Annotated in this window: 53 protein-coding genes (2 of these 53 only partly in view); 21 read left to right on the top strand and 32 right to left on the bottom strand. The window is 57.7% G+C overall.

The genetic code is table 11. From position 1 onward, the window contains the following. A protein-coding gene (gene rutD / locus IFT53_RS16375) for a pyrimidine utilization protein D (RefSeq protein ID WP_192066018.1) crosses the window boundary here: on the top strand, window positions 1-783 show its 3' portion. The gene continues 6 nt to the left of window position 1, outside the view; only the last 783 of its 789 coding nucleotides appear in the window; the start codon falls outside the window, past its left edge; its stop codon occupies window positions 781-783. 59 nt (window positions 784-842) lie between these two features. Then, complete coding sequence (locus IFT53_RS16380; RefSeq protein ID WP_192066017.1) at window positions 843-1,367, top strand: flavin reductase; 525 nt, start codon at window positions 843-845, stop codon at window positions 1,365-1,367. A 30-nt stretch (window positions 1,368-1,397) separates the two neighbouring features. On the opposite strand, the gene IFT53_RS16385 is transcribed toward IFT53_RS16380, so the two are convergent. The 3 genes from IFT53_RS16385 to IFT53_RS16395 all read right to left on the bottom strand — a co-directional run bounded on the left by IFT53_RS16385 (window position 1,398) and on the right by IFT53_RS16395 (window position 4,141). Further along, window positions 1,398-2,504 carry a putative bifunctional diguanylate cyclase/phosphodiesterase gene (locus IFT53_RS16385; RefSeq protein WP_192066015.1) on the bottom strand — a complete coding sequence of 369 codons (1,107 nt, stop codon included), beginning with the start codon at window positions 2,502-2,504 and terminating at the stop codon, window positions 1,398-1,400. A gap of 471 nt (window positions 2,505-2,975) precedes the next feature. Next, window positions 2,976-3,158, bottom strand: coding sequence for a hypothetical protein (locus IFT53_RS16390; protein ID WP_042616786.1), 183 nt, complete (start codon window positions 3,156-3,158; stop codon window positions 2,976-2,978). A gap of 146 nt (window positions 3,159-3,304) precedes the next feature. Then, on the bottom strand, window positions 3,305-4,141 hold the full coding sequence (locus IFT53_RS16395; protein ID WP_192066013.1) for an alpha/beta fold hydrolase: 837 nt from the start codon (window positions 4,139-4,141) through the stop codon (window positions 3,305-3,307). A 482-nt stretch (window positions 4,142-4,623) separates the two neighbouring features. Between IFT53_RS16395 and IFT53_RS16400 the strand changes: the two genes are divergently transcribed. Both IFT53_RS16400 and IFT53_RS16405 read left to right on the top strand, forming a co-directional pair. Beyond that, window positions 4,624-6,018, top strand: coding sequence for an MATE family efflux transporter (locus IFT53_RS16400; protein ID WP_192066011.1), 1,395 nt, complete (start codon window positions 4,624-4,626; stop codon window positions 6,016-6,018). Beyond that, window positions 6,015-6,443 carry a glyoxalase superfamily protein gene (locus tag IFT53_RS16405; protein WP_192066010.1) on the top strand — a complete coding sequence of 143 codons (429 nt, stop codon included), beginning with the start codon at window positions 6,015-6,017 and terminating at the stop codon, window positions 6,441-6,443. The genes IFT53_RS16400 and IFT53_RS16405 overlap by 4 nt, the downstream gene beginning before the upstream one ends. Window positions 6,444-6,693: 250 nt before the next feature. Here IFT53_RS16405 and IFT53_RS16410 read toward each other — a convergent pair whose 3' ends face one another. Continuing rightward, window positions 6,694-8,055 (bottom strand): enoyl ACP reductase FabMG family protein, encoded by a 1,362-nt coding sequence (locus IFT53_RS16410; protein ID WP_192066008.1) that lies wholly within the window; start codon window positions 8,053-8,055, stop codon window positions 6,694-6,696. Between the two features lie 274 nt (window positions 8,056-8,329). Between IFT53_RS16410 and IFT53_RS16415 the strand changes: the two genes are divergently transcribed. Next, a complete protein-coding gene (locus IFT53_RS16415; protein ID WP_244656361.1) occupies window positions 8,330-9,124 on the top strand; it encodes a DUF1206 domain-containing protein in 795 nt (264 codons plus the stop codon). A gap of 279 nt (window positions 9,125-9,403) precedes the next feature. Continuing rightward, a complete protein-coding gene (locus IFT53_RS16420) occupies window positions 9,404-9,664 on the top strand; it encodes a hypothetical protein (protein WP_192066005.1) in 261 nt (86 codons plus the stop codon). Here the strand turns inward: IFT53_RS16420 and IFT53_RS16425 are convergent. The 19 genes from IFT53_RS16425 to IFT53_RS16515 all read right to left on the bottom strand — a co-directional run bounded on the left by IFT53_RS16425 (window position 9,661) and on the right by IFT53_RS16515 (window position 30,946). Continuing rightward, on the bottom strand, window positions 9,661-10,440 hold the full coding sequence (locus tag IFT53_RS16425) for an iron ABC transporter ATP-binding protein (protein ID WP_192066003.1): 780 nt from the start codon (window positions 10,438-10,440) through the stop codon (window positions 9,661-9,663). The genes IFT53_RS16420 and IFT53_RS16425 overlap by 4 nt on opposite strands. Beyond that, window positions 10,437-11,378: an iron chelate uptake ABC transporter family permease subunit gene (locus tag IFT53_RS16430; protein ID WP_192066001.1), complete on the bottom strand. Its 942-nt coding sequence runs from the start codon at window positions 11,376-11,378 to the stop codon at window positions 10,437-10,439. Before IFT53_RS16430 ends, IFT53_RS16425 begins: the two co-directional genes overlap by 4 nt. Next, window positions 11,371-12,348 carry an ABC transporter permease gene (locus IFT53_RS16435; protein WP_192065999.1) on the bottom strand — a complete coding sequence of 326 codons (978 nt, stop codon included), beginning with the start codon at window positions 12,346-12,348 and terminating at the stop codon, window positions 11,371-11,373. The genes IFT53_RS16430 and IFT53_RS16435 overlap by 8 nt, the downstream gene beginning before the upstream one ends. Further along, window positions 12,345-13,238 carry a siderophore ABC transporter substrate-binding protein gene (locus tag IFT53_RS16440; protein WP_244656547.1) on the bottom strand — a complete coding sequence of 298 codons (894 nt, stop codon included), beginning with the start codon at window positions 13,236-13,238 and terminating at the stop codon, window positions 12,345-12,347. Before IFT53_RS16440 ends, IFT53_RS16435 begins: the two co-directional genes overlap by 4 nt. 5 nt (window positions 13,239-13,243) lie before the next feature. Then, complete coding sequence (locus tag IFT53_RS16445) at window positions 13,244-13,555, bottom strand: DUF2218 domain-containing protein (protein ID WP_192065996.1); 312 nt, start codon at window positions 13,553-13,555, stop codon at window positions 13,244-13,246. Between the two features lie 60 nt (window positions 13,556-13,615). Further along, complete coding sequence (locus tag IFT53_RS16450; RefSeq protein ID WP_192065994.1) at window positions 13,616-15,886, bottom strand: TonB-dependent receptor; 2,271 nt, start codon at window positions 15,884-15,886, stop codon at window positions 13,616-13,618. Window positions 15,887-16,003: 117 nt separating this feature from the next. Beyond that, window positions 16,004-16,984 carry a FecR family protein gene (locus IFT53_RS16455; protein WP_192065992.1) on the bottom strand — a complete coding sequence of 327 codons (981 nt, stop codon included), beginning with the start codon at window positions 16,982-16,984 and terminating at the stop codon, window positions 16,004-16,006. A gap of 98 nt (window positions 16,985-17,082) precedes the next feature. Further along, on the bottom strand, window positions 17,083-17,622 hold the full coding sequence (locus IFT53_RS16460; protein ID WP_236727908.1) for an RNA polymerase sigma factor: 540 nt from the start codon (window positions 17,620-17,622) through the stop codon (window positions 17,083-17,085). Between the two features lie 113 nt (window positions 17,623-17,735). Next, complete coding sequence (locus IFT53_RS16465; protein WP_192065991.1) at window positions 17,736-18,602, bottom strand: sugar phosphate isomerase/epimerase family protein; 867 nt, start codon at window positions 18,600-18,602, stop codon at window positions 17,736-17,738. Further along, the gene (locus IFT53_RS16470; RefSeq protein ID WP_192065988.1) at window positions 18,599-19,909 is read right to left on the bottom strand and encodes a DUF6005 family protein; all 1,311 of its coding nucleotides are present in this window, start codon (window positions 19,907-19,909) and stop codon (window positions 18,599-18,601) included. Before IFT53_RS16470 ends, IFT53_RS16465 begins: the two co-directional genes overlap by 4 nt. Continuing rightward, complete coding sequence (locus tag IFT53_RS16475; RefSeq protein WP_192065987.1) at window positions 19,906-21,180, bottom strand: AMP-binding protein; 1,275 nt, start codon at window positions 21,178-21,180, stop codon at window positions 19,906-19,908. The genes IFT53_RS16470 and IFT53_RS16475 overlap by 4 nt, the downstream gene beginning before the upstream one ends. Then, on the bottom strand, window positions 21,177-22,904 hold the full coding sequence (locus tag IFT53_RS16480) for an IucA/IucC family protein (protein WP_192065985.1): 1,728 nt from the start codon (window positions 22,902-22,904) through the stop codon (window positions 21,177-21,179). Before IFT53_RS16480 ends, IFT53_RS16475 begins: the two co-directional genes overlap by 4 nt. Then, window positions 22,888-24,813 carry an IucA/IucC family protein gene (locus IFT53_RS16485; RefSeq protein WP_342365818.1) on the bottom strand — a complete coding sequence of 642 codons (1,926 nt, stop codon included), beginning with the start codon at window positions 24,811-24,813 and terminating at the stop codon, window positions 22,888-22,890. Before IFT53_RS16485 ends, IFT53_RS16480 begins: the two co-directional genes overlap by 17 nt. A 72-nt stretch (window positions 24,814-24,885) precedes the next feature. Next, entirely contained in the window at window positions 24,886-25,935 is a 1,050-nt protein-coding gene (locus IFT53_RS16490; RefSeq protein WP_192065983.1) for a Gfo/Idh/MocA family protein, read from the bottom strand. 6 nt (window positions 25,936-25,941) lie between these two features. Then, a complete protein-coding gene (locus IFT53_RS16495) occupies window positions 25,942-26,727 on the bottom strand; it encodes a ThuA domain-containing protein (RefSeq protein ID WP_192065982.1) in 786 nt (261 codons plus the stop codon). Between the two features lie 61 nt (window positions 26,728-26,788). Further along, window positions 26,789-27,814, bottom strand: a complete 1,026-nt coding sequence (locus IFT53_RS16500; protein WP_192065980.1) for an ABC transporter ATP-binding protein — start codon at window positions 27,812-27,814, stop codon at window positions 26,789-26,791. 11 nt (window positions 27,815-27,825) lie between these two features. Continuing rightward, entirely contained in the window at window positions 27,826-28,659 is an 834-nt protein-coding gene (locus IFT53_RS16505) for a carbohydrate ABC transporter permease (RefSeq protein WP_192065978.1), read from the bottom strand. Next, window positions 28,656-29,624, bottom strand: coding sequence for a carbohydrate ABC transporter permease (locus tag IFT53_RS16510; protein ID WP_192065977.1), 969 nt, complete (start codon window positions 29,622-29,624; stop codon window positions 28,656-28,658). The genes IFT53_RS16505 and IFT53_RS16510 overlap by 4 nt, the downstream gene beginning before the upstream one ends. Before the next feature lie 68 nt (window positions 29,625-29,692). After that, the gene (locus IFT53_RS16515; protein ID WP_446737685.1) at window positions 29,693-30,946 is read right to left on the bottom strand and encodes an ABC transporter substrate-binding protein; all 1,254 of its coding nucleotides are present in this window, start codon (window positions 30,944-30,946) and stop codon (window positions 29,693-29,695) included. Between the two features lie 273 nt (window positions 30,947-31,219). Between IFT53_RS16515 and IFT53_RS16520 the strand changes: the two genes are divergently transcribed. The 3 genes from IFT53_RS16520 (at window position 31,220) to IFT53_RS16530 (ending at window position 32,883) form a co-directional block, all read left to right on the top strand. Beyond that, window positions 31,220-32,257, top strand: a complete 1,038-nt coding sequence (locus IFT53_RS16520) for a substrate-binding domain-containing protein (protein ID WP_192066293.1) — start codon at window positions 31,220-31,222, stop codon at window positions 32,255-32,257. 110 nt (window positions 32,258-32,367) lie between these two features. Continuing rightward, window positions 32,368-32,562 carry a hypothetical protein gene (locus tag IFT53_RS16525; RefSeq protein WP_192065973.1) on the top strand — a complete coding sequence of 65 codons (195 nt, stop codon included), beginning with the start codon at window positions 32,368-32,370 and terminating at the stop codon, window positions 32,560-32,562. 162 nt (window positions 32,563-32,724) lie between these two features. Further along, complete coding sequence (locus IFT53_RS16530) at window positions 32,725-32,883, top strand: hypothetical protein (RefSeq protein ID WP_192065971.1); 159 nt, start codon at window positions 32,725-32,727, stop codon at window positions 32,881-32,883. 3 nt (window positions 32,884-32,886) lie between these two features. Here IFT53_RS16530 and IFT53_RS16535 read toward each other — a convergent pair whose 3' ends face one another. The 5 genes from IFT53_RS16535 to IFT53_RS16555 all read right to left on the bottom strand — a co-directional run bounded on the left by IFT53_RS16535 (window position 32,887) and on the right by IFT53_RS16555 (window position 39,983). After that, window positions 32,887-33,768, bottom strand: a complete 882-nt coding sequence (locus IFT53_RS16535; protein ID WP_192065969.1) for an SMP-30/gluconolactonase/LRE family protein — start codon at window positions 33,766-33,768, stop codon at window positions 32,887-32,889. Between the two features lie 65 nt (window positions 33,769-33,833). Next, window positions 33,834-35,489 carry an acyltransferase gene (locus IFT53_RS16540; protein WP_192065967.1) on the bottom strand — a complete coding sequence of 552 codons (1,656 nt, stop codon included), beginning with the start codon at window positions 35,487-35,489 and terminating at the stop codon, window positions 33,834-33,836. Between the two features lie 96 nt (window positions 35,490-35,585). Then, on the bottom strand, window positions 35,586-35,966 hold the full coding sequence (locus IFT53_RS16545) for a response regulator (RefSeq protein WP_042616761.1): 381 nt from the start codon (window positions 35,964-35,966) through the stop codon (window positions 35,586-35,588). After that, complete coding sequence (locus tag IFT53_RS16550; RefSeq protein WP_244656351.1) at window positions 35,956-39,363, bottom strand: chemotaxis protein CheB; 3,408 nt, start codon at window positions 39,361-39,363, stop codon at window positions 35,956-35,958. Before IFT53_RS16550 ends, IFT53_RS16545 begins: the two co-directional genes overlap by 11 nt. Window positions 39,364-39,413: 50 nt before the next feature. Beyond that, window positions 39,414-39,983 (bottom strand): PAS domain-containing protein, encoded by a 570-nt coding sequence (locus tag IFT53_RS16555; RefSeq protein WP_192066289.1) that lies wholly within the window; start codon window positions 39,981-39,983, stop codon window positions 39,414-39,416. Between the two features lie 221 nt (window positions 39,984-40,204). On the opposite strand from IFT53_RS16555, the gene IFT53_RS16560 reads away from it, so the two are divergent. Beyond that, window positions 40,205-40,402 (top strand): Flp family type IVb pilin, encoded by a 198-nt coding sequence (locus IFT53_RS16560; RefSeq protein ID WP_192065965.1) that lies wholly within the window; start codon window positions 40,205-40,207, stop codon window positions 40,400-40,402. Window positions 40,403-40,407: 5 nt separating this feature from the next. On the opposite strand, the gene IFT53_RS16565 is transcribed toward IFT53_RS16560, so the two are convergent. Next, on the bottom strand, window positions 40,408-41,304 hold the full coding sequence (locus IFT53_RS16565) for a methyltransferase domain-containing protein (protein WP_192065964.1): 897 nt from the start codon (window positions 41,302-41,304) through the stop codon (window positions 40,408-40,410). A gap of 61 nt (window positions 41,305-41,365) precedes the next feature. On the opposite strand from IFT53_RS16565, the gene IFT53_RS16570 reads away from it, so the two are divergent. Genes IFT53_RS16570 through IFT53_RS16585 form a run of 4 tightly spaced genes read left to right on the top strand, consistent with a single transcriptional unit; the run spans window position 41,366 to window position 43,777 of the window. Beyond that, complete coding sequence (locus tag IFT53_RS16570; RefSeq protein WP_192066287.1) at window positions 41,366-42,142, top strand: ComF family protein; 777 nt, start codon at window positions 41,366-41,368, stop codon at window positions 42,140-42,142. A 46-nt stretch (window positions 42,143-42,188) separates the two neighbouring features. Next, complete coding sequence (grxC, locus tag IFT53_RS16575; protein ID WP_042616758.1) at window positions 42,189-42,443, top strand: glutaredoxin 3; 255 nt, start codon at window positions 42,189-42,191, stop codon at window positions 42,441-42,443. A gap of 48 nt (window positions 42,444-42,491) precedes the next feature. Continuing rightward, window positions 42,492-43,352: a carbon-nitrogen hydrolase family protein gene (locus IFT53_RS16580; RefSeq protein WP_192065962.1), complete on the top strand. Its 861-nt coding sequence runs from the start codon at window positions 42,492-42,494 to the stop codon at window positions 43,350-43,352. Then, window positions 43,349-43,777 carry a DUF1178 family protein gene (locus IFT53_RS16585; protein ID WP_042616756.1) on the top strand — a complete coding sequence of 143 codons (429 nt, stop codon included), beginning with the start codon at window positions 43,349-43,351 and terminating at the stop codon, window positions 43,775-43,777. Before IFT53_RS16580 ends, IFT53_RS16585 begins: the two co-directional genes overlap by 4 nt. Before the next feature lie 7 nt (window positions 43,778-43,784). Here the strand turns inward: IFT53_RS16585 and ubiG are convergent, their stop codons facing one another. Further along, on the bottom strand, window positions 43,785-44,531 hold the full coding sequence (gene ubiG, locus IFT53_RS16590) for a bifunctional 2-polyprenyl-6-hydroxyphenol methylase/3-demethylubiquinol 3-O-methyltransferase UbiG (protein ID WP_192065959.1): 747 nt from the start codon (window positions 44,529-44,531) through the stop codon (window positions 43,785-43,787). Between the two features lie 209 nt (window positions 44,532-44,740). Here ubiG and IFT53_RS16595 point away from each other — a divergent pair, with 209 nt between their 5' ends. Then, on the top strand, window positions 44,741-45,604 hold the full coding sequence (locus IFT53_RS16595; RefSeq protein ID WP_082249837.1) for an SH3 domain-containing protein: 864 nt from the start codon (window positions 44,741-44,743) through the stop codon (window positions 45,602-45,604). A 64-nt stretch (window positions 45,605-45,668) separates the two neighbouring features. Here the strand turns inward: IFT53_RS16595 and IFT53_RS16600 are convergent, their stop codons facing one another. Then, complete coding sequence (locus IFT53_RS16600; RefSeq protein ID WP_192065957.1) at window positions 45,669-47,504, bottom strand: DEAD/DEAH box helicase; 1,836 nt, start codon at window positions 47,502-47,504, stop codon at window positions 45,669-45,671. A gap of 356 nt (window positions 47,505-47,860) precedes the next feature. On the opposite strand from IFT53_RS16600, the gene IFT53_RS16605 reads away from it, so the two are divergent. The 5 genes from IFT53_RS16605 (at window position 47,861) to IFT53_RS16625 (ending at window position 54,796) form a co-directional block, all read left to right on the top strand. Continuing rightward, window positions 47,861-49,138 (top strand): aspartate kinase, encoded by a 1,278-nt coding sequence (locus IFT53_RS16605; protein ID WP_062588909.1) that lies wholly within the window; start codon window positions 47,861-47,863, stop codon window positions 49,136-49,138. Between the two features lie 168 nt (window positions 49,139-49,306). Further along, entirely contained in the window at window positions 49,307-51,574 is a 2,268-nt protein-coding gene (ptsP, locus tag IFT53_RS16610; protein ID WP_192065955.1) for a phosphoenolpyruvate--protein phosphotransferase, read from the top strand. 29 nt (window positions 51,575-51,603) lie between these two features. Further along, on the top strand, window positions 51,604-52,683 hold the full coding sequence (gene prfA / locus IFT53_RS16615) for a peptide chain release factor 1 (RefSeq protein WP_192065953.1): 1,080 nt from the start codon (window positions 51,604-51,606) through the stop codon (window positions 52,681-52,683). Continuing rightward, window positions 52,680-53,543: a peptide chain release factor N(5)-glutamine methyltransferase gene (gene prmC, locus IFT53_RS16620; protein WP_192065951.1), complete on the top strand. Its 864-nt coding sequence runs from the start codon at window positions 52,680-52,682 to the stop codon at window positions 53,541-53,543. The genes prfA and prmC overlap by 4 nt, the downstream gene beginning before the upstream one ends. Window positions 53,544-53,926: 383 nt before the next feature. Continuing rightward, complete coding sequence (locus IFT53_RS16625) at window positions 53,927-54,796, top strand: DUF4167 domain-containing protein (RefSeq protein WP_192065949.1); 870 nt, start codon at window positions 53,927-53,929, stop codon at window positions 54,794-54,796. 630 nt (window positions 54,797-55,426) lie between these two features. On the opposite strand, the gene IFT53_RS16630 is transcribed toward IFT53_RS16625, so the two are convergent. Continuing rightward, window positions 55,427-55,732, bottom strand: coding sequence for a hypothetical protein (locus tag IFT53_RS16630; RefSeq protein ID WP_192068435.1), 306 nt, complete (start codon window positions 55,730-55,732; stop codon window positions 55,427-55,429). Between the two features lie 345 nt (window positions 55,733-56,077). Between IFT53_RS16630 and clpB the strand changes: the two genes are divergently transcribed. Then, window positions 56,078-57,671, top strand: partial view of an ATP-dependent chaperone ClpB gene (gene clpB, locus IFT53_RS16635; protein ID WP_192068433.1) — the 5' portion only. The gene runs 1,025 nt beyond the window's last position; only the first 1,594 of its 2,619 coding nucleotides appear in the window; its start codon is at window positions 56,078-56,080; its stop codon lies off the right edge, out of view.

Here is a 57,671-nt window from a genome sequence, read left to right on the forward strand (position 1 = left end):
TATTTCGAGGTACTCGGCCGCGAAGGGCCTGAGGCAGAAACGGTTTTTCTGTCCTCGGGGCTGGGCGGTTCAGCATCCTATTTCGAGCCGCAGATGGAGATGCTGCAAAGGCATTTCCGCGTGGTGGTCTATGACCACAGAGGCACAGGCAGAACAGGCGGTGTGGTGCCGCAGGATCATGGCATTTCTGCCATGGCCGATGACGTGATTGAGATCGCGGACAAACTTGATCTGAAGAGATGCCACTTCGTTGGCCATGCGCTGGGTGGCCTGATCGGGTTGGATCTCGCATTGCGCAGGCCCGGCTTCATCGACCGGCTCGTTCTGATCAATGCGTGGAGCAAGGCCGATCCCCACTCCGGGCGGTGTTTCGATGCGCGTATCTCGTTGCTGGAAAATTCCGGCGTCGAGGCATTCGTGAAGGCGCAGCCGCTGTTTCTTTATCCGGCTGCCTGGATGTCGGAGCATGCAGAGCGGCTTGCCCGGGATGATGCCAGTGGGGTCACGCATTTCCAGGGCAAGGACAATGTGCTGCGCCGCATTGCGGCCCTCAGGGCCTTTGATGTGGATGCGCGTCTTGGTGAGATCGAAAACCGCACGTTGGTCATTGCTGCCAGAGATGACCTGCTTGTGCCCTATACGCGCTCTGTAAGGCTTGCAGACGGCATGCCGAATGCCGAGCTCGTTCTGCTCGAGGAAGGCGCCCATGCGGTCAACATTATCCGCGCGGAGCTTTTTAACGCTAGCCTCGAGAAATTTCTCCTCGCTCCGCCACCGGCCTGAGCAAGGTCGTTCCAATGTGCTTGATTTCGTTTGATGTTTTGTTAGGAAGGTTTGGTTAGATGCAGACATTGTCTCTGGAAAAGGAAGCTACAATGGAGACGAAGACTGCCGAGCAGCGCAGCCTGGATTTTCGCAACGCCATGTCGCAACTGGCAGGCGCGGTTAATATCGTAACGACCGACGGCCCGGAAGGCAGAGCGGGTTTTGCGGCGACAGCCGTTTGCAGCGTTTCAGACAGTCCACCCACCGTGCTGGTGTGCCTGAACCGCAATTCATCGGCCTATAAATCCGTCGTCGGAAACGGCGTCATCTGCGTCAACACGCTGGCGGCAGATCAGGAGCAATTGAGCAGTCTTTTCGGCGGCAAGACGCCTGTGGATGTCCGATTTGCTGCTGGAGATTGGAGCACGTTGCAAACCGGCGCGCCGGTGCTGGCTGGTGCGCTTTGCTCCTTCGATTGCCGCATTCGCACCATCCATGATGGCGGCACACATGACATTCTGATTTGTGACGTTATCGATACGGTCGTCAGCGCCGGCGAAGAAGCGTTGATCTACTTCAAGCGTGGCTATCGCCAGCTCTGACGGGTGCGCCGCAAGCGCTCAAATCTTTATCTAGCTGGCTGACAGAAGCACCTGTCGTGTCAGCGCATCGCTCGCCACTGGGCGACCGAAGTAATAGCCCTGAAAGGCGCTGCAGCCGCAGTCCAGCATGAACCTGTATTGTTCCTCGGTCTCAATTCCTTCCGCCAGGATTTGAAGACCGAGATCATGCCCCATCTTGCAGATGTTGCGTGCCAGTCTGGCACCGCGCTCTGTCGAAACAGCCCAAACGAAGCTGCGGTCGATCTTCAGCTGTTGGAGCGGCAGTTCCTGAAGGTAGCTCAGGCTTGAATAGCCGGTGCCGAAATCATCAAGGGCGATGTTGATGCCGTGCTGTTTCAACGTCCTGATCTTGCTGATCAGTTGATCCACCTCGCTCACGAACATCGTTTCCGTCAATTCAAGCTTGAGCAAGTGCGGTTCGACGCAGGCTTGGGACAGTGCTGCTACGACGCGCGGCACGAAGTCTTCCTGAAACAGTTGGTCGGGGCTGACATTGACTGACAGGGCGAGATCTCTTGTCTCGGGTCGGTCACGCCATTGGCGAAGTGTTTCGATACTTGTATCCAGCACCCACCCGCCAATGCCAGGCATCAGCCTTGCGCGCTCTGCGACCGGAATAAACTCGTCAGGGGGAATGTAGCCCAGACGCGGATGCTTCCATCGCAGCAAGGCCTCTGCGCCGATGACATTGCCTGCGTGGTCGACCTGCGGCTGCAGGAACAGCTCGAATTGCTTCTTTGCCAGTGCGTGGCGCAATTCGCGGACATATCTGCTTTCGGGACCAAGCTTGTATTGGACCAGCATGAGGCCACCGCACAAAAGCAGTACCGACATTGCGGCGTTCACCCACGACGTGATGGCTCGCACATCATCCGGCAATGGCGTTGCAAGATTTGTATCCAAGGCGGAGGCGGAAAACAGAATAAACCCTGCAATCGACGTCGCGATAATGCCCAACTGGAAGCGACTGGGATCAAGCTGGTGGTTGACGAAGCCTGCGAGCGCTACGATGAGGAAATAGATATGCGAAACGCGGGGTGCCGCATCGTTGGGCACATCGAACAACAATGAAAAACCAAAGATGAACAGGACGCAGGCGACTTGGGATATGAGCATTCCCAAGGACATGTAACCTTGGCGCGCCGCCAGCCAACCACCCGAGATGGTCGCGAAAAGCAGCCCCTCAACCAAGACCAGCGGCCAGTTTTCGAGGAACGCAAAGAATACAAGCCACAGACCACTGACGAAAACACCGACTGGAAGTGCTATACGACAGATGAACTGTAGGTGTTGAAGCTGTTGTTTCTTGGTTCGCGCAATCGAACCTGCTCTGGCATTCGTTAACAATGTAGCTCGCTATTGCGTTGATCTCGCACAGCTTATCAAAAAATTCGGTTTAAGCGACAGCGTTGGCTGCGCTAATTTGCAAATAGTCAAAAAGGCGTTAGCAATGTTGTAAATTTTGTTACTGACGCGGTCAATCGCATTGACGCACTTCGGGCGTCGAAAAATGGAATTTTGTCGAAAATTTGGCCAAGCCCCGCAACTTTATGATCAACCGCAGGGCTCGAAATTGTGGCATTCGCCTCAGCTTCCGCCGGGGCTGACCTCGTCGGCATCATCTTCCGGAAGCGAGCCTGCGCCCGGTGTTTTGCTCTTATCCGTCAAGCTTTCCTTGGCGTGGGGCCCAGCTGGCGGATTATCGACCGCGGGAGGGTTCTTTTCGTCTTTTCCCTCGATGGATTCCTGGGCTGCATTGTCTTTGGTCATATGGGTAATCCCGCTTGGTTTCATCAACAAGCAAACGCCAGCGGTGAACCGAAGTTCCGGTCCTTTAACGCGTGGAGCGGATAAGGACATCTGCGCGCCTGCCACCCCAAAACCGTGGGGTGGCAGGCGCGCGCGGGATCGATGCGTCAACCCTTGATGAAGGCCAGGAGATCAGCGTTCAGCACGTCGGCATTCACGGTCAGCATGCCGTGGGAGAAGCCGGGGTAGGTCTTGATCGTCCCATTCTTCAAAAGCTTGATGGCTTTATGGGCTGCGTCAGCAATCGGAACGATCTGGTCGTCTTCGCCATGCAGAACCAGCGTTGGAACGCTGATGGCCTTCAGATCCTCGGTCTGGTCGGTTTCCGAAAACGCCTTGATGCCATCATAATGGGCTTTCGCGCTGCCCATCATGCCCTGACGCCACCAATTCTGGATGACACCTTCGTGCACGGTCGCGCCATCCCGGTTGAAGCCATAGAACGGGCCTGAGGGAACATCACGGAAGAACTGCGCGCGGTTGGCGGCAAGTGCAGAGCGGAAACCATCAAAGACTTCCATGGGAAGACCTTCCGGGTTGCTTTCTGTCTTCAGCATCAGCGGTGGAACGGCAGAGACGAGAACAGCCTTGGCAACGCGGCCAGACGGTTCGCCATGCTTGGCAACATAGCGTGCAACTTCACCGCCACCTGTGGAATGGCCGATATGAACGGCATTTTTCAGGTCCAGATGTTCGGCTACCGCAAAGGCGTCAGCGGCATAGTGATCCATATCGTGCCCTTCTGATACCTGTGCCGAGCGGCCATGACCGCGACGGTCATGGGCAACCACCCGGTAACCCTTGGAAACGAAGAACAGCATCTGTGCATCCCAATCGTCTGACGACAGCGGCCAGCCATGGTGGAACACAATCGGCTGAGCGTCCTTCGGACCCCAATCCTTGAAGAAAATGTCGACGCCGTCTGTGGTGGTGATGTAGCCCATTTTACGAACTCCTGAGATTGTCTGGGTTGAGGGGTGCGGCGACAGTTGCCTGTTGCCTGATGATGACGGTGGTCTCGGCCGCCGCTTACGTGAGAGCAGTGCTGTGGCAGGCGAAGGTTAAAAGCTCTCGGTCGTTTTAGGTTCCTGTAATGTATCTATCGCGGATACTGTATTGCTGTGACACCCTGATATTGCTCGCGTCCCTCAATGAAGACAATTGCAGCAGTCGTTTCTAATTTATTGCAGTAATCGCAATAATACCTCGCCGCAGCTTTGATCATGCCTCCATCAGTGATAACAGCTCCTCTTGACAGGATTTGGCTCTGGTGGTTGTTAGCGTATAGGTTCCGAGCACCTGCCGCCTGCAGACGTAAGTCACGGTGAAGCCCGGTATAGACAGATCGTCCTCACCCTCGAAGCATTTCGTCGGTGGCAACGCAGGCTCCCATCCCACATGAAATGCCTCTTTGGAGGAGTGAGTGATGTCTTTGCGACCATCGCCCGAAAACCGCTTTCTAACTGCCTCTCCAGGCAGGATTTTTGTAGCCACAGCACTGCCTATGATCGCCATCATGGTTATGAACGGAATGCTGGGTACCATCGACGCTATCTTTCTGGGGCATTTTGTCGGCGCCCAAGCCATCGCGGCCGTCGGTATGGCCTTTCCGGTCCTGATGTTGACAATCGCGCTTTCGAGCCTTGTCAGCGGTGGAATGTCGAGCCTGCTGGCTCGACAGCTTGGTGCCAATGACCGCGATGCAGCCAATGCCACTTTTGCCAGCGCTCATGGACTTGCGTTGATGATCGCGTCGATGCTGATTGTCGCCTTCCTCATGTGCGGGTGGAGTTTCGCCCAGCACATTTCCGGCTCCGACGGCCCGGTGGCTGACATGGTCTGGACCTTTCTGGCCATCTCCCTATGCGCGACACCGGTCCAGTTCCTGTTGGGTGTTCACGCCGATGCCTGGAGAAATGAAGGCAAGGCGGGGGCGATGGCGCTCCTATCGGTCGGGGTTACGCTTATCAACATTCTGCTGAACTACATCCTTGTCGTGGTGCTGGAGCTGGGCGTGGCCGGTTCTGCCACGGGCACGGTTCTGGCGCAGGCGCTGGGACTAGTGCTTCTGGCGGGGTTGCGCCCGTTCCTCTCCGGCATGTTGCAGCTCAACAGCCTGTGGCAGAACCGATGGACCGTCGGTTGGAGGCAGATTGTTGCGCTGGGGGCGCCGGTTAGCCTGTGTTTCATCGGAATAGCCTTTTCGTCCGCCAGCGTGGTTCTCACCTTACGTCTTGCTGGTAGCGCTGATTATGCCACGAGCATCGCCGCCTATGGCATCGTGACACGTATATTCGGCTTTGCCTTCTTGCCAATCATGGCTATCGCTATGGCAATGCAGAGCATCGTCGGCCACAATGTGGGTGCGCGTCTCTACACCCGTTCGGATGCGGTTCTGCGCATCGCCGCAGCGACAGCACTGCTTTACTGTCTTTCTGTCGAGGTTTTGCTGTTGAGCGAGGGTAGCGTTGTGGGAGCAGCCTTTGTCGCCGATCCGCATGTCAGCGAAGAACTGGGTCGCATGCTTCGGCCGATGGCTGCGATCTATCTTTTCTCCGGACCAGTTCTCGTGCTTGGCCTCTATTTTCAGGCCATTGGCCAACCAGACCGCGCTGCTCTTTTTACCATGATCAAACCTTTTGTGCTCTTGCCTGTCCTGAGCGCAGCCACTGGGGCAATTTTGGGCGCGGATGCGATCTGGTTCGCCTTTCCGCTTGCCGATGCGGTAACCGCAATCATCGCAGCTCTTTTGCTTGCCACTGCGCTGAAGGCGCATGGAGCCTCAGGTATCGGACTCAACGCCGTGGAGAATGTGTCATGACAGTCAGAACCATCGAAGAGGCTAAGGCGCATGCAAAATCTCTCAGGCGCGGCCTTGCCGAGGACGGTACAGTCTTAGGCCACGCCCAGGCATTGGAGCTCGTCGCCCGGCAGAACGGTGCGCGCGACTGGAACACCTTGTCTGCCAGACTGGCCAAGTCGGATTCGGCTCCGGCTCCGTTTCATTGTCAGCAAAGGGTGCTGGGGTGGTATCTCGGGCAGGCCTTCAAGGGCGAAATCACCGCATTGTCGTGCTCTGGCTCACACTATTCTGTGACGGTACGTTTCGATGAGCCGGTGGATACGGTGACCTTCGACAGCTTTTCCAACATGCGGCGGGTTGTCAGAGGTGTGGTTGATCTCAAAGGATATTCTGTGCGCAATACATCGAACGGCACATCACATCTGATATTCAGCGCATTGTGAAGCTCAGTGCGTGTATTGGCGTGTCGCGTTTGATTTCTGCGGCGCCCAATGGCCGCTTCGGGCTTAACCCAGACAATGATGCGGGGCAGGGGTCGCCATGTTCGAATGGCTTAGACCAGTGCTTGCCACGGTTTTGTGCCGGATAGGAGTTGATGATCGTAATGACCAGAACAATGAGGCCGCAAAATTGCGGCCGCGCAGGCTAGGGAAGATAGGTGAGGCTGTTGCCGCAACCGGCAACAGCGCTTCGTCAGGCCATCTCTGTCTGGGATGGCGCTGTCGCTGAGGGCTTTGCGTAACCGCGTGTCGCGTTCAGCTGCTGGGCAACGATGTCATGGTTCAGCCACTGCACCGGACCGCGTGGATCGGATGAATTTCCGAAAATCAGCTGGCCGGTTGCCTCGACAACGAGACTGCTCAGCACATCGCTGATCATCGCCTTGTTGTCGCGGTGCATCTGGGTGATTTCATTTGAGGTGCCGATCGTGAGATCAGCCTGAGCCTGACTGTTGGGCATGGGCCATGCGGTGAAATCATAGAAGGGGCGCATAACGTCGCTGGCCTGCATGTCTTTGATCTTCTGCAGAACGTCATTCATCGTGAAGCCATCGGCCAGAAGCGCTTCGCAAGCCTTCCACTGCTCTTCAACCCAGGCGCCACCATTTTCCTTTTTCAGCGCAAGCAGCAAAGGAATCAAAGGCAGCTCGATGCCTGTAAAGACGTCAGAGGAGTTGGTGCGAATTTCTGGGCAATTGTAGACGGTTGCCTTGACGCCAGCTGCCCATGCGTCTGTCGCGATCTTTTCCAACCGCATCTTGGCATAGCCCTGCGTGTAGTTGGTGTAGGTCTGCCAACGGTACTGCCCGTCGATCAGGATCGCCGTTCCGTGATATCCATAGGCGGTGTAACGCACCTGATGGCCACCGGCTTCGACGCGGGCGCGAATCGATGCACTATGTTCGATCAGGTGGCCGAAGGTGTTGGCCGAAACCTCATCGAAATTCTGCAGGATGAGCTTGCCCAGATCGCTATCGAGCAAGGTCTGCGACGACATGTGACGTGCACCGCGGCCCTTGTAGATGCGGTTGGCAATGGCGAGGAAAACCTTGGCCTTTGGAATGCCACCAGCCATCGTGTGCGCAAACAGCACGTTGCGACCAGCGGGAATCATGCCGTCTAGAATGGACATGACTTCGGTCAGCGCATTCTTGAACCGTGTCGTCGCCAGCTGGCGGCATTGCTCGATGTAATCCCAGTCCAGCTTGTCACTCTGCCAGCTCTCAAGCGTCATCTTTGCCACGAGATCTGTTGGTGTCGGGCCGCCTGCTGGAGCATCCAGATCAAAACCGGCCATCAGCGGCACATTGATGATTTTGCCGCCAAGGCGCGCTTCTGCTTCTGCAAGCTCGTCTGCGTTCAGCGGGCGCAAATTGTTGTTTTCGTCACGGCGACCGACGGTAATTCCGACAATGTCCATTCCGGCGGCGCGGGCCTGCTCAATCTGGCCCGTTGCGTAACCGCGGCCAAACAATTCGCCGAATAGAACGAAAACATCGCCTTCGCGAAAAAGGCTGTTTTCGGAACGCTGCGTCAGTGCAAGCGGATTTTCCATGGTGTCAGCTCTTTGCTACATCTGTTGTCGTGTGAATGCTCGTGAGAGCTTTGATCATCACATGCCCGGCCCTGACCCAAATAGGAAGTCATTTTACGTGACCAAATGTTTCAAAGCGTGAGTTTTGCCAGAAACAGTGGGTGAAATGACCTGTGGCGAGACGTCAGAAGCCAGTAATTTTACTGACCTCCACAACCTTTCTGCGTCTCTGGCGTTAGCACCTCAAGGATGCAGCCCAGGGAGACAGCCAGTGCCACAGGAACTTCGTTTTGAGATGCTCGCAAAGCTTGGCTATGCTGCGCGAGGCATCGTGTTCCTGCTCGTGGCTGGTTTGGCGCTATTTTCCAGCGTGGTCGGTGGCCAGCCGGACAGCAAATCGGCGATATCGTCGCTGCTGGATCAGCCCTTCGGCAAAATCTGGGTAGGGCTGATTGGAATTGGGCTTTTCTGCTTCGTTGCATGGCGTTTTGCTCAGTCGCTCGCCGATAGTGACGGCCATGGAACGGATGGCAAAGCTTTGTTGATTAGAGCCAGTCTGCTCGGAAGTGCCGTGACCTACATCGGTCTTGGAGCCTATGCAGTCAGCCAGGCTCTGTTTGGAGGTGCAAGTGAGGGTGGCGGAGAGCGTGGAATGGCGGCATTGATCATGTCCCAGCCATTTGGTTCATATCTCGCCATCGCTGTCGGGTTAGGCTTCATCGCGGGTGGCGTCGTTACGCTTCTTAAGGGCGTGATGCGCAAATTCGAGAAATACATCACGATACCGGCCCATGTCAGCTGGCTGACTTATGTCTGCATTTACGGCCTTGCGGCACGAGGCGTCGTCTTCGCGGTCGTCGGCTTTCTCTTTGCCTATGCGGGCTTCAAGGTGAACCCGGAGCAGGCAGGGGGAATGGGCGACGCGATGGAGTGGCTGCGCCAATTGCCCGGCGGCGCTATCATCTTCGTCGTGATCGCTGTTGGTCTGGCTGCGTTCGGCACCTATAATCTTGTCGCCGCCCGTTACAGAACCGTGCGCGGCCCAAGCCTGACCGGAATGAAGCGAAGCGTTCAAAAGCAGTTCAGCTAATAAACCTCAGCAGAAGTGCCGGTGAATGGATCGGCGTTGAGTAAACTGTCGCAATGGGTGGGTAGGGTCATTATTTGCGATTGAATTCAGACAATCTACGCTAATGCAGCTGCGGCGCTTGAGGGCGTGCTGGACGTCGTGCCGACCAACCAAAGCATCGTCGAATGCGCCGTCGTCTCTTACAAAGTCCTGACCCATTCGCTATTATTTACCCTTGATAAAACAGGGGCGCCTTGGCATTGCATGCCCAGACCAAGCACATTTTGACCGGAGAGTTCGATGGAGAAGAAACAGAAACTGGAACATTCCGAATTTTCGGGAGAGTTCGAGGATGACGGCGTGACGGTGCTGGTCGATATTTTTCGCCCTGCCGGCACCAACAATGACTGGACGCTGGAAGTCGTCAGTGAAGAAGATGACGTGACAACATGGGAAGAACCCTTCGCCACCGACAAGGATGCCTGGGAAGAATTTCTGGCAACCTGCGAAAAGGACGGCATTCGCAGCTTCCTGACGGATGACGATGTGGTCGTACACTAATTGACGTTGTAAGGCCCTGCCATGAACGGCATGGCGATGCGCTGCTGGCCAACCTGCGCAACGGGAATCGCGAAGCCGTAGATCGTTTCCAACGTTTCCGATGTCATCAGCGCCTTCGGTGCGCCATCGGCAACGATCTCACCGGCGCGCATCGCAATCATCCGGTCGGCAAATCCGCTGGCATAGTTGATGTCATGCAGAACGATGATGATGGTCTTGCGGTCCTGATCGGCAATTTTGCGCAGGGATTGCATCAGTTCGCGTGCGAAATACATGTCGAGATTGTTCAGCGGTTCGTCCAGCAGCAGATAATCCGTATCCTGACAAAACGCCATCGCCACAAGCGCCCGCTGGCGTTGCCCGCCGGAGAGCGTTTCCAGAAACCGGCCGGATAAATCAGACAGATCAAAAAGCTGGAGCGCTTCTTCGACCATCTGACGATCTGCTTGCGTCTGATGACCGCGATTGTGCGGAAACCGCCCGAAACCAACCAGTTCTTTCACCGTCAACCGGCTTGCGACCTGGTTGTCCTGCCGCAGAATGGCAAGTTTTTTCGCAAGCTCCCTAGATGGTGTGGAAGCGATCGGCAGGTCATCAATGCTGATCGACCCCTCCTGCAAGGGCTGGAGACGGGCAATCAGCCCCAGCAGCGACGATTTTCCCGCGCCATTCGGCCCGATCAGCGCGGTAATGCCGCCCTTGGGAATGGTGAGGGAAACATCCTTCAAAATCCGGGCTGCGCCATATTGCAGCGAGACATGGTCGATGCGGATCATCTGCGGCTCCCGCGCCAGAGGAGGATGAGAAAGACGATGCCACCGGTAAACTCGATGACAACGCCAAGGGTCGAACTGTTGCCCAAGCCATGTTGGAACAGCGTCTGCCCGCCCGTCAGCACTATGATGGAGATGAGGGCGGCGGCAGGGATCAGCACCGCATGCCGTCTGGACTGGACGATCCGTTCCGCAAGCGCCACGAATAGAAGACCGAGAAAGGCAACGGGCCCAACCAGCGCGGTGGAAACGGCAACCAGCAGTGAAACCATCATAAGGCAGAGGATCTGGGTCTTTTGCCACTCGATGCCGAGGCCGATTGCGGTATCGCGCCCAAGTGCGACGATGTCGAGAACATGGCGTGCCCGCCATGTCCAGATCAGCGCGCCTGCGGTGATCAGCGATGCGACAGCCAGAAGCTCGGTGTTCACATCGTTGAAATTGGCAAAGCTTCCCCCCTGCACGACGGCAAAATCATTGGGGTCTATCAGGCGCGATAGCAGCGAATGGAGGCTGCGAAATAGAACGCCGACGACGATACCGGATAGCAGCATCAGCCCCATATCGAAGCGCGCCCGCAGCACCGGCAGAACGAGGCCGCAGGTCAGGGCCATAAGCAGAATGATTTCACCGACGAATTTCAGCCGCGCATCCATCGTCGTATAGGCAAGCCCGCCAAACAGAAAGACGAGCAGGATCTGCCCGAACACGTAAAGCGCATCAATGCCCATGATGGAAGGCGTCAGAATGCGGTTGGCCGTAACCGTCTGAAAGACCACGGTGGAAATGGCGATGGCGACGCCCACTTCAATCAGCGCCGCAAGCTTGACTGCCCGCAGGCTGAGCACAAAGGCGAGGTTTCCACGCAGGCCGATCGTCATGAAACAGACGATGCTGACAAGCGACAGCAGGCTGAGAAGGATCATCGGACGTTTAAGCATCGCTGCGCCGCCGAAAAAGCAGGAGCAGCAACAAAAGCGCCCCGACCACGCCCATGACGGTGCCGACCGGGATTTCATAGGGGAACCGCATCACCCGGCCCAAGATGTCGCAGCTCAGGGTCAGAATGGCCCCTGATAGTGCCGTGACAGGCAGTGTGGCACGCATATTGTCGCCCATCAGCCTCGACACAAGGTTGGGGACGACAAGGCCGACGAATGGGATAATGCCGATGACGACAACGGTCACCGCTGAAATGATGGAGATGATGACAAGGCCGATTTGCAGCATGCGCGGGTAGTCTATGCCAAGACCGATGCTGGTTTCCCGCCCAAGCGCCATGACGGTCAGGCGGTCGGCAATCACCCAGGCGGCTGCCACCAGCAGCGCTCCCAGCCACAGCATTTCATAGCGACCGCGCAGGACGCCGGAAAAATCGCCATTGCTCCAGACCGATAGATATTGAAGGAGATCGGCCTGCCAGGCGATGAAGGTGGCAGCAGCACCGATCACGCCGCCATAGACCAACCCGAACAACGGCACGAGGTATGGCTGGGTGGGCGGCAGACGGTGCGCGGTCATGAGGAACAGGCTCGTCCCTGTAAGGGCGGCAGCGCTTGCAACCAGCGTCTTGAAGCCCAATGTCGCGGATGGCCATAGAAATGTGACAAGGAGGATGCCAAGTTCCGCGGATTGAGCGGTGCCAGCCGTTGCCGGTTCGACAAAGCGGTTGCGGGCTATGGCCTGCATGATAAGGCCTGCAATCGCCAGAGCGGCACCGGCCAGAACCGCGGCCAAGGTGCGTGGCAGACGGCTGATTGCCAGCAGCTCTCCCTGCCCGGAAGACGTCCACACGGTGGATATCGAGACATCGCCCGCGCCAATCAGGAGGCTGACGAAACACAGAAAGGCGAGCACGAAGCCCGCCAGTCCAAGCAGCCATTTCCGGTTTGGGTTGTCAGATACCATCATTGTGCGGCAAAAAAGGCCTCTCTGATGGTGGCAAGCACTCGCTGCGTGGCCTGAATGCCACCGGCGGCGATGTAGAAATCGGCCGATGGCAGGTAAACAACCTGACCTTTGCGCCACGCCGTCGTTGCGGCAACCAGTTCATTATCCAGCGTGGCACGCGCACCCTGTTCGCCCGATCCGATGGCCGCTGCCCGATCCACCACGAAAAGCCAGTCCGGGTTTGCCTTGTGAATAAATTCGAAGGACACCGCCTCACCATGGGTGACCGCTTCCATGGCATTGACGGCAGGGGGAAGGGATAGCGTGGCATGAACCCAGCCAAAGCGTGAACCGGCACCATAAGCGGTCACTTTCGGACCGTTCGTCATGATGATCAGGGCGTTGCCTTTGCCCGCAACAGCCGCCCGCGTTGCCTTTATCTCGCCATCCAGCTCCGTCGCAATGGCCTGTGCTTCAGCCTCCTTGCCGAATATTTTGCCGTAATCGGCAAGGCGAAGCTTTGCCTGGTCCACCAGATCATCACCTTCCATCGTCATGTCGATGCTGGTGGCAACACGGGAGGTGGAGGCCAGTTTGGGTGACGAGCGGCCACCCAGCATGATCAGATCGGGGGCGAGCGAACTCAGCGCTTCCAGATCTGGCTCGAAAATATCACCGACGGGTTCGGCATTTGCCTTGAGGTGTTCTAGTTGCGGAAGATAGAGGTTCTTTGGCACGCCTGCGGGCTTGATGCCGAGACGGTCCAGCGTGTCGAGTGCGGCGAGATCAAAGACCGCCACGCGTTGCGGCTGGTCAGGAATGTCGACCGGTCCACGCGCCGTGTTGATCTCGGCTGCTACGGCAGCGCTTGCGAGCAGGCCGAAGACGAGGAAAAGCTGCCAGAACCGCATCGCTCTCATGCCTCGGCTGCGCCTTCTTGCGCGGACGGCAACCATTGCAGAGGCTGGAGTTCTTCGCGAAAGGCAAACCGCAAGAGGTGACTTTCGATAACGTGTTGCGTTTCCTTGACCTGTTCCTCATCCGCAGCCGTGACGCGGATCTTAAGCATATCGGCATCCGCATCCATGGTCGCGGTGCCGCAGGTGAACCGGCACTCGCCATGGCCGTCAGTGTGGGAGACATCGACCTTGTGGGCAAAATGCTTGCACAATTGCGCGATGTATTTACCCGCATGCTCGGTTTGCAGTTTCGCCAGGGTTTCCATCATCGCATTCTCCTTTTGTGTGCCACCGGATAACCCACCGGTGGCACTTGGGTCTCCATGGGGTCAGAACGTTGCCTTGGCTGTGATCAGGAAGCTACGGCCCGGTTCATAAAGAGGCGTAACATTGCCAAATTCCTGCCCATAGGTTGCACGATCAGAATAGCTCTCATCCAGAACGTTCTTCACTTCCGCACGGAAGGTGAAGTTCTGCAACTGCTCCGGCTTCCATTCCGTGAAGAGATTGACGACCTCGTAGGATTTATAAGGTGCGGTGCCGGCAGCGACATGGTCATATTCCGGTGCGATCTCGATATCGCCTCCAATGGTCAGGTTCCACTGGTCGAATGTATGAGCGGCGGTGAGGGTAATGATATCGCCGCCGGGTGTGGCGAGATAATTGCCGCTGTCGGAATCAGCAGGCGCACCGTTTACGTCGACATCGATGTGGGCGTACTTCACCTTCACATACGAGCTCGTCCATTCATAGCCGGCACCAACTTCAAAGCCCGTGGAGGTTAGATTTCGATTGATCAGAGCACCTGTGAGAGGCGTCCGGTAGCTCGGAACGCGAGCAGCATCAATGTCGGTGCGGAACAGGTTTGCTTCTGCCGTGAAGCCATTATGTTCTGCTTCCAGCCCGACCAGGTAATTGTTGGCCGTGACGGGCTCGGGACCATCTGCGCCATAGTTCCAGCTAGGATTGATGATGAAGTTCTCTGCCAACGGGATGCCAGCCCAGACATGGGAGAAGCCAGCTTTCGCGGTGAAGATCTCCGTCAGATCATATTCACCTGAAATGTTGAAGCTCAGTCCATTATTGTTGAAATCACTATCGTTGACGCCAGTGAACCATTGCTGGTCGGCACGGCCACCGAAGGAAATCCGCGTGTTGTCCCAAGGCTCAAGTCGCGCTTGCGCATAGATGCCGATGTTGCTGGCTCTTTCGCGACCAGCATCGGCTGGATCTTTCAGCGATGCCCGGTCATTGTAGAAGTCGAAACCAGCGACGACATTGCCAATATCGAACGAGAACTTGTTTTCGAATTTTCCGTTGAATGTAGAGGTCTTGCCGATGTCGTCTTGAAGTCGTCCCGCCGCACTGTAGATCGGCAAAGTGACTTCGGTTGAACCGTAGGCCAGCATCAGCTTTGGGTCCCACCAGCCTTCTGGTGTTTCGTCCGTATAGGTGAAGACCGTGTTCTGTCGTTCAAGGCGATAGTCACGAATGCGCGGTTCCCAAGGGCGCGCGACAACAAATCCCGCATTGGCGCGGTAAGGACGCGGTGCGTCATCGACCACGCGATCATGGCTGATCTCGAAGCGATCACCGCTTTCAAATTCGTATCCCACCTTGCCCAGCCCGCTGATGAGGTTGGTCTCGGTTCCCTCGACGACATTGCCATTGCCGCCATCAAACTCATTTCCCTTGCCGTAAGTGACATAGCCGAGATAATCGAAGCCGTCCTTCATGCCGTAGGCCGAAAGGCCGGTCACAACAGTTTCGCTGTTGAAATTGTAGGTCGAGGTGACGAAGCCGCCGAATGTCTTTCCGTCTGGCAGAAGGTCTTTCGCGTCCCGGGTCTCGTAGTTGATCGCGCCTGCGAGCGCGCCGGGGCCTGCATCTGCGGGCGCGATGCCCGCATCCACATCCACAGCCTTGAGGATAGACGGATCGATGATGTTTGTCGCGTTGTGGTGGAAGACCTTGTTGTTCTGGCGGGCACCATCGATGCTGACGGCGAGGTTGGTTTCCTCGACGCCGTGGACGTAGACTTTCTGCGACATGGGCAGCGAGCTGCCAACCTGAATACCGGCTTCCTCGCGGAACACGTCTGCCACGCTTGTCGGGTTGATCCGCTCCAGCTGTTGCTGCCCAATCACGGTTTCGCTCACGCCGCCCTGGCCAGTGGACTGACCCTGCACGACGATTGGCGCAAGAACGGTGCTGCCATCGGAGGCGGCAACCGGTGCGCTGGCCGCGCGTCCGATCACGGCGGTTCCATTGGAAATACTGTAGGAAATGCCGGTGCCGGCCAGAAGCTGTGCCAGCGCGGCCTGCTCCGACAAATTGCCGGAAACGGCGCGGGATGTCAGGCCTTGCGATGTGGCGGCGGCAAGAGACACCTGCAAACCGGACTGTCTGCCGAAAGCATTCAGTGCCGAAGCCAGTGGCTGGGCTGGAATATTGTAGTTCTGCTGTGCGCTCTGCGCATGTGCTGCTGGCATGTGCGCCAATGTGACCGTGGCGAAGGCCACCGATGCCATCAGCCGCAGTGCCAGAACCTGACCCCGGCTCGATTGACCCGAACGTTCCCCGTTTACCTGAAGCGCCATGCCGCCCCGTCTCCTATACGCTTACTCAGCAAGCCCCCTGCTTGCACATGAGGTAGAGACGATCGTCGGGAGAGGATTTTTCACAGGCTTGCGAAAAAACTTATGAGAATTTTAATATTAGAAGAAGGACAGCACGCGCAGATACGGTGAAATGTGATGCACCCTGGCACCATAGGGGCTGACCAGCGCTTCCAGCGCGTGATCCGGATTGGAGAGATCGTAGAGACCGGTCACGCGGCGTTCGCCCAGTTCACCGCTTGCAACGGTGATCCATGAGGGGTGATAGCGCTGCAGTTCTGCAACCACTGTCGCAATGGAAACATCCTGCACGAACAGCTTGCCGTCCCGCCAGGCTGCAATGGCATCCACATCTGTGCTGGTGCGGGAAAGCGCGCCGCTGACGCGATCCAGCGACACGGAATCGCCCGGTTGCAATCTCATCGAACTGCCTGTCTGTCGCGCAGAAAGATCCACAATCCCATGGGCGAGCTGAATGCTGGCAAGATGTGGCGTGACGTTGACGTCGAAGGCCGTTCCGACAACGGTGATATCAAGCTCGCCGCCCGCATCCACGGTGAAAGGCCTGTTTGCATCAGGCTCAACATCGAAGAAAGCTTCACCGGCCAGCAGGCGAACCCGCCGCTTAGGGCCTGAGAAATCGACTGCGATTGCGCTTTCGGCGCTCATGTCCACCGTTGTGCCGTCGTCCAGAACGATGCGGCGTGTTTGTGCCGTCGTCGTGGTGTAATCGGCCTCGTAGTGCGTCAAGGCAGTTGGGCCAACCACGATTGCGAGCAGACAGGCCGCAAGGGCCGCAATGCCAATGCCGAGCGCTGGCCGTTTGCCAAAGCGGCGCGTTTTTGCGTTGCGTTTGTGTGTCGGAGCCTGCCAGGCAGGAAGGTTGACCGGGGTGGTCTCCCCCATGATTTCCCAGGTGCGACAGGCTTTCGCCCATGCCCGCTGGTGGGTGGGAGATCGCCCCATCCAGGCTGCGAAAGCCAGGTCATCACTGTTGGAGCGCGATGGTTCGCGCAGGCGCAGAAACCAGTCCATCGCTTCTTCCAGCAGTTCTTCATCTGTTTGGTTGTGCCGCGTCACGTCATACCCGCTTCGGATCCTGTAAAGCTCTTATCCGACTTTGCTGATCGAGTGTAGTACGATTGAGACGGGCGAATTTTTCGCAAGAATAGCGAAGTTCAGGAATTTTTTCTGTCAAGCGCGATGGCGATCTTCATCATGGCGGTTTTGACATGCCGGTGGGCTGTGGCAACCGATATGCCCAGATGCTCGGCCACGGCCTCCAGCGTGCAGCCGCCATGCCGGTGCATTTCCACCGCGATCTGGATATCCCTCGGCAATGAGGCCAGAACGTGCTGGGCAACGCGCACTTCATCACAGAACATCGTTGTCTGCTCCGGCGTTTCAGTGGCGCGCGGAACGATCCAGAAGGGTGGGTCAACATTTTGCGCCCGCTGCTCAATCTTGCGGCGCTTGACGATGTCGAGAGAGAGATTGCGCACGATGCGGTAAAGATAGGCAAGCCCTTCACGCGCAGTCTGCGTTGGAGAATGGGCGCTGCCGAAGCGCAGATAGGCTTCCTGGACGATGTCCTCAGCCGCATCCCGAGAGCCCAGAATGCGTGCGGAATAGCTGATCAATGCCCCGCGATGCCCCATGAAAAGGGTATCGGCATCAATGCTGACATCCAGTTTCTGCTTCGCCTGTCCTTCTTGCACGCTGTCTTCCGATAGGTGATAGATCGACCAAAAGTTGCTCACGCGTCGTGAAGACGCTGCGGAGCGACTCTCTAACAGCAAAAACATGATCTAGAAAGTCATATTTCAAAACTTTACGGCCTTGCGCGCCGGATGGGCCTTGTTCCCCTTAGTTCATAGGGGTTTTCAAATCCCATTGCGCGGCGAAGGGCTTTGCAATCGTCGCGGAGAACTCTTGAGGGATCATCGCCGAACCATTCAAGCGAAATGTCGGCATGCTTCATATCGACCAGGGCAGGGATCAGCGCTGCATAGTCTATTGCGCCCTCGAACAAGGGTGTCATGCCGGTGCGATCACCCGCCGCCGAATAGACATTACCGGGTTTGAAAACTGCCAGGTGGCGGCGCTCGGTGATGTTCTTGAAATGATAATGCTGCACGAATTCACCGATCTCTCGGTGAAGCGCCACGGGATCATCCCCCGCCTCCCAAACATGCAGAACATCGAAATTGATTGCTACTGCCGGGTGGTTGATCTCCTCCAGCAGCCGAATGGTCGATACCGCACTGTCGGCCAGCGTATCGGGATGGGTTTCGATCAACAGGGTCACGCCATGCTGCTGAACGACGGCTGCAACGTCACGCAGGCGCGCGACGAGATGGCGGCGTTCCTCGAGTGATGTGCTCGCGCTCGCCTTTCCCCCGGCAAATGTCCGGATCTTGCCCGCTCTCCAGCGACGTGCGAGTTGGCAAAGCTCGACTGTCCTCTCACGCAGCACCTCGATATCGCCCTCAAGCGGCAGGTAATCGCTGATCATCGGAACAACGAGTCCATAATTGTGAAGCCAGTCGGCATTCTTATCGGTCTGGGCTTTGAGATTGCGGGCATGGGCGCCCCATAGTTCGATGCCATCGAACCCGCTTTGTTGGGCAAACCGTGCAATTTCCCCAAGCGAGATCAGCTGGTGGCGGAAGGTGATCGTGCATAGGGAAATGTTCAACCGGCCAGCCTCCGCTGAGCACTCGCAGACGGCACACAATTTTCCGCGCGCCATTGCGAGGAGACCTCGCCAAGTCTGGTCTTCAGCTTTGTCTCAAGGCGGTCAGCCTCATCCAGTTGCGCATGGACGGCTGCCGCCTGCGCCGGGTCTTGTGTCTGGGAAAGCTTCATGCAGGCATAGTGAAGGGTCTTGAGCGCCTGAACGAGCGCTTCGATCTCTTCGCACCACGTCTCGAATTCTGCAGAAGGCAGCTTCAAAGCGCGCCAGAAGAAGGCAAAGCCGTGCTCATAGGCGTATTTCCGAATGGTGAGGACGGGCAGTTCACGAACAGCAAGCTCAAGATCAGACAGGGTTAGCCCACTCTCACCATTGAGATGGGCGGCAATGATGGTCCGGACAGTGTCCACAATGGGGTTTCGCTCAACAATCAGGCAGCTTTCAAAATAGGCCCTGAGATCATCAGCGTCAGGCGCCCGCGCCTGCGCAATATCAAACACATAACCGCCGGCGACCGTGGGCTGCATAATGGCGTGGATCACCTTGTCGCGTTCCATCACCCCTTCCCAGCGATAATCGGGATCATGGACGAACCATGTTGCGTCATCCCCGGTTTCCTGCAGCATCAGATAATGCGGAAACGGGTTCTGGTTGAACTTGTTTTCGCGCTCCGGCATGTGGAACATGTCCAGCATCACCATGACGCAATCGGTGTCCTTGCGTGTGCGAACCAACTCAGTCATCACAGCCAGATTGTCTGCCTTGCTCAAGGCAGGATCGTACCATTCGCGCATCTTGACGCCGTAGAGCCGTTCAAACCATGAGCGGAAGAACTCCTGGCTTATGTCGCTGGCGTGATAGCGCAGCTGGTAACGGTCACTCACGGCGAATTTTGTGTCCCAGATGCCGCAATAGAAGGCACGGTGATCGAGACCGCGCTTCTTCAGCCCGTCGCAGACGCAGCTGACGAAGCAGTGCACTTTGATGTCGTAATAGGCTTCGCCGTGAACGCCCTCATCGGTGTCGCCGCCGGTCAGCGGAAAGCTCGGCACAGGCAGAGACGAGGTCTCCGGCAGATAGAGTCGCACTAGATCATCGACAGTCTGGATGTCCTCACCCGAGATCGCCTTTTCCGGCATGGCAAGGCCAAATTCCAGTTCAAGGTTGAGGAAGACCTGAAGCACCAGAACCGAATCCAGGTAAAGATCTTCATTCAGGCGGGCATCTGGCCCGAACCCATCCATGTGCGGATGCGACATATGGTCGGTAAGAACGGTTTTTACGGCGGAATAGATATCGTCACGGGTCATGATGCCACTCCGGGCTGGGCGGGAAGAAATGCACCGGCGGCATGGCGCGCGGCAACATCACGGCGGCTGATCTTGCCATTGGCCTGACGGGGAATATCCGCCACCTGGATCATTTCCGATGGCAACTGATGGCTGGCCAGCTGTTGGCTCAGCCATTCCCGCAACGTGGCGGTCGAAACCGCGGTTTCGGCGCTGTAGAGAAGGGCCACGCGCTCTCCGGCAAACCGATCGCTTTTGCGGAAGGCGACGGCGTCCGATATTCCGGGCATGGCGGTTGCCGCATCTTCAACGTCTTTGGGATAGACGTTGAGGCCAGCGACATTGATCATGTCGTCCATGCGCGACACGAACACCAGCATGCCATCGGCTCTGATATAGCCAAGGTCGCGGGTGTGGATCGGCTGCCCATCGGCCTTGTCGATGACGATCTCCGATGCGGCGTCGAGCTCTGCGCCTGCTTTGGCCGTCACATGCGGCAGAACATAGCCCATGTCCTGGGCTGCGGTCAGATCCGGGTTAATGGCAACGCAGCCTGCTTCCGAGCAGCCATATTGCTGGAACAGATTATCGCATTTTTCGCGAATGCGAACGAACCAGGGCTCTGGCAAAAGCGTGCCTGAGGTCATGGCTGCATGCATTTTTTCTCCCACCGGAAGAAGCTGCGCCAGCATGTGGAGGACTGCGGGCGATGAATAGAGCAGGGGCCGCTCCGTTTCGCGCATGACTTTGAGGATATATTTCGGATTTGAGGTTTCGACCACAATGGGGGCGATGCCGCGATGCAGGGCAACCAGAATGCCGCAGATCAGCCCGTAGGAATGGGTTGTCGGGCAGGCGACGATGGGCGTCATGGTGGCGGAGGCGGTGAAGGTCTCCACATAGCTGGCAATTTCGGCGTCGATACTCTTCCAGGTCCGCGCAATCAGTTTCGGTGCGCCAGTCGTGCCAGAACTCATTTGCAGCAACTCGCCGCCTTCGCTGGCTGGAATGCTATCTGGAAGGATTTCACCGGCAAAGCTGTTGTAAAACAGCTTTTCGCAACCCGCCTGCAAGGCGAGTCTCTTTGCCGCCTCAAGGGGCGTGCCGGGGTGAATTGGCAGGACGCTGGCACCGGCATCCCGGATGGCAAAAAACAGGGAGAGCCATTCAGCCGTATCGGCAAAGCACACGGCGTAACGCACGGAGCCTGAGAGGCCCGCCAAGGCGGCAAGCTCTGCGGATCGCCTGTCGAAATGCGCCTTGTCATAAAACTGGTCGCCAATGGTCATCATGGCATCGTCCTCCGTTCGGCTGAAGCTCTCACGAGGAAGTTCGGCACGGTGTGATGATATTCCGGCTCGCGAGCGAGCAATTTTCGGGTGAGAAGAGATTCGGTGCGGATGGTTGGATCGTCGTAGCCAAGTGCGGCCATACGTTCACTCGCACCATGTTGCGCGGCGTAGGTTGCAAGCAGGCTCTGCACCCGCTGCCAGAAGCTTGCCTCGGGAAGCTGGTAGGCATGCTCGAAAAGATGGGCGATTTCTGCCAGATTATAGACAAACAGCGTATCGACCACCAGTTCGCGCAGGGAATCCAGATTGTCCGTCCAGTAATACTGGTCCGGCTCGGCGTTTCGATAACGCGCATCCAGCGCCATGAAATCCGGAGCCTTTGCCAGCTCGCGCAGGAAGGAGGGGCAGAACTCGACGCTTTCGTGGAAATCCCGCAGCATCAGCCGCACCGGCCAGCCGTTTTTGTGCACCAACAGCATGTTCTGGCCATGCGCTTCCACCGCCAGACCATGGTGGACGAGCAGGTGCCAGACCGGCAGAACGGAAATCTCCAGAAGACGGTTCAGCCACGGCATGAGGCCGAATTGCTCGATCCACGGTGCCACGAAGGGTTTCTGGTCCGCTTCCAGCATCATCAGGGCGTTGAAGGGAATAGCTTCTTCGCCGGGTTGCAGCTTGGCCTGCGCACTCTCGCGCCAGATGGCGCCGATGCGGCCTGAAAGATTGCCCTCATGCTCTGCCAGAATGCCTGCATATTCGCTCAGAATATCAAGAGGATATGCGTCACGAAACGCGGTGTCCTCATCCACCATCCCGCCGATCCAGCGTGACAAAACAGGCGCGGTGCAGACGGAATGCGGATCGAGAACGCGCAGGGACGATGTGTTGACGACTTCAAGCGGCAGCTTGATGCTCGCCGCCAGCGGTCGGTCGAGATTGTGCAGGCTTCGCAAGGATTGGCTGGCGATGTAACGGTCGCCGAAATGTCCGAGGCCATGGATTGTGCCCGAAGCGATCAGACCTGCACCTGCTCCATCCTTCAAGCGTTGCCACTGCCATGGATGCATTGGCACAAGCGCAAAGTCTTGCCAGCTGAGATCTTTGGCCTGGCGGGCGGCATTGATCTGCCCCCATGTGTCCGCGCCCAATTCGCGCTGCCAAAAATCCGCCTCATCAAGGTCAAGTTGCTGGCGAAGATCGCTACGCTCATGCAATGCCCAGAAAAGCTGGAACGGCTCAGCCGTCTCAGGTCCGAAACGCTGGTTATCTGCGGTGGTGAAACCAAAGCGTGCCTTGAAACAGGGATGGTAAGGGTGCCCCTCATGCATCGCCCCATCCAGTTGCGCAAAGCCCATGTCACGACGGTTGCGCGAGAGTATGTTGTCCTCATTCCATTGGCAGAGCGTTGCCGTGTGGTTGAGTTCACCCAGTAGTTTGTTGCGGGTCACATCATTGCCGGGAAGGCCCTCGACGATAATGTCCAGCGAAGGCGGTGCCCACTCACCGTCACCGATCTTCACTTCGACCGAGTGGGCAAGAATACGCGGACGGCCAAAGGTGCCAAGCGATGCCTTGCAGCGGTATTCCTGTCCCTCGACGGTAAAGACCAGCACGTCGCCCGGCTCGATGCGGAACGGTACCAGACCTTCAAACAGCGCTGCGGCCACCAATTGCCGCAAGACCCTGTCCTGCGGTGTGGCGGTGATTTCAAGAGGCAAGGGCATGGGGCCTCACGGTGTCGGTGATGATGCTTGCGCTTGCAGACAGCGGGTTCGGCATTTTGCGATAAAGCCCGTGATCAACAGTCGAGCTCAGTTCGTCCATGTCAGCCAGCCGGGTTGCCAGATTGGCCTTGGTGCCGATGTCGCCATTGTCGATGATGTGCCGGATGAAATCGCGACCGAGACCGCTTATGGAAAGCGCATGGCTCCCTAGCCGCTCGCGCAGCAGACCCAGCAGTGTCGTTTCCTCGGCCAGCCCATCATGCGCCAAGCGGCTGATGACGGAAAACACCTGATTGACGATCAGGTAATAGGCAAAGCGATCACGAATATCCGTTTCCGGGAAATAGAGGGAGTTGATGGTTTCCGTTTCCGGCACGATGTCGGCAATCGCTGCCCGGTGCTTTTCGGAAAGGTAGAAACCCTGATTGTCCCGGTAATATCCCATACGCGGATAGCCGCTGCCGATGTCCAGAAGGCTGTTTTGTTGGTGGGCCTCCAGCGCGATGCCGTATCTCTCGTAGATATCGATGACCGGCAGGACGGCGCGGTCAACATAGGTCCTGAACCAGTTGAGAGCGGTGGATGCGATGCTGCCTGCCTCGGTTGCGTGAACGCGACGGATCAGCCGCTCCATGCGCGAAAGGCGACCGGGAAGCGCCTCAGCCGTCAAGGCAGCGAGCGTGACAATGCCCGCAGCGCCCTCTGCCCGGAACGGGTTTTCGCGGAAGATGGTCTCGAAACCGCTTTCTTTACGGCCGGGAATATCGAGCGTTATGAAGGCGGGATCCTTGATGATGCGGAATGAGGGCATGTTTGCTGAAAGGTCGAGACCATCGATCAGCCGTGCCATGGCAACGCCTGCATCCAACTCGTCGCGTCCGTTGATCCTCACCGAATTGGTGATGCGAACGGGGAGCGAGAATTTCAGCATCCACTCGGCTTCATCGCTCCAGACGGTGCGAACGGATGATGTGGCGGTGAAGTCCGCACCGGCAGGCCCCAGCGCCCGCAGGCTGCCATCGCGCATCAGGGTTTCAATATCAGGATCAAGCATCAAAGCCTGCGCCTGCAAAGGGTGCATCGGCAGAAGCATCTCATCATCGTCGATGGTCAAATCCCGTGCGCCTGGCCCCGCAAGCTCTGCAACGATCGCGTCGGCAGACTGGCTGGTTGCGGAGGCTTGGGCGATCAGGTGGCGCTTGGCTGCGAAATAATGTAGCTGAAAACGACCGTTGAATTCCGGTGCATAGGTCTTTTGCTGCCAGAATGTCATGCCCTGCCGGCTTTTGGGCGTTGGATGCAGCCAGTGGCCGTAGACGAGAGATTGTTCTGCCGCGATGAAATCATCGCGCTCGTCGGCATTTTCCAGCGCATGTTCTATATTGGTGCTGATCTGCTGATGGCTGTCCATCACGCGCAGCAAAAGCTCGGTTTCGCAGCGGTTGAGATTGCCGCGTCCCGCGACCGCCGGTTTGCGATAGGCCTCCCGCATCAGCGCCTGCACGGCTGATATGGGTGCCCATTCGTGCCAGGCGGTTTCCGATAGAGAACGCTGCCATATGCGGCCAAAATGGTGCGGGCCGCACAGCGAGGCGGATGTCACCTCGGCCCTGATCACCATGCGCTCGCCGCTCAGCACCCATTCGACGCTGTCGATCTTGCGCGGGAACACGTCATGATGGACGGACGCACCCGCGTCGATCTCGCGCATATAGCAATTGGCGAAGCTTTGAAATGTGGCTGCCTCCGCAGCTTTCCACGCAGCAGGCATTATACGTTCCGCCCGCGATTGATCGGAAAGCGAGGTCGGGATGGTGATGAAAAATGTCGATCTTGCATCATGCGGTTCCTCGTCCAACTCCTGGATGTGCCATGAAGGAGAGACGACCGAACCGCGTGATTTTTTCACGGAAGGGAAATTTTCTTGCAACGAAAAAGGGGCCGCGTGTGAACGGCCCCTTCGATTTCAAGTTTCCATATGTCAGGCCGAGACGGCGATCTCGCGTCTTTCGCGGTCGGTGACGATGGAAAGGTCGAGAACCTTCTGGAGATTGGCGGCGTGGCGGAAATCGGGGTCGGCTGGTCCGCCCTGCATCACGGCGCGTGCGAATTTCTCGTAATTCGTCTCGACAGGGTCCACCTCGATGTCGCGCCAGACGGCCTTTTCGACATCATCGCCCAGGCATCCACGCAAGGTGGAATATTCGGGCGTGTGGATCACCTCGACGGCTCCCTTGTCGCCATGCAGGCGAAGCCGTAGCTCGTTGAGATGCCCTGTTGCCCAGCGACTGGCGTGAATGACGCCCATGGCTCCGTTTTCCAGCTCCGCCGTCATGGTGAAACTGTCATTTGCGTCGAGATCATAGACGTCGATCTTGTTGCCTTCATATTTGTCGAAGGTTTTCAGGCGCGTGAAAATGCGTTCCACATCGCTGCCTGCGCCATAGGAGGCGAAGTCGAGAATGTGGATGCCCACATCGCCCAGCACGCCGTTCGACCCATGCTTGGTGGACAGACGCCAGAGCCATTTGCTCTCGGTCATCCAGTCGCCCCAGGCCTTGGACACTAGCCAGCTCTGAAGATAGGAGGCTTCCATATGCCGTAGCTTGCCGATCTTGCCCTCCAGCACCATCTGCCGCGCCACCTGAAGCGGGGCCACATTGCGATAGGTCAGATTGACCATGGCGACGAGGCCGGCTTTTTCCGCAGCATCGGCCATCTCAGCGGCCTTGGCATAGGTTTCGGCGAGAGGCTTTTCGCAGAACACATGCTTGCCTGCGGCCAGAAGCTTCAGGCTGGTCGGATGGTGGATCGCATCCGGCGTGACATTGGCCACGGCATCGAATTCGCCCCATTCAATCGCATCGTCGAGCGAGGTGTAGGTCGATGGAATGTTGTGGCGGGCGGCGAAAGCACGCACGACCACATCGTCCACATCCACAGCCGCAACCAGTTCAACGCCTGAAATCAGCGAGAAGTGCATGGCATGGGTATTGGCCATGCCGCCTGTTCCTAAAATGACAAGTCTCATGATGGATTACCTGTACCCTGCTTCGCCAGCGGAGTGCAGCTTGGGACCGCGCTCCTCGATTTTTTCCGGTGCTTCGTCCACCGGCACGTTGGGCGCATCGTGAATGGTCTTCAGCGCGCCGGCGGGATTATAGGCCCACTTCACGGAATTGCTGATGACCTTTTGCACATTGGCGTCGTGATAGGTGGGGTAGGTTTCGTGGCCGGGGCGGAAATAGAAGATGTTGCCCGCGCCACGCCGCCATGTGAGGCCCGAGCGGAAGACTTCACCACCCTGGAACCAGGAGATGAAGACGGTTTCGAGCGGTTCGGGGACGGAAAACTGCTCGCCATACATCTCCTCGTTCTCCAGCTCGAAATGTTCTGGCAAACCTGCCGCAATCGGGTGGCGGGGGTTGATGGTCCAGATGCGCTCGCGCTCACCCGCCTCACGCCATTTCAGCGCGCAAGGTGTGCCCATCAGGCGTTTGAAGGGCTTGGAGAAGTGGCCTGAATGCAGCACGATGAGGCCCATGCCTTCCCAGACGCGCTTTGCCACGCGCTCGACGATCTCGTCGTCAACCGCGCCATGGTCCTTGTGGCCCCACCAGATCAGCACGTCTGTCTTGTCTAGCCGCTCCTGCGAAAGCCCGTGTTCTGGTTCCTGAAGGGTGGCTGTCGTCGCGTTGATCTCGGGTTCCTTGTTGAGGGCGTCCGCAATCGCCGTGTGCATGCCGTTGGGGTACAGCGCACCAACTGTCTCATTGATATGCTCGTGAATATTCTCGCCCCAGACGACGGTATTGATGGTCATGTCTATGCTCCCTGGTGAACCGGCGCGGCTGGACAGCCGCCCGGTGAAGATGGTTGTTCAACTATGCGGCACGCGAACGGGTTCCGGGCAGCGCATTGCCCTGCGCGTCGAAGCGGTGAATATGTTCAGCCAATGGTGCCAGTGTGAGCTTGTGCCCGGCCTGCCGGGCGGACACGCCTTCTTCGCGCACGACAACTGGCTCTTCCGTGCCCATATCGACATAGATATAGGTGTCAGACCCCAGCATTTCCGCATGAACGATATCGCCTGTCCAGCCGCCCGTTCCGTCTGTTGCCGTGATATGTTCGGGCCGGATGCCAACGGTATGTGCACCATAGGCTTCCGCAAGCTTGCCGGTCAGAAAATTCATTTTCGGAGATCCGATGAAGCCTGCGACGAATGTGTTAACAGGTGCTTCATAAAGCTCCAGCGGCGTACCCACCTGTTCCACACGGCCATCTCGTAACACGCAAATCCTGTCTGCCAGCGTCATGGCTTCCACCTGATCGTGGGTCACGTAGATCATTGTCGTGTCAGGCATAGTGCGGTTCAATTTGGCGATTTCGAGACGGGTCGCCACGCGCAGCGCCGCATCAAGGTTGGACAGCGGCTCATCGAACAGGAAGACCTTCGGATCGCGCACGATGGCGCGACCAATGGCCACGCGCTGGCGTTGGCCACCGGAAAGCTGTTTAGGCAGGCGTTGAAGGTAAGGCGTCAATTGCAGCATATCTGCTGCCGCTTCCACCCGTTTGCGCCGCTCGTCCTTGCTCGATCCGGCAAGTTTCAGGCCGAAGGCCATATTCTCAAACACGGTCATATGCGGGTAAAGCGCGTAGGACTGGAACACCATGGCCACACCGCGTTGTGCGGGCGCAAGCCGGTTGACGACCTCGTCTTCAAAGGAAAGCTCGCCGCCGGTGATTTCCTCCAGCCCGCAGATCAGCCGCAGAAGCGTGGACTTGCCGCAGCCGGATGGGCCGACAAAGACCATAAACTCGCCTGAGTGAATATCCATGTCGATGCCCTTGATGACATCGAAAGCGCCGAAGGATTTTTTGATATTGCGCAGTTTTATGCTGGTCATGAAAAAGTCTCCTAACCCTTGACGCCACCAGCCGTGAGGCCGGAAATGATGCGCCGCTGGAAGATCAGAACGAGAATGACGAGGGGCACGGTGACGATGACGGAAGCCGCCATGATCGTTCCCCATGGAATTTCAAATTGCGAACTGCCCGATAGAAGAGCGATGGCCACCGGCACCGTCCGCTGGTCGTTTGATGACGTAAAGGTCAGCGCAAACAGGAACTCGTTCCACGCGGCAATGAAGGCCAGAAGCCCTGTCGTGACCAATGCAGGCCACATTAGCGGCATGAACACCTGGGTGATGATGACCCAGGGCGTTGCCCCATCGACAATCGCCGCCTCTTCGATTTCCATCGGCAGATCACGCATGAAGGTTGTCAGCACCCATACCGTAAAGGGCAGCGTGAAAATCATGTAGGAGAAGATCAGCGCAAGCGGCGTGTTGAACACACCCGCCCAGCGGATCAGCTCGAACAATCCGGCCAGAACCGCGATCTGCGGAAACATCGAGACGGACAGGATCGTCAGCAACAGAAGCGAGCGTCCCTTGAAGCGGACACGCGCCAGTGCGTATGCTGCCGTCACGGCCAGAAACAGCGACAGAACCACGACGCATGTTGCAACCAGCAGCGAATTGCCCAGATTGCGCAGAAAGCTGTCATTGCCCAGCACGTCGCTGTAATTGCTGAAGGATATGTTCTTCGGCAGATAGTTGATCTCAAACAGCGCCGTCCCTGTCTTGAAGCTGGTCAGGATCGCGTAATAGAACGGAAAGATCGCAACGATCACGATAATGGCGACAAGCGCATAAAACGCCGTCGTCTTGATGAAGCTGGAAGCTGTCATCGTGCTCCTCCATCCGTGTTAACCCGGCCAAGCCACATATAGATGATGGTGATGGACGCGATGATGAGAAACAGCATGGTGGATGCAGCCGCGCCATAGGCGAACTTGTCGAAATCGAACAGGTTCTCGCGGGCAAGGACAGACATGGTTCTGGTCTGCGAATTGTTGGGTGTCAGAATATAGATGAGGTCGAAGACCCGCATGGCATCCAGCATGCGGAAGATGACAGCCACCATTAAAGCAGGGCGGATCATCGGCAGGGTCACACGCCAGAACACCTTGATGGGGTGGATGCCATCGACCTTGGCGGCCTCATACATATCCTTCGGCACCATCTGCAAACCGGCCAAGATCAGCAGCGCCATAAAGGGTGTGGTCTTCCAGACGTCCACGATCAGCACCGCGGTCATCGCTGTCTCAGGGTTGGCGGTCCATGCAATCTTTTGCGATATAAGGCCAAGATTGAGAATCATATCGTTCAAGATGCCGAACTGGTCATTCAGCATCCAGGCCCACATGCGGGCCGAAACGATGGTCGGAATGGCCCATGGAATGAGAATGGCGGCCCGCACCAGCCCGCGACCCTTGAACTCCGCATTCAAGACCAGCGCGACGATCAGGCCCAGTACGGTTTCGATCGAAACCGAAAGCATGGTGAACTTCAACGTGTTCCACACGGCTGCCCACCAGGCCGCATCTGCCAGAAGGCCGCGATAGATGGTGCGACCGCTGCTCAGCGTAATCCACGAGAGATAGTTCTTGAGGCCGACGAATTGCGCGTCGGATAGATTGGTCAGCGACGCATCCGTCAGGCTGAACCACACAGTACGAACCAGCGGCCAGCCAGCCACAAGCGCCAGCGTCAGAAATGTCGGGGCGAGAAATAACCAGGCAGAGCGCAGACGCTGCGAATGCAGGTCGGAGCCTGCCGAGGCCGAGGGCCTGTCAGGGGGTATCGTTTTCATCAGGGATGTCCACCATTGCTGAAGAGGTCAAGCGGCCGGTGAAAGGCGCTTGACCTCGATGCGCCAGATTACCAGCTGTTTCCCTTGAGATCGGTCAGCTCGACTTCGAGAAGTTCGAGGTTCTCGGCAGCGGTGCCGGTGCCAGATAGCGTGTTGTGAACAGCGCCCCAGAATTTGGCGGAAACCTCGTTGTACTTCACCTTGGCTGCCGCCGATGGGCGCGGCACGGCGGTCTCGAAGATCGGCTTCCACAGTGGCATGAAAGGCTGCGCGGCGGCCACATCCTTGTCGTCATAGAGCGACGCGATGGTCGGCATGTTGGAAAGCTCGATCGCCCGCTTCTTCTGCGTTTCCTCGGAACCAAGGAATTTCACCAGAGCAATCGCAGCTTCCTGGTTCTTCGAATATTTCGAAACCGCTGCATTCCAGCCGCCCAGAGTCGACGCGCCTTCTTCGCCCTCGGTTCCCGCTGGAAGTGGCACGACGCCGAACTTGCCCTTGATGGAGCTGTCATCGCCATTGCCCAGCGCATAGACATAGGGCCAGTTGCGCATGAACACGGAATTGCCCGTCTGCCAGATGCCGCGTGCTTCCTCTTCCTTGTAAGCAAGCGCGCCTTGCGGAGAGATCGTGCCGATCCAGCTTTTGGCCATCTCCAGAGCCGCTGCCGCCTTCTCATTGTTGATGCTGATATCGCCATTGGTCTCAACGATGCGCCCGCCGCCCGCCGATGCGATCCACTCCAGCGCGTTGCAGGTCAGGCCCTCATAGGCGCTGCCCTGAAACACGAAGCCCCACATGTCCTTCTGGCCACCTTCGCGCTCCTTGTCCTGAATTTCCTTGGCGGTCTGCGACATTTCTGCCCAGGTCTTGGGTGGCTGCTTGCCGTATTTCTCCAGCAGGTCCTTGCGGTAGAAGAGTGCAGGTGCATCCGTGTACATCGGCATAGCAACCAGCTTGCCATCGACTGTCTGGGACGCGACGACGGAAGGGAAATGCTTGGCGACGACGTCTTTGGCGGCGTCGGTCAGATCTACGAATTGCTCCGCCAGCTGCGGGGCCCAAACAATATCTGTCTGGTACACGTCAACATCGGTGTTTCCAGCGGCAAGCCACAGGCGATACTGGCTGAATTGTTCGCTTGACGATGGTGGCATGGTCACAAGCTTGACCGTGTGGCCGCTCTGTTTTTCAAACTCCACCAGCCGCTCGCGGATAAAATTCAGATTTTTGCCGGTTGAATTCGCGGCCATCGAAATCTCGGCAGCCTGCGCAGATACGCCTGCCGCCAGCACGGCGCTGCACAGCGCAATCACTCTCATTGAATCACCCATTGTCAAACCTCCTCCATGACGCGCCCAATCTTTTCCCAAAATTGAAAGCGCTTTCGACTTGCGGAAGCTGACAAATTCTCATTTGTCTGTCAATAGGTGTCCAAAGAGTTGAATATCCTTCATTTCTGGCGCCTTATGTTGAGGCCTAGGCGATTGATGGGCGTAACCTCATGATCAATTGAATAAAAATTGAAAGCGATTTCAATTATTGCGCTTGAATCTTTTTTCTGATGATCGCATTCAGTAGAAGACGGGGGGATGATGAAGCTCAAGGAATTTGCCGAAAAAGTAGGGTTGTCGCCTACCACGGTCAGCCGCGCGCTTGGCGGCTACCCGGAAGTGCGCCAGGAAACCCGCGACCGCGTGGCCGAGGCTGCCCGCAAGTATGGCTACAGGCCAAATGCGAATGCCGTTCGCCTGGCGACGGGCAGGGCAGGGGCCATCGGCGTTGTGATGGGGCGCAGTGGCGGCGGGCATTTCTTTTCCGAATTCATGGGCGGCATGGCCACGCGTCTGGAGACGGAAGACACCGATATGCTCGTCAGTGTCACGACGGACAATGACATGGCGCAGGAGCTTAAAATCTTCAGCCGTCTGGCCGAAAGCGGGCGGGTGGATGGCATCATCATTCATTCGCCGCGTCCCGATGACGAACGCATTGAACTGCTTCACAAGCTTGGGCTTCCCTTCATCGTCCATGGGCGCTCGAAAACGCGGCTTGAACATGCCTGGCTGGATATCGACAACCACGCGGTTGCCCACCTGTCCACGGTTCATCTTCTGGAGCGCGGACACCGGAAAATAGCGTTCATCAACGGCCCGCAGGGCAGAACCTTCGTCATTGATCGTGAGAAGGGTTACCGCGATGCTCTGGCGTTGATGGATATCGCGCCGGATCCACGGTTGATGATGTCAGGGCCGTTTAGCGAGGAAACGGCTTTCCAGTTCGCCCGCTCCCTTCTGGAACAGGCCTCCCGCCCGACGGCATTTGTGGCAGGCGCGATGATGACGGCTCAGGGTGTCTACCGGGCGGCAAGCCAGCTCGGCCTCGTCATTGGCCGGGATGTATCGGTGATTGCGCATGACGACGTGTTTCCCTACCTCACGCCTGAAAGCATGCTGCCTTCGCTTTCAACCACCCGTTCGTCCCAGCGCAAGGCGGGGGAGCGCGTAACGGACCTGCTGCTGCAGATCATTGCGGGGCGCCCGGTGAGCGAATGTCAGGAGCTTTGGCCCGTCGATCTTGTTCTGCGGCAATCATCTGGCCCACTGAACGAAAATTTGAGCGGAGCAGCGTAACGGATTATCAAGCGGACATGCTATATTGTGGTCTCGCGGATGATTTGGTGCCGGTCTGGAGGGAACGCGGGCACCAATCGAAGCGTTGAGATGTCAAATGGGAGGAAGCCATGTTCGATTTCTTGAAAACACCTCGCGTGACCACCGTCTCGGATGATGAGACTGGCACCTATGCCGACGCTTTCCTGCAAATGGCAGAGCTTCAGGCCGCCCGCACGACAACTCCTGAGCCGGGTCATGAAGCGCATATTCGCGATTACGGCAACAGCCGGAAAGTGGCCCGTGGCTCTCTTGGCTTCGCCTGATCGTCAATCTGTTTGGAACCCCCAGGGGTTGCCGACGTTTACTTCATGAGACTGCAAGACGGGCAGGACAGAGTTCAACTGGACCTGAAGTGGCGAACGAAAGTGGACCATGGGGCGATGTGAGACACTGACTGCCCGTAGCAATTTGTGAGGTGAAAACCGATGACAGTTCTACCCGTCGAGCCCATTCCGGGCGATGTCCCGCCGCTTGCTCCCCAGCCGGATGTTCCGCCCGTAAAAGAGCCGGAACCAGATACTTTGCCGGACACCTTCCCCAATCCCAACCCGGATGAAAATGACGACATTCCGCGGGTTCTCTAGAGATTACCTCGCAAACCTGTGAACCGGTACTCCGGGCGCAGGTGCATCAAATGCAATGACGGTTCCAGCCACGCTGGTGCCGTCATTTTCCGTTGTGAGGCTGGTGACAAAGAGCGTCTTTAAATCCGGTCCACCAAAGCAGGGCATTGTCGGCCCCTTGAACGGAAAGGTGTAGATTTCAACGATCTCACCATCCGGCGAAAAGCGGTTCAGCTTTCCAGCCTGAACGCCCGCACTCCAATAGAAACCCTCGCTGTCGGTCGCCCCTCCATCGGGCCTACCTTCGCCGTCTTTGAAATCGTGCAGGCGCCTTGCAGGGCCAATTTCTCCGGTCTGTGGCTCGAAATCGAAAACCTGAAGCAGCAGACCACTGCTATCTGAGTGGTACATTCTCTGCCCGTCCGGGCTCCAGGCCAAGCCGTTCGATGTGAACATGTTCTGATCGATCTTACGCTGCACATCACCATTTGGCGCGACACGGTAAAGCCGTGCATTGGCCGTCGGCGGCACCGCCTCATCGCGTGTCCCCACCCAGAAATGCCCATCCGGCCCGATTTTACCATCGTTCAGACGGCTGTCAGGCCGCCCCTCATCGGGGTCGCACAACAGTTCCAGCCGACCATTGGCCGGGTCGAGAAGGTGCACGCCTTTTTGAAGACCGACAACGATCATCTCGCTTTCACACAGACCAAGACAGCCGACCGGAGCCGGCATCTCGAAACGGTCCAGCTTGCCGCCACGGCGAAGGCAAAAGACGGCGGGCGTCGGAATATCGACAAACCATAAATCCCCTGTCCGCTCATCCCAAACGGGTGATTCACCGACTTTCAGTGGGACATCGATGAGTTGTCTGAACGTTGGTTCAATCGTGCGTGGCAGTTTCATTATTCTCTCCCAGTCCGTCACCGCCGCAACGCCCAGTGCTCAAGGCTTTTGGTGCGAAGGTGCCTCTATAATCCCAGACCCACAGCCTGTGTGCGATGGATACCTTTTGGCACGAAAGCAAACTCATCGGCCATCCCCAGAATGTCAGCGGCGATGTGCAGTGTCGAAAGCCACATCTCCGTGCCTTGCAGGCCGGGTTGCTGGCCGCTGGCAAAGGCAAAACCTTGATTGTCCTGCCACATCTCGGCGCAGCGCAGAATAACGCTATCTGCAATTGCTTCTGCGTCTGGCCTCCTCGCATCCGTCTGCTTGAGGCACAGAAAGAGCGGGTGGACCGTGTCGAGCAGATTGCATGCCGTAAAGGTCTCGCCCGAAAAGCCACCGTAGTTTCGATAGTTTGTGATGACGGAATTGATCGTGGCCTCGGGGTAGGGCACCGGCAAGCCAAACTGGGCATAGGTGCCGCGTGTCAGCCTGTAAAAGCCGTTGACGGGTTGCAGCAGGCCTTCCGTCGCCGTCGGCTTGCCCCACAGTCCCGTTGTCCGGTCGGTATGCATGGTCAGCCAGCCGAACAGGGCTTCCCTGCCGGTTGCGACCCCGAAATAGCGTGCATTGAAATAAAGCGCAGTGCCGATGGCATCGATCCGGTCCCCGCACCGCCAGGCGCGGTTGCTCCATGGCAAGCTGTCGAGCCATCTGCAAAGAGATGCCGTGTCCATCTGCGCTGCTGTCACGGCATAGTGTGGATGAGACCCCAGAACCTCCAGAGCATAGCCGATAGCCAGCACATTGTAGAGCGCTGCAGAATCCTCGAAAATATCGGTGCCCGGCTTTGGCGGCAAAAATGGATCGGGGAAAAACCCGGTGGCCGGGTCCTGAAATCCCCGCAGCCTCGTCACCAGTTCCTGTGCCTCATCGCCCATGGGCAGGCTACCAAAGCCTGCGGCTATTTCAATGGCGTCACATTCATGTCTGAGGCTTTGATGGGGAACACCATTTGCGCCCGGCGAAAGATAGCGGCCATCGGTTTTCGCCCGCTCCACAATGGTCCGCCACTGCGCAGCTCCGGCCTTGCCAACCCGCTGCAAGGCTTCAGAAACCTCGCTGCGGCGCGATTTTATGGAAGCGGCTTTTTCGCCCCGTTTGCGAATGACCTTGGCTGGCACACCGCCAGCAATCGCCATGTCGGGAATGTCTTTCACCACAACGGAACCGGCAGCGATGACGGCACCGTTTCCGATGGTCACGCCATCGAGAATAACGGCATTCGCGCCAATCCACACATCGTCGCCAATGGTGATGCCCAGCATCTCATGTTTTTGCTGATAGATCGGCACGTCGGGATCATCAAAACCGTGGTTGAAACCGACAATGGAAACGAGAGATGCAATGCGAACACCATCGCCGCAGCGCACCTTGCCGGAAATGCAGGCATAGGGGTTTACGCTGCAATTGGCACCAAACTCGACGTCACCACGCACGATGGCATGGCCCGCAATCCAGGACCGTTCGCCCAGTTTCAGCCGGGACGTGAAAATCTGGGCGTCCCGCGCCACATAGGCGGATTGCGCTATATCGGCTCCGGCAACTTTTGAAAGGTGGTGTTTGACGGCGCGTTGGGCTGGCGTGTCGATGTCTTCGGGCAGGCGTTCCCATGTCAGGATCTGAAGCCTGTGTTCCCGTTCCAGAAGGTGGCTCTGCCCGGCTTGCATCTCGTCCATCGTCCGCACTCCTCACATCGAGGCGCTTTTGTCGCCCGACATGACAGGCGAGACAAGGAAGAATTCCAGAACGCTAATTTTTAAAGCGAGAAAAGGTCAGCAAGCCCGTCTGAGAGGCTCGATCTGTGTCACGAGCTGGTTCACCTCTTTGACGAGGCTGGTCGGCAGACATGGCTTAGGACAGAAGGCGGATTGTGGATAGACCTGCTCCAACGTGCGGCCATCGGCATGGCCGGAATGAAACACGAAGGGAATGTTGGTATCTCTGAGCTTGTCGGCCACAGGAAATACGTCGCCATCCACCAGCCGTACATCCAGAATGGCGCAGGTTGGCTTGTTCTCTTCAAGATAGGAAAGCGCTTCAGCCGTGCTGGGAAATGGTCCTGCAACGGTCCAACCCTCGTCTTCGAGAGTCATCTGGATATCCATTGCCACGAATGTTTCGTCTTCAACAAGCAGTACTGTTTTATGCGACATGTCGAACCTTGATCGGCATCGTCAGAGTGTGGGTCAGCCCTTCTCCAACGATATCAGTTGAGACTGTGCCCCCGAGTTGCCTCGCAGCGCCAGCCAGAAGAACTGTTCCAAATCCAGCTTCTCCTGGGGCCTCAACGGCCTCAGTGCCGATTTCGTTCCATATCAAACGAATCTCTTCATTAGCTTCTTCCCAATGAATGTGCAGCTTGCCATCCGGCTTGCTCAAAATGCCGTGCTTGAGGGCATTCGTAGACCATTCGTGAAGAATGAGCGTCAGCGGCGTGATGAAGTTGACGGAGATCAAAAGCTCACCGCCCTTGATGTCCATTGTCGCGTGCTGGTTATAGGGCGTCAGAATTGTTTCGATGAGATCATGAATGCGCACCGCAGATGTGCGTTTCTGGTTGGAAGCGAGCGAATGTGCGCTCCCCAACGCCAGAATACGGCCCTCGACATCCTGCACCAACCCACCCACTGACTCGTGCTTGCGCGCTGCCATGCGCAGAATGCCGCCAATCATCGCGAACAGGTTTTTGACGCGGTGGTTCATCTCGTTCAGCATCAATTCGCGGGCTTCGGAAAGCTCGTATTCGGCGGTCACATCCACACTCACGCCAATCACCCGCCCGGGGTTGCTTTCGTTCACATGGCGGGCAAAGGTTTTCAGCCAGCGCGGCTGGCCGTCATGGCTGGTGATGCGGGATGTCAGCTCGAACCCCGTATGGTCATCGATTGCTGTTTCCAGCGCCTTGCGCAGTTGCTGGCGGTCTGTGTCGCTGAAGCTTTCCAGCACCGCCTGAAGTGCCGGTGTTCCGTCGCGGGTCTGGAGCAGCTCCATCGCCGTCCCGCCCAGCACGAATTCGCCACGGTCAGGCAGGAATTCCCACACACCAATACCCGCCGCCTCGATTGCAAGCTGGTACCGCTCCCGTTCGGCGTTCAGCTGGCTTTCAACGCGCAGCGCGTGCGAAATATCGGTCATGATGATGGTTGCACCGTCTATCGTGCCATCGGCGGTGCGATAGGGCAGAATGCGCAGCGAAAATGTCCGCTCCTGCTCGCTGTCATTGACGGTCTGGTTATATTCAACGCCGTCTTCCATCACGGCGTGGACGCGTGTGGAAAAGTCGAGAGACGGGAACCGGCTCGCCACCTCAAACAGCGGGCGGCCACGGTCTGTCGGCTGCAACGGGAATATCGCGGTCGCCGCACGCGTATAGGAGCGAAGCCGCATGCCGCTATCCAGCACGATGACGGCAAGACTGGTGGAATCGAAGAAATTCCGCAGGTCCGTATTCGCAACCGTCACCTCATCGACCTTGGTCTTCAGCTCGTCATTGACGGTCGATAGTTCCTCATTCGTCGATTGAAGCTCCTCGTTCATCGACATCATTTCTTCGTTGGAGCTTTTCAGCTCCTCATTGGCCGTCTCCAGCTCTTCGGTGGCCGAGCGAAGCCTGTGCTTTGCCAAACGCAGTTCCCGTTCCAGCGCCTCGACATGGTCGTCGCCCGGCTCCAGCTCCACCAGCTCGCTGGCTTCCAGAGGCGTAAACACCGATGTTTCCTGAAAAACCAGCAGGCAGGTGTCGCCGTCGAGAGGGTCGCAGATGATCTCTGTCTTCAGAGACCCGAAATCCGTCAGCACATCCACATTGCGCGCAATGATCCGCTTGCCACTGGCACGCGCCTGCCGCACCAGAGCACCCAGATTTTCCCGCACGCCGGGCCGCGCCAGCGCCGCCGCGCTGGTTTCGCTGGCGCCGGTCGGAAATTCGAAGAAGCGGCTCAGGCGCCCATAGGCGGCAACGATCTGCCCGTCATTGTCCAGCACCACGCTTGCCGGAACATAGCGCTCAAGCAGCTTGGATGCGGCAAGTTGCTCGATTGGCTCAGGCGTGCGGGGCACTTGTCCACGCGATGTCGCTGACCGTCTGGCATTCTGCTCGCCGGGCAGCGGAATAGGGTATGTCGGAGAGCCGGGAAGGCGCTCGAACAGTCTGGCTTTCTGGTCAATGACGGAAAACACGTTGTCGAACCGTCCCACGGTTTCTGAAGAGCCGAGAAACAGGAAGCCGCCCGGGCGGATCGCATAATGCAGAAGCGGCATGACCGTTTTCTGCAACTTGTCGTCAAAATAGATCAGCAGGTTGCGGCAGGAGACCAGATCGACCTTGGAAAAAGGCGGATCCTTGATCAGGCTGTGGCCAGAAAACCGGATCATGTCGCGGATCTGGCCAACGAAATTGAACCGCTCCTTGTGCGGAATGACATATTGCTCCTGCAATTCATGCGGTATGTCGGCCAGCTGCGCGATCGGGTATGAACCTTCCCGCGCAATCCTCAGCATGCTTTCGTCAATATCGGTCGCAAAAATCTGGACATTGCATGGCAGGTTGAGGGTTTTGGCGGCCTGCGCAAACAGAATGGCAATCGTATAGGCTTCCTCGCCGCTGGAGCAGCCGGGTATCCAGACCCGTACGCCCTCCTGGCTGCCGGCAGAATCCTGCATCAGGCTCGTAATGGCATGTTCGTTCAGCACGTCGAAGGATGAGCGATCCCGGAAAAACCGGGTCACATTGATCAGAAGATCACGAAACAGCGCCTCGCATTCGTCGTGGTCGCGCTGGACGCGCTGTAGATATTCATAGCCTCGGCTGATGCCCAGCACATGCATGCGCCGCTCGACCCGCCGCACGAAGGTGGTCTGCTTGTAACCGGCGAAATCATGACCGATGGTACGGCGAAGCGCTGCGCACAGGTCATCGACAATGTCGGCAACGTCATTGCGTTCCCGCTCTTCCGCACTCTGGTTCTTGCGGAAGAAAAACCCGCCAATGCAGGACAGGATCTGCTGCGGTGGCTTCACGAAATCCACAAGCCCGGTGCCTGTCGCAGAAACCGGCATGCCGTCATATTTGGCGGTCGAAGGCTCCTGAACCACGCAGAGGCCACCATTTTCCTTGATGGCGCGCAGCCCAGTCGACCCATCAGCCCCGGTGCCAGACAGAATGACACAGGCCGCATTCGATTGCTGGTCGTTTGCCAGCGATATGAAGAAATCATCGATGGGACGGCGCAAGCCGCGTGGCTGCGCAAAATCGTTGAGAACAAGGCGTCCCTGTTCGATGCTCAGCCCCTTGCCCGGAGGGATGATGAAAACCGTATCAGCCGTGATGGCTTCGCCACCCTCGCATTGCAGCACATCCAGCTTCGTGTGCCGGTCCAGAAGCTCCGCCAGCATGCTTTCATGGTGCGGATCAAGATGTTGCACCACCACAAAGGCAAGCCCGGTCGGCACATCGGCTGCGCTCAGCATTTCGCGCAGAGCTTCCAGGCCACCAGCAGAAGAGCCTACGCCGACAACGGGCACGGAATGAGCGATATTTTCCTGAGACAAAATGGGTCCTTGAAATGTCCTAAGCTGGAACGATCAAAAAACGGGAACGATCAATACGGGGTGTTTTGTTCCAGTTCCGCCAAAGTGAGTTTTGCTTGAGCTATCGTGTTGGTGGAGTTTGCAATCATCGCAAGGGTCCCCTCGATCATGATATTGTGGTCATCAAGCAGCGGCTTGAGCGTCTTCAGGGTGTCGTCCAGTTCCAGGTCATAGGCCTGAAGCAGGTGCTTATGGGCACGGCTGACATCGAACTGTGAGGCAAGGATGTAGCGAACCTGTCCCGAGTTTGCCTTCAACTTCGACATGAAGAGCAAATTCACAAAAGGACTGCTGTCCTTGCGAAAATTGACGATGGTCGTGCGCATTGTCGCTGGACCGTCGGCTTTGAGAAATGCGTGGATCTTGCCACGAGCCTCGGTGTTGGGCGCGTTCGTTCCGCTGGGGCTGGTCTGCAGCATCCGGCAGTTTTTACCAACCACGTCGTCGCTGCCATAGCCCGTCAATGTGCAGAACTTCTGGTTCACCAAGGCAAGATGCTGGTCACCGCCAGCATGGGACAGAGCAAGGGCGATAGTCGATTTTTGGAAGAAATCCTGAAGGGGAGGATCAATCTCTAGCAGTGGCCTATCGCTCTTCGTTCATATCTGGGTATTCGTTTTTATTATAATATTCTTCTTCATGAAAGGTTTCAGCGGTGAAATTAAGACGGCTAGGCTGTCGACGCATTCCGGGCGGCGGTATGGTCGGTCAGGGCGTAACAGTTTGCACATCTTATTGCGCTAGGTTGCCCTTGGGTTTCATCTGCGTGTCTCGAACGCGCGGGGGGTAAAGGGTGTTGGGGATGACAGGCAGAACGGATTTCGTGGCACGCAAATTGATGGCTCTGGCTGCGGACAGCCGAGGCGCGACGGCCATCGAATACGGCCTTATCATCGGTATCATCGCTGCTTCCCTGATTTTGGGCATGGAAAGCATTCGCGATAACCTGTTGGCGATCTTCAAGCTTATTAGCGATACGCTCGCCAACTCACTCGCCTGATTTTCCTATTCGTCACCGCGCTTCGGCAGCTTGATTTCGGTTGTCTTCAACGCATCGGCCAGCCGTGTCTTGGCAGAGCCGGGTCTCAGTGGCTTCTGCTGGCTCTCATGCGGGGCCCATCCCGATACGAAGATGATCGAGAATGTCGCGCGGATGCGGCCATCGGGATCACTGTATCTTTCCGCGTATAATTCCGCTGCGCGCATCAAAAAACTGCGGTTCAGCGGTCTTTTGCTGCGCCCCATCATCGGGTTGGCCATGCCCATGGCGCGCAGGTCACGCATCAGCGGCAGGATCGAATCGTAGCGCACCGTATAGGTTTCCGTATCCGTCACCGGCAGCGCAAAGCCCGCCCGCTGCAACAGGGCGCCAACATCGCGCACATCGGCAAAGGGTATGACACGGGGACTTGCGCCGCCGCTCATCTCTGCCTCGGTTGACAGCAGAACATCGCGCAGTTCCTGCAGCGTGCCAGCTCCGGGAATGGCGGCCATGAAAAGCCCGTCGGGCTTCAGGGCGCGGCGGATCTGGATCAGGGTGCCCGGCGTGTCATTGGTCAGATGCAGGCTGAGCGGTGAGACAACCAGATTTTGCGATTGCGGTTCCAGCGGCACATGCTCGATGGGTGCCACCAGAAGCGGCTCATTGCCGTCTGCGAAAGCCGCATCAATCTCAACGCGGTTGACGCTGCCAACCTTGCCGGTTTCCAGTAGGCGTTTGGCCGTTATGCCTGTCGCGCCATGCAGCTCCACGGCATTGTCGAAATGCCGTTCGATGATGGCTATGCGATCGGCCAGTTCTTCCGCCGTTATATCGAGCAGAAACGCAGCCTTGTCATCGCGGGAGCGCCAGGCGCGCATGCGGTTCTTTTCGATCAAGCCTGTGTCAAAAACGATATCCATGCCGTCATCCATCCAAATTTTGCTATCGCAAAGGCACCCGTTCGGGCCTATTGTCAACCTCATGGTTCAGTGGGAAAAGCCTGTAGCAAGCGATGCCGGGGTGGGTGTGCTGCGCGCCGTCTGGCGTGCGGTGGCCGATCTCGTCTATCCGCCATCCTGCGTGGGGTGTGGCTGCAAGACCAGACAGGGCGGTGCCCTGTGCCCGATCTGCTGGGTGGACGTTCAGTTCATCGAGCGGCCCTATTGCGAGGTGCTCGGCATTCCCTTTGCGCGTGACCACGGCCCCGGAATCCTGTGCGCCCAGGCGGTTGCTGAACCGCCGCCCTTTGAGCGCCTGCGTGCAGCCACGGTGCATGATGGCCCCGCCCGAAAGCTCGTCCATCAGCTCAAATATATGGATCGCACCGACCTTGCGCATCTCATGGCGCGCTGGATGCTGCGCGCCAGTGATGGCGCGGTAGCAAGCTGTGACTGTATCGTGCCGGTGCCGCTGCACAGGCGGCGCTTCCTTGCGCGCCGCTTCAACCAGTCTGCCGAGCTTGCGCGGCATGTGTCCGTTCTGGCCGGCAAGCCTCTCGTCGCATCCGCCCTTGTCCGCATCAAACCGACCAGCCGGCAGGTCGGCCTTTCGGCACGGGCGCGCAAGAAAAATGTGCGCGGTGCCTTTGCCATTGCGCCGGGCCGCGAGTCCGACTTCGTGGGCAAGCGCGTTGTTCTGGTAGATGATGTCTACACGACGGGTGCGACGGTTGCAGCCGCTGCCCGCCGCCTGAAGAAGGCCGGTGCCCGCGACGTCACTGTTTTGACCTTTGCAATGGCGATTTCCGGTCCTATATGAAACGTCAGAACATGTGGTTTTATCAAGAGTGCAAGGACCGATAACAATGGCATCCGTCACGATTTACACACGCGATCTCTGCGGCTTTTGCGCCCGCGCCAAGTCTCTTCTGCAGAGCAAGGGCGTTGCCTTCACCGAGTACAATGCCACCGAAAACCCTGATTATCGACAGGAAATGATGGATAAATCCGGTCGCAACACTTTCCCGCAAATCTTCATCGGTGAAAACCATGTCGGCGGCTGTGACGATCTTCACGCGCTGGACCGCGATGGCAAGCTCGATCCGCTTCTGGCCGCCTGAGACAAGCGCGATATTCCAATAAAAAGACGTGAAAAAGGGACCGAACAGATGAGCTTCAGGGCCGCAGCAATCCAGATGTGCTCAGGCACAGACCCCAAGACCAACGCCGCGGCAATGGAACGCCTCATTCGTGAAGCGGCGGAGCAGGGCGCTGTCTATGTTCAGACACCTGAGATGACCGGTGCGATCCAGAAGGACCGCGATGCTCTGCGCGCATGCCTGAAAGACGAGAAGGGCGATATCATTGTGCTCACGGCGGCAAAGCTTGCGCGTGAACTCGGCATTTACGTCCATGTCGGCTCGACCGCCATCGCCCGCACCGATGGTAAGATCGCCAATCGCGGCTTCCTGTTTGCGCCCGATGGCGAGCGCATCTGCACCTATGACAAGATCCATATGTTCGATGTGGATCTGGACAATGGCGAGAGCTGGCGCGAAAGCTCGGCCTATGAACCGGGCACGGAAGCGCGCGTCGCAGACCTTCCGCTTGCCAAATTCGGCTTTGCCATCTGCTACGACGTGCGCTTCCCGGCACTGTTTCGGGCCGAAGCACTAGCGGGAGCCGAAATTCTGACGGTGCCTGCCGCCTTCACAAAGCAGACGGGACAAGCCCATTGGGAAGTCCTGCTGCGCGCCCGCGCTATCGAAAACGGTGCCTTCGTCATCGCGGCGGCGCAAGCCGGCACGCATGAGGATGGCCGCGAAACCTTCGGCCACTCGATGGTCATCGATCCCTGGGGCAATGTGCTGGCGTCAGCCGGTGGCGAGGGGGAAGAGATCGTCTATGCCGACATCGATCCATCCGCTGTGGCGGGTGCACGCGCCAAGATCCCCAATCTGAAAAACGCCCGGGATTTCAACCTCGATACGGTCATCAACACCGTCATTGCAGGGGCGGGCGCGCAGTGATCCGCTACGCGCTCAATTGCGAACAGGCCCATGAGTTTGAGGGCTGGTTTTCCGGTAGCGCGGATTTTGACGGCCAGCTTCAACGCGGGCTGGTCACCTGCCCTGTGTGCGGCTCACCGAAAGTCGGCAAGATGCTGATGGCACCCTCTGTTTCCACGGCCCGAGAACGGGAGCAAACGCGCACTTTGGCCATGGATACGGCGCAGAAACAGGCATTCGCCAAGATCAAGGAAACGCTCGCCAGCATCCGCGCCAATGCGGAAGATGTGGGCGATAAATTTCCCGAGGAAGCCCGCAAGATCCATTACGGCGAAAAGGAAGAGCGTGGCATCATCGGGCAGGCCTCGCCGCAGGAAGCCAAGGCGCTGATAGAGGAAGGCATCGCCGTTGCGCCGCTGCCCGTCCTGCCGGATGATGTGAACTGAGGCGTCGTTACGCCGGGCGCTTGGCCAGAACCATATAGTTCACATCCATGTCGGGCGAAAGATTCCAGCGGTCCTGCAACAGATTGTAGAACACGCCCGTGCGGTGAATGATATGCATACCGTTGGCAACGATGGGCTTTTCCAGCTCATCCGGCCGCACCAGCTTTTCATATTGGTGGGTTCCGCGTGGAAGCCAGCGAAGCACGTTTTCAGCAGCAAAAATAGCCAGCGCCCGCGCTTTCAGCGTTCTGTTGATGGTGGCTGCAAACATCAGCCCACCTGGCCGCACCATCTTCGTGCAGGTCGAGATGAACAGGTCGACATCGGCCACATGCTCCACCACTTCCATGTTGAGAATAATGTCGAAGGTCTCGCCAGCTTCAAACAGCTGCTCGGCTGTCACGGCGCGGTAATCGACCTCAACATTGTTTTCGCGTGCGTGGGTGGAAGCGATGCCGATGTTCTTTTCCGATGGGTCGGCACCCACCACACTGGCGCCCATGCGCGCCAAGGGCTCAGACAGAAGGCCGCCACCACAACCAATATCGAGCACGCGCAGACCTTCGAGCGGGCGGTGCGCTTTGGGGTCACGCCCGAAATTCTCGCAGGCGCGGTTGCGAATATAGTCGAGCCGCACGGGGTTGAACTTGTGCAGCGGACGGAATTTTCCCGTCGGGCTCCACCACTCCGCAGCCATGGCTGAAAACCGGTCCACTTCACTCTGGTCGACGGTGGTCTTTACGGCTTCGCTCATGGTGTACTCCTTCTTGTCCTGCCTCCTGAAGTCGGATGCCTGACCCTCGAAGTCAAGGGGGTGGTGGCTGTTGCGCCCTGTTGTCGCGGGCCAAAGGAACCGATTTCGTGGGATTTCCGTTTCATGCTGCGTTCATCATCGGGCGCGTATTTTCACACAGTTTAATGCCTGTAACGGCGACCAAGCCTTTTGCTTGAGGGAGAATGAACGTGAAGAAGAAACTGTTTGGGGCTTTTGCGCTTCTCGCGCTTGTCGCCGCCCCGGCACTCGCGCAAGCGGCGACACAAGGCTTTTCCACCGCTAACGTCAATATGCGTTCTGGTCCCAGCACCGCCTATCCAGCTGTTGTCGTCATTCCCAATGGCGCACCGCTGACAATCCACGGCTGCCTGTCTGATACACCATGGTGTGACGTATCGTTCAGCTATGGTCGTGGCTGGGTTGCAGGACGTTATGTTCAGGCCATCTATCGCCAGAACCGCGTCTATGTCGAGCCACGCTATTATCGTGACCTCGGCGTGCCCGTCATCACCTTTGAAGCGGGACGCTACTGGGACAGATATTACCGCGACCGCGATTTCTATCGTGAACGTGACCGTTGGCGTCGCCCCGCCGGTGGCGGATACTGGACTGCACCGCCGCCACCACGCGGTGGCTATGATCGTCCGCGTCCACCACGCGATGAATGGCGTGATCAGCGAGACCGTGACCCACGCGGTCGCGGCCCCAATGATGGCCGCTGGGAAGAGCGCTACGGCGACTGGAACCAGAACGACCGCCCACGCCCGCCACGCGATAATGATCGCCCGCGCTGGGATAACGACAATCGCGACCGCGATCGTGACCGCCCACGGTGGGACAATGACAATCGTGACCGCGACCGCAACAGAGACCGTGACATGAACAGAGACCGGGATATGAACCGGGATCAGAACCGCGACGCGATCGACCAGCGCCGTCAAAATGATGAGGGCAGCCGTCGTCCCGGTGTCAATCAGCCGCCACGGCCACCCGAGGGTGGTCAGCAGTTTGGCTGCATCATCGGCTCTCCGGGCTGCGAAGCCCCTCGATAAGATCGATACTTGAAAACGAAAAAACCCGGCGGATCATTTCCGCCGGGTTTTTGTTTAGGTGTGATCATTTTTTCTTTGGAGCGCGCTTTTCGAAAGGCTTGTCTTTTTTGCCTTCGAACTTCGCTGGTCTGTCACCGGCGGGCGCTTTCTTCTTCCAAGGCTTGTCTTCCGTGCGGCGTTCGCCGCTCGGTGCTGGCTTGGCGTCGAATTTCTTCTGCGCTCTTGGCGGGCGCGTGTCTTCACGGTTGGCACCCGTCATATCTGGCTTGCCGTCCATGGCCTTCACGCGAATGCCCTTTTCCAGCATCATGTCCTTGCCAAGCGCAGATGTGAAGCGTTCAACCGCGTCGGAGGCCAACTCCACATAGGTCTCGGTCTGCTGCATGCGGATCGCGCCAATATCCTGACGTGTCAGCTTGCCAAATCGGCACAGCATCGGAATGAGCCAGCGTGGCTCGGCATTCTGCTTGCGGCCAACAGACAGCGTAAACCAGCCGCTGTCGGAAAAGTCGGAACGATCCCGGCGTGGCTCGTTGTTTTCAACGGTCTCGAAACCGTCGCGGCGCGGCTTGCGGCTACCATCCAGCGAAACTTCGGCAATGTCCTCAGGTGCGGAACGACCCGCATGGTAAAGACGCACGAAAGCGGCAGCAACCTTTTCGGCGCCGTGCTGTTCCAGCAGCTTGTTGACGAAATCGCGCTCGTCATCACCAACATTTTCCGTCAGCGAAGCATCGGCCAGAAGGCGTTCGCCATCGCGGTCGGTAATTTCTTCGGCAGATGGTGGGCGAACCCAGGCCGGGCTGACCTTTGCACCTTCGAGAAGGCGCTCGGCCTTGCGGCGCTGGCTCATCGGCACCACGATGGCGCTGATGCCCTTCTGGCCAGCACGGCCAGTACGGCCAGAGCGGTGCAGAAGCGTGTCGGAATTGGTCGGCAGATCGGCATGGATAACCAGTTCGAGGCCGGGCAGATCGATACCGCGTGCAGCAACGTCTGTCGCCACGCAAACGCGGGCACGACCATCACGCATGGCCTGCAGCGCATGTGTGCGCTCGTTCTGGCTCAGTTCGCCAGACAGTGCCACGACGGAGAAGCCGCGATTGTTCAGGCGGGCAGTCAGATGGTTGACGGCGGCGCGGGTGGAGCAGAACACGATGGCATTGCGGGCTTCATAAAAGCGCAGCGCATTGATGATGGCGTTCTCGCGGTCGGATGGTGAAACCACCATGGCGCGGTATTCGATATCGACGTGCTGCTTCTGCTCGGATGTCGTTGCAACGCGCACGGCATTCTTCTGGTAGCTTTCGGCAAGCTTGGCAATGGAGCGCGAAACCGTGGCCGAGAACATCAGTGTGCGGCGCTCCGCTGGCGATTCTTCCAGAATGAATTCCAGATCTTCGCGGAAACCGAGGTCGAGCATTTCGTCGGCCTCATCCAGCACCACGGCGCGAATGGACGAAAGGTCCAGCGCCTTGCGCTTGATGTGGTCGCAAAGACGACCAGGCGTGCCAACGATGATGTGCGCACCGCGTTCCAGCGTCCGGCGCTCAGCGCGGATATCCATGCCGCCAACGCAAGACGCAATGGAAACGCCAGTGAACTCGTAAAGCCATTCCAGCTCGCGCTTCACCTGCATTGCAAGTTCGCGGGTTGGGGCAATGGCAATGCCGAGTGGCGCACCGGCGGGGCCGAAACGGCCGTTCTTCTGTAGCAATGTCGACGCAATGGCCATGCCGAAGGCAACGGTCTTGCCAGAGCCCGTCTGGGCGGAAACAAGCGCGTCCTGTCCTTCCAGTTCAGGCGCAAGCATCGCCTTCTGAACAGGTGTCAAATCTTTATAGCCGCGTTTTTCCAACGCCTGTGCAATCGCCGGGGCGATACCCTGGGTTTCTGTCATATACCGTCTTTCGGATATTGGGCTGCCTGCATCCGCTTGAAACCATTAGATCATAAGGGTTATAAAGCAGCCGATACGGGCCATTTCGGCCATTCAGCCAGTTGTAATTGACGCGCTCATACTGGAAATGTTGACGTTTGTACAGGCCACAGCGGTACGGTTGACGCATTGAAACACGCCTGTTGGGTCGCAGCACCTCTTCAAAGGCGTACCGCACAGTCCATAAACGGCATTGCGTGGGCCATGCCTTTTCGATATGAGACCGGCAACTTGAGGCTTTTTTGAAACGAAAAGCCGGCTGGGTTGTGCTCTTGTCCGCTGCATCTGGCGGCAAATTGGGATGGTACTGGTCAACTATGGCTCGCATTGTCATGAAATTCGGCGGCACGTCCGTCGCAAATCTCGAACGCATTCATAATGTCGCGCGGCATGTGAAACGCGAAGTGGATGCTGGCCATGAAGTGGCCGTTGTCGTGTCCGCCATGTCCGGCAAAACCAACGAGTTGGTGGACTGGGTTCAGAACACGCCGAAGGTCGCCGGTTCCAAGGAAACGTCCTTTTACGATGCGCGGGAATATGATGCGATCGTCGCCTCGGGTGAGCAGGTGACATCCGGTCTCCTGGCGATCGCCCTGCAGTCCATGGGCATCAATGCCCGCTCATGGCAGGGCTGGCAGATCCCGATCCGCACCGATAACGCCCATGGCGCCGCCCGCATTCTCGATATTGATGGATCAGACATCATTCGCCGCATGGGCGAAGGCCAGGTTGCCGTCGTTGCCGGTTTCCAGGGCCTCGGCCCGGATAACCGCATTGCGACGCTCGGTCGTGGCGGCTCCGATACGTCGGCTGTTGCCATCGCCGCTGCCGTCAAGGCAGACCGTTGCGATATCTATACGGATGTAGATGGCGTTTACACCACCGATCCACGCATCGTGCCGAAGGCGCGCCGCCTGAAGAAGGTCGCGTTCGAAGAAATGCTGGAAATGGCGTCTCTCGGCGCGAAGGTTCTGCAGGTTCGCTCGGTCGAGCTTGCCATGGTGCACAAGGTTCGCACCTTCGTGCGCTCCAGTTTCGAGGATCCTGATGCTCCGGGCATGGGTGACCTTATCAATCCGCCCGGTACTTTGATTTGTGACGAGGAAGAAATCGTGGAACAGGAAGTCGTAACCGGCATCGCCTATGCCAAGGATGAAGCACAAATCTCGCTGCGCCGCTTGTCAGATCGGCCGGGCGTGTCTGCTGCCATTTTCGGACCTTTGGCCGAAGCCCATATCAATGTCGACATGATCGTGCAGAACATCTCCGAAGATGGTTCGCGCACCGACATGACCTTTACCGTGCCATCGGGCGATATGCCCAAGGCCATCAAGGTTCTGGAAGACAACAAGACGCAGATCGGTTTTGACGTCGTTCAGAACGAAACGGGTCTGGCCAAGGTGTCGGTCATCGGCATCGGCATGCGCAGCCATGCGGGTGTTGCTGCAAGCGCTTTCAAGGCACTTGCTGAAAAAAACATCAACATCAAGGCCATCACAACATCGGAAATCAAGATTTCCATTCTTATTGACGGCGCCTACGCGGAACTTGCAGTTCGTACTTTGCATTCTGCTTACGGTCTGGATAAGAGTTGATTCTGTAACGTCGATACACGTCATCCGATTCTTTTCGGGATGATGACGTGCTGACGTTGCATCGACTGCGCATCCCTGCCGTCCGGCTTGCTGTGCAGGCTTTGTTTTGGTGGATCCTTTCATGCGGGTTGTCTTGGCGCGCATGCGGAGGTGTCAGGGAGCACCGCAATGAGAGACCTTTCTGCAGGTCCACGCGTTCTTCTCAAGCGGCTTCGCGAGATGATGGCGGAGCACCTTGAGCCACAGGAACGCCTCGACCAGATCGTTCGGCAAATCGCCAGCAACATGGTGGCGGAGGTATGCTCCGTCTATGTGCTGCGCTCCGACAGCGTGCTCGAGCTTTACGCCACCGAAGGTTTGAACAAGGATGCCGTGCATCTTGCCCAGCTGAAAATGGGGCAAGGTCTTGTCGGTACCATCGCCGCATCGGCCCAGCCGCTCAATCTTTCCGATGCGCAGGCGCATCCCGCATTCCGCTATCTCCCTGAAACGGGTGAAGAAATTTATCATTCCTTCCTGGGCGTGCCGATTTTGAGATCCGGTCGCACTCTTGGCGTTCTTGTCGTTCAGAACAAGACCAGCCGAACATACCGGGAGGACGAAGTTGAAGCGCTTGAAACAACCGCAATGCTCATTGCGGAGATTGTGGCGAGCGGTGAATTGAAAAAAATCACCCGCCCCGGCGTGGAACTGGACCTGACACGGGCCGTCTCCATCAAAGGCGATGCCTATGGCGAAGGCATTGGCCTTGGTCACGTTGTTCTGCATGATCCCCGCATCGTCGTTACCAATCTTCTCAATGAAGATGCCGAAATGGAAACCCGCCGCCTGGCGGAAGCCATCGGCTCTCTTCGCCTGTCCATCGATGACATGCTCCAGCGCCGCGATGTCGCCACCGAAGGTGAGCACCGCGAGGTTCTGGAAACATACCGCATGTTCGCACATGATCAGGGCTGGGTGCGGCGCATGGAAGAGGCCATTCGCAATGGTCTGACGGCAGAAGCCGCTGTCGAGAAGGTCCAGAGCGACACCAAGGCGCGCATGATGCGCCTGACCGATCCCTATCTGCGCGAGCGGATGCATGATTTCGACGATCTGGCCAACCGCTTGTTGCGCCAGCTGATCGGCTTCGGTGCGCGCGGTCCCGAGCAGGATTTCCCGGCGGATGCCATCGTTCTCGCCCGCGCTATGGGTGCGGCGGAACTTTTGGATTACCCGCGTGAAAAACTTCGCGGTCTCGTGCTGGAAGACGGCGCGGTCACCAGCCACGTCGTCATCGTGGCGCGGGCCATGGGCATACCCATCATCGGGCAGGCGGCGGGTATCGTCGCACTTGCCGAAAACAACGACCCAATCATCATCGATGGCGATGATGGACAGGTGCATCTTCGCCCCGTCGCCGATTTGCAGCGTGCCTATGAGGAAAAGGTTCGTCTGCGCGCCAAGCGTCAGGAGCAGTTCCGCGCGCTGCGCGATGTCGAGCCAGTCACCAAGGACGGTGTCCGGGTTGATCTGAAGATGAATGCTGGCCTGCTGGTCGATCTGCCGCAGCTGGAAGAATCAGGTGCTGATGGTATCGGCCTGTTCCGCACCGAGCTGCAATTCATGATCGCTTCGAACATGCCGAAAGGCGAGGAGCAGGAAGCTTTCTATCGAAGCGTTTTGCGCAACGCCAAGGGCAAGCCGGTCACCTTCCGCACGCTGGATATCGGTGGCGACAAGGTCGTCTCCTATATGCGCGGCCAGGAAGAGGAAAACCCGGCTCTCGGCTGGCGCGCCATCCGTCTGTCGCTGGATCGTCCCGGCCTGATGCGCACGCAGATGCGGGCGCTGTTGCGTGCGGCGTCTGGTGCTGAATTGCGCATCATGCTGCCCATGATCACGGAAGTGGCCGAAATCCGCGCCGCCCGTGAGCTGTTCCAGAAGGAAGTGCAGCACCTTTCGAAATTCGGCCATTCGCTGCCGCGCAAACTGCAATTCGGCGCCATGCTCGAAGTGCCGTCATTGATGTGGCAGCTGGATGAGCTGATGTCGGAGGTCGATTTCGTCTCGGTCGGCTCCAACGACCTTTTCCAGTTCACCATGGCGGTGGATCGCGGCAATGCCCGCGTGTCGGATCGCTTCGACAATCTCGGCAAGCCCTTCCTGCGCATTCTGCGTGATATCGTTCGCGCCGGAGACCGCAACAACACCAAGGTCACGCTGTGCGGCGAGATGGCGAGCAAGCCTCTGTCGGCCATGGCGCTGATCGGCCTTGGCTTCCGCTCCATCTCCATGTCCCCCACCTCCATCGGCCCGGTGAAGGCCATGTTGCTGGGGCTGGATGTCGGACTGTTGTCTGAGGAGCTGGAAGCGGCGCTGGACGATCAAAAGTCGGTGGAAAGTCCGCGCCAGCTGCTTTTGCGCTTTGCCGCGACCCATTCTATCCCTATCTGAGAACCAACAGAAATTGGAGTGCGTGACAGGTGGCTAAGCTCCCCGTCGAAAAAATGCGTGAGCTTGAGCGTCGTTTCGGTGAAATCGAAGCGCGCATGGCGTCCGGCCCTGCGGCAGATGTCTATGTGAAGCTGGCCTCGGAATATTCGGAATTGCAGCCGGTTGTCAAAACCATCCGCGAATACGAAAAGGCGCTTGCCGAAACCGCTGATCTGGAAGCCATCGCCGCCGACAGATCCAGCGACAAGGACATGCGCGACCTCGCCGAAGCCGAACTTCCCGAGTTGCAAGCCCAGATCGAGCAGCTTGAAAAGGACATGCAGATCCTTCTTCTGCCCAAGGATGCTGCCGACGAGAAAAGCGCTATCGTTGAAATTCGCGCTGGCACCGGCGGTTCGGAAGCGGCGCTTTTCGCGGGCGATCTGTTTCGCATGTATGAACGCTTCTCAAGCACCAAGGGCTGGAAGGTGGAAATTCTCTCTGCCAGCGAAGGCGAAGCAGGCGGCTACAAGGAAATCATCGCGACGATTACCGGGCGCGGTGTGTTTTCCAAGCTGAAATTCGAATCCGGCGTTCACCGCGTCCAACGCGTGCCGGATACCGAGGCCAGCGGGCGCATTCACACCTCTGCGGCAACCGTCGCCGTTCTGCCGGAAGCCGAAGAGATCGACATCGAAATCCGCCCCGACGATATCCGCATCGATACGATGCGCGCATCCGGCGCCGGTGGCCAGCACGTCAACACCACGGACTCCGCTGTTCGCATCACCCACCTGCCAACGGGGTTGATCGTCACCAGTTCGGAAAAGTCGCAGCACCAGAACCGCGCCAAGGCCATGCAGGTTCTGCGTTCGCGCCTTTACGATATCGAGCGTCAGAAGGTCGATAGCGAACGGTCCGCAGACCGCAAGAGCCAGGTGGGTTCGGGCGATCGCTCCGAGCGCATCCGCACCTATAACTTCCCGCAGGGGCGCGTGACCGATCACCGCATCAACCTCACGCTCTATAAGCTGGACCGCATGATTGAAGGCGATATCGATGAAATGGTCGATGCGCTGATTGCCGATTATCAGGCAGGTCAGCTCGCCCACCTCGGCGAACAGCATTGACGAAGCCCGTCAGCACGCTCGTTGCAGAGGTGCGCAAACGCCTGGAAACAGCAGGTGTTGCCGATCCCGTGACGGATACGAGGCTGCTGATCGGTAGCGTCATTGGCTTTTCGCTGACAGATTTCGTGCTGAATGGCTCCCGCATTGTCAGTGATGGCGAGGCAGCACAGATCGAAACCATGGTTATGCGCCGTGAGAAGGGTGAGCCCGTCCACCGCATTCTCGGCCACCGTGAGTTTTACGGTCTGGACCTCATCCTGTCATCCGGCACGCTGGAGCCGAGGCCCGATACCGAAGTGCTGGTCGATGCGCTTCTTCCCCATTTGCGGCGTATTGCTGCGCAAAAGGGGCAGGCGCAGATTCTGGATATGGGAATCGGTACTGGTGCCATTTGCCTGGCGCTTCTGCACGAATGCGTGGAGGCATCGGGTGTCGGCAGTGATATTTCCCGCGATGCGATTGAGACGGCAGAAAAGAATGCAGCGCGGCATGGCTTGAGCCCGCGTTTCAAGACCGTGGAAAGCGATTGGTTCGCGAATATTTCCGGGCGCTTTGACATCATCGTGTCGAATCCGCCCTATATTAAAAGTGCAGACATCGAAACGCTTGATCGCGATGTGCGCAATTTCGATCCCATGGCAGCGCTTGACGGTGGTGCGGATGGTCTTTTCCCATACCGTGTCATCGCTGAAAAAGCGGTGGATTATCTTGATGTTGGCGGTTTGATCGGGCTCGAAATCGGCTATGATCAGAAAGCGGATGTGACAGCCATTTTTGCAAGCTACGGATATCGCTGTGTGGAGGCAGTGAAGGATTACGGCAGCAACGACCGCGCTCTGCTCTTTTCCAGGCTCGATTGACTGTCACGATGATGGTTATGTGCATGGATATTTTGCACAGCGAAAGAAAAGGCTTGGATTTCGAAAGGAAGCGGGCTAGTTTGCCCGCAACATGTTGGGTGGCTGAGGGCGAATTTAGATTCGCTGGGTTTTGATCAGTCCCGAAGCGGGTTTTTGTGGAAACCCTGAAGGCTGGGCATTCCCGGCATGTGATTCAGGAAACTTTGTTCGCAGGCAGCTCGATGCAGCATTTGCGCATCCGGGCATTAAACGCGAAGTCTTGGCCTTTTGGTGCACGTCGCGTAATGGGAGCAATTTCGGAAAACCGGACTTTGATATGCGTCCATCCGTCATTGTATCGTAACAACGAAATTATCAGAAAACAGAATTCAGGTGAGCAATTGATGAGGCCAGGACAGCAAAACAAGCGCGGCCGGGGGCGTGGTAGCAATAACAATGGCGGCGGCGGCGGTGGTAGCAGCGGTAGCAACAACAATAATAACTTCAATCGCAAGGGCGGCAACCCGCTGACGAGAAGCTATGACAGTTCTGGCCCTGACGTTAAGATTCGTGGCACCGCCCAGCACATAGCCGAGAAATATTCCACGCTCGCACGTGATGCCCAAAGCTCCGGCGACCGCGTTATGGCTGAAAACTATTTGCAGCACGCCGAACATTATAACCGTATCATTGCCTCGGCGCAGGCCCAGATGCAGGAACGCTTCCAGCGCGATGAGCGCGGCGAGTTCCAGCAGGAACGCGACGGCGACGATATGGATGGCGATGACAATGATGACGTCATTGTTTCCATGCCCGGCCAGCATGATCAGCAGGACCAGCAGCGCGCCCAGCGCAACGATCAGCCACAGCGTAACGACCAGCAAGAGCGTCAGGATCGCCCTGAAAGGCAGGAGCGCCCTGAGCGCGCCGAGCGTCAGGACCGCGGTGAACGCCGTGATCGTCGCGAGCGCCCCGCCCGGCCGGAACGCCAGCCCCGCGAGGAGCAGGAGGAGGTGGCTGCAGCGCCAGTTGCCGCACCCGTTTACGACGCAAGCTCTGCACCTCAGCCGGTCATCGAGGGTACGCCCAAGGAAGTAGCGGTCGAAGAGGAAGCGCAGGTTAACGCAACTGCGACGGAACGCGCACCGCGTCGTGCTCGCAGCGCCACGCCTCGCCCCCGTCGCCCACGCCGCACGGCGGGTGAAGACGGCGAAGCAGCGCCTGAAGGTAGCGAAGGCGGCGACGCCCCAACGCTGGAAAATGCTGGCGAATAAGCCAGTTCACCCTGTTAGGTTATAAGTTTGAGAAACCCCGGTTCGCCGGGGTTTTTTCGTTTTTGGGGTCAAGGCTGCGAGAATGAGAATAAATCCTTTGCAAACAACGACTTAATAAAAAACACCGAAAAAACGCAAAAAATCGATCTGCACTTTCTCAATGACGGGCGAATCACCCGCACAATGGCCTCGTTCCGCCCTCGGATACACCGCAAGGCGTTGCGGCGAGGCGGAACCGGCGCTGGTGGTGATGAGGCTACGCAACCTTTCATCGCCGGGGTCTGGCAGCGATCTCCCCGGTGGCAACGGGTGAGGGGATAGCGCCGGTTTCGGACCGGCTGGCGCAATCTCCTCCATGTTCGATCCGGCCTGATGCTTGTGCGTTGCGAATGCCTTACGGGTTCGTTTCGCGTCTGCGTCAGTCCGGCTCGTCAGCCACCGGGCGTACCGACAGCCCTTCGCCTATGGTCGAACGCGACCGGATGGCGGAACGGCGAAAGTCAGGCGGTACACAGGAACACGCTGCATCTGCCCCGCATCGTAAAGGATGCGGACGGATCGTGAGGGACGCATCGGCCAAAAGCCTATGCCCACCTCGTGGAAAACGGATCGCTTGTGCCCGCGCCTCGATCAATCGGCGCGGATGTCAGGCGAAGGCAGGTGTAGCCGAACTGGCAGGTGGCATCCTCTATGGGTGCCGCCGCCCGGAATGGGGAAGGGTTGGACCTTGGTCATGTCCGACCGGTTTTCCGGCAAGGCCTGCCCTCGCCATCCGGGAACAGCCAGCCATGGCAAGAGATCGTGGGCGGACACAAACCGCCGAACGGGGCGCTGAAAGGTGCCAATACTACTACTACCCAACGAGGCAACTTCCAGCGCCCCGTCCGAAATACCCATGGCCGCAAAACGGCGATGGTCAGAATTGCGAATAAACAAGCCACGGGCAGATTCTGCCGCGTGAACGGCGAAGGTTGGCCAAAGGGATTTCGGGAACTTTATAAGAGCGTTCGATCGACTTGGTGCTATCGAGTGAAATGCCACTCCCTCTCGTCTAAAAAATCAACGCAAGGCTTCATCCGGCCTCTTTAAACCGGCAGATTTGCGTACCATATCAAGCCTACCAGAGCAGCGTGCCAAACCATCGGGCGGCATGTCGTTCAAGGCGATGGAAGCCTCTGTATAAAGGCCTTTTTCGCAGCGGGGCTTGCCGCTTCAGGGAGCCTCAACCCTAACATTCCAAACTGCGCCGAGATCGGGCAGGGCGGTAAAAGGAGTTATGAGATGAATATCGAAAAATATTCCGAACGCGTTCGCGGTTTTCTGCAGTCTGCACAGACCTATGCGCTGAACGAAAATCACCAGCAATTTGCAGCCGAGCACGTCCTGAAGGTCCTGCTCGATGACGACCAGGGCATGGCAGCAGCCTTGATCGAGCGCGCCGGTGGCAACGCCAAGGAAGCGCGGCTCGCCAATGATGCGGCTCTTGCCAAATTGCCAAAGGTTTCCGGTGGCAATGGCGGTCTTTCGCTGACCGGCCCACTCGCCAAAGTCTTTTCCACAGCAGAAGATATCGCCAAAAAGGCCGGTGACAGTTTCGTCACGGTTGAGCGTCTGTTGCAGGCGCTTTCCGTTGAAACCTCCGCATCGACCTCCGCCTCCTTGAAAAAAGCTGGCGTGACAGCGCAGGCGCTCAACCAGATTATCAATGATATCCGCAAGGGCCGCACCGCTGATGGTGCCAATGCCGAACAGGGCTTTGATGCGCTGAAGAAATATGCCCGCGATCTGACCGCCGAAGCGCGGGACGGTCGGCTCGATCCCGTAATCGGTCGCGATGATGAAATTCGTCGCACCATGCAGGTTCTGTCGCGCCGCACCAAGAACAACCCGGTCCTGATCGGTGAGCCCGGCGTCGGCAAAACGGCGATTGCCGAAGGTCTGGCCATTCGCATTATCAATGGCGATGTTCCTGAAAGCCTGAAAGACAAGAAGTTGATGGCGCTGGATATGGGCGCTTTGATTGCCGGTGCGAAATATCGCGGTGAGTTTGAGGAGCGGTTGAAGGCTGTTCTGAACGAAGTTCAGGCGGAAGCTGGCGGCATCATTCTCTTCATCGATGAAATGCACACGCTGGTTGGCGCGGGTAAGGCCGATGGCGCCATGGATGCGTCCAACCTGCTCAAGCCGGCACTTGCGCGCGGCGAGCTTCATTGCGTCGGCGCCACCACGCTGGATGAGTATCGTAAGCACGTTGAAAAAGATCCGGCTCTGGCCCGTCGCTTCCAGCCTGTCATCGTCAGCGAACCGACGGTCGAGGACACGATTTCGATCCTGCGCGGTTTGAAGGAAAAATACGAGCAACATCACAAGGTCCGCATCTCCGATTCGGCTCTGGTGGCCGCTGCAACCCTCTCCAACCGCTACATCACCGATCGCTTCTTGCCAGATAAGGCCATCGATCTCATGGACGAAGCCGCATCGCGTCTGCGCATGCAGGTGGATTCCAAGCCCGAGGAGCTGGACGAACTGGATCGTCGGATCATTCAGCTGAAGATCGAGCGCGAAGCCTTGAAGCAGGAAACGGATGCCTCATCTGCGGATCGCCTGAAAAGGCTGGAAGATGAGCTGGCCGACACGGAAGAAAAGGCCGATGCACTGACAGCCCGCTGGCAGGCGGAAAAGCAGAAGCTCGGCCATGCGGCGGATCTGAAGAAGCAACTGGATGAAGCACGTAATGAGCTAGCAACCGCCCAGCGCAATGGACAGTTCCAGCGCGCCGGTGAGTTGACCTATGGCATCATTCCGGGTCTGGAAAAGCAGCTGGCAACCGCCGAACAGCATGATAGCAGCGGAGCTGCATCCATGGTTCAGGAAG

Origin of the sequence: Rhizobium sp. CFBP 13644 (assembly GCF_014842165.1) — a bacterium.
Lineage (GTDB): Bacteria > Pseudomonadota > Alphaproteobacteria > Rhizobiales > Rhizobiaceae > Agrobacterium > Agrobacterium tumefaciens_C.

Bases quoted from the DNA above. Each gene is read 5' to 3' on its own strand.
- IFT53_RS16510 (WP_192065977.1), bottom strand. From the start codon at position 29,624: ATGAAAACGATACCCCCTGACAGGCCCTCGGCCTCGGCAGGCTCCGAC.
- IFT53_RS16535 (WP_192065969.1), bottom strand. From the start codon at position 33,768: ATGAAACTGCCACGCACGATTGAACCAACGTTCAGACAACTCATCGAT.
- IFT53_RS16495 (WP_192065982.1), bottom strand. From the start codon at position 26,727: ATGACCATCAATACCGTCGTCTGGGGCGAGAATATTCACGAGCATATC.
- IFT53_RS16470 (WP_192065988.1), bottom strand. From the start codon at position 19,909: ATGACCCGTGACGATATCTATTCCGCCGTAAAAACCGTTCTTACCGAC.
- IFT53_RS16385 (WP_192066015.1), bottom strand. From the start codon at position 2,504: ATGCTCATATCCCAAGTCGCCTGCGTCCTGTTCATCTTTGGTTTTTCA.
- IFT53_RS16520 (WP_192066293.1), top strand. From the start codon at position 31,220: ATGAAGCTCAAGGAATTTGCCGAAAAAGTAGGGTTGTCGCCTACCACG.
- IFT53_RS16450 (WP_192065994.1), bottom strand. From the start codon at position 15,886: ATGGCGCTTCAGGTAAACGGGGAACGTTCGGGTCAATCGAGCCGGGGT.
- IFT53_RS16570 (WP_192066287.1), top strand. From the start codon at position 41,366: ATGGTTCAGTGGGAAAAGCCTGTAGCAAGCGATGCCGGGGTGGGTGTG.
- IFT53_RS16420 (WP_192066005.1), top strand. From the start codon at position 9,404: ATGGAGAAGAAACAGAAACTGGAACATTCCGAATTTTCGGGAGAGTTC.
- IFT53_RS16560 (WP_192065965.1), top strand. From the start codon at position 40,205: ATGACAGGCAGAACGGATTTCGTGGCACGCAAATTGATGGCTCTGGCT.
- IFT53_RS16405 (WP_192066010.1), top strand. From the start codon at position 6,015: ATGACAGTCAGAACCATCGAAGAGGCTAAGGCGCATGCAAAATCTCTC.
- IFT53_RS16605 (WP_062588909.1), top strand. From the start codon at position 47,861: ATGGCTCGCATTGTCATGAAATTCGGCGGCACGTCCGTCGCAAATCTC.
- IFT53_RS16480 (WP_192065985.1), bottom strand. From the start codon at position 22,904: ATGCCCTTGCCTCTTGAAATCACCGCCACACCGCAGGACAGGGTCTTG.
- IFT53_RS16430 (WP_192066001.1), bottom strand. From the start codon at position 11,378: ATGCTTAAACGTCCGATGATCCTTCTCAGCCTGCTGTCGCTTGTCAGC.
- ubiG (WP_192065959.1), bottom strand. From the start codon at position 44,531: ATGAGCGAAGCCGTAAAGACCACCGTCGACCAGAGTGAAGTGGACCGG.
- IFT53_RS16395 (WP_192066013.1), bottom strand. From the start codon at position 4,141: ATGGGCTACATCACCACCACAGACGGCGTCGACATTTTCTTCAAGGAT.
- IFT53_RS16390 (WP_042616786.1), bottom strand. From the start codon at position 3,158: ATGACCAAAGACAATGCAGCCCAGGAATCCATCGAGGGAAAAGACGAA.
- IFT53_RS16380 (WP_192066017.1), top strand. From the start codon at position 843: ATGCAGACATTGTCTCTGGAAAAGGAAGCTACAATGGAGACGAAGACT.
- IFT53_RS16440 (WP_244656547.1), bottom strand. From the start codon at position 13,238: ATGCGGTTCTGGCAGCTTTTCCTCGTCTTCGGCCTGCTCGCAAGCGCT.
- IFT53_RS16540 (WP_192065967.1), bottom strand. From the start codon at position 35,489: ATGGACGAGATGCAAGCCGGGCAGAGCCACCTTCTGGAACGGGAACAC.
- IFT53_RS16435 (WP_192065999.1), bottom strand. From the start codon at position 12,348: ATGATGGTATCTGACAACCCAAACCGGAAATGGCTGCTTGGACTGGCG.
- IFT53_RS16545 (WP_042616761.1), bottom strand. From the start codon at position 35,966: ATGTCGCATAAAACAGTACTGCTTGTTGAAGACGAAACATTCGTGGCA.
- IFT53_RS16515 (WP_446737685.1), bottom strand. From the start codon at position 30,946: ATGAGAGTGATTGCGCTGTGCAGCGCCGTGCTGGCGGCAGGCGTATCT.
- IFT53_RS16525 (WP_192065973.1), top strand. From the start codon at position 32,368: ATGTTCGATTTCTTGAAAACACCTCGCGTGACCACCGTCTCGGATGAT.
- IFT53_RS16625 (WP_192065949.1), top strand. From the start codon at position 53,927: ATGAGGCCAGGACAGCAAAACAAGCGCGGCCGGGGGCGTGGTAGCAAT.
- IFT53_RS16475 (WP_192065987.1), bottom strand. From the start codon at position 21,180: ATGATGACCATTGGCGACCAGTTTTATGACAAGGCGCATTTCGACAGG.
- IFT53_RS16565 (WP_192065964.1), bottom strand. From the start codon at position 41,304: ATGGATATCGTTTTTGACACAGGCTTGATCGAAAAGAACCGCATGCGC.
- IFT53_RS16490 (WP_192065983.1), bottom strand. From the start codon at position 25,935: ATGAGACTTGTCATTTTAGGAACAGGCGGCATGGCCAATACCCATGCC.
- IFT53_RS16530 (WP_192065971.1), top strand. From the start codon at position 32,725: ATGACAGTTCTACCCGTCGAGCCCATTCCGGGCGATGTCCCGCCGCTT.
- IFT53_RS16425 (WP_192066003.1), bottom strand. From the start codon at position 10,440: ATGATCCGCATCGACCATGTCTCGCTGCAATATGGCGCAGCCCGGATT.
- IFT53_RS16600 (WP_192065957.1), bottom strand. From the start codon at position 47,504: ATGACAGAAACCCAGGGTATCGCCCCGGCGATTGCACAGGCGTTGGAA.
- IFT53_RS16410 (WP_192066008.1), bottom strand. From the start codon at position 8,055: ATGGAAAATCCGCTTGCACTGACGCAGCGTTCCGAAAACAGCCTTTTT.
- IFT53_RS16580 (WP_192065962.1), top strand. From the start codon at position 42,492: ATGAGCTTCAGGGCCGCAGCAATCCAGATGTGCTCAGGCACAGACCCC.
- IFT53_RS16415 (WP_244656361.1), top strand. From the start codon at position 8,330: ATGCTCGCAAAGCTTGGCTATGCTGCGCGAGGCATCGTGTTCCTGCTC.
- ptsP (WP_192065955.1), top strand. From the start codon at position 49,307: ATGAGAGACCTTTCTGCAGGTCCACGCGTTCTTCTCAAGCGGCTTCGC.
- IFT53_RS16505 (WP_192065978.1), bottom strand. From the start codon at position 28,659: ATGACAGCTTCCAGCTTCATCAAGACGACGGCGTTTTATGCGCTTGTC.
- IFT53_RS16400 (WP_192066011.1), top strand. From the start codon at position 4,624: ATGTCTTTGCGACCATCGCCCGAAAACCGCTTTCTAACTGCCTCTCCA.
- IFT53_RS16445 (WP_192065996.1), bottom strand. From the start codon at position 13,555: ATGATGGAAACCCTGGCGAAACTGCAAACCGAGCATGCGGGTAAATAC.
- grxC (WP_042616758.1), top strand. From the start codon at position 42,189: ATGGCATCCGTCACGATTTACACACGCGATCTCTGCGGCTTTTGCGCC.
- IFT53_RS16500 (WP_192065980.1), bottom strand. From the start codon at position 27,814: ATGACCAGCATAAAACTGCGCAATATCAAAAAATCCTTCGGCGCTTTC.